General features: G+C 57.5%; 49 protein-coding genes, 2 tRNA genes, 4 rRNA genes and 1 pseudogene (2 of these 56 cut by a window edge). 27 read left to right on the top strand and 29 right to left on the bottom strand.

All coding sequences use genetic code 11. The features are described from left to right. Positions 1 to 169 carry the start of a YdgA family protein gene (locus AC4ANK_RS00795; protein ID WP_002555855.1) on the bottom strand. The gene continues 1,313 nt to the left of window position 1, outside the view, so 169 of the gene's 1,482 nt are visible here — the first part of the coding sequence; it begins with the start codon at positions 167 to 169; the stop codon falls past the left edge of the window. 153 nt (positions 170 to 322) lie between these two features. Here AC4ANK_RS00795 and AC4ANK_RS00790 point away from each other — a divergent pair, with 153 nt between their 5' ends. From AC4ANK_RS00790 to AC4ANK_RS00760, 7 genes are all read left to right on the top strand, one after another. Next, complete coding sequence (locus AC4ANK_RS00790; protein ID WP_002555856.1) at positions 323 to 1,012, top strand: HAD-IA family hydrolase; 690 nt, start codon at positions 323 to 325, stop codon at positions 1,010 to 1,012. Between the two features lie 20 nt (positions 1,013 to 1,032). Then, positions 1,033 to 2,040 carry an aldo/keto reductase gene (locus tag AC4ANK_RS00785; RefSeq protein ID WP_002555857.1) on the top strand — a complete coding sequence of 336 codons (1,008 nt, stop codon included), beginning with the start codon at positions 1,033 to 1,035 and terminating at the stop codon, positions 2,038 to 2,040. Positions 2,041 to 2,358: 318 nt separating this feature from the next. Beyond that, on the top strand, positions 2,359 to 3,096 hold the full coding sequence (locus AC4ANK_RS00780) for a GntR family transcriptional regulator (protein WP_010195575.1): 738 nt from the start codon (positions 2,359 to 2,361) through the stop codon (positions 3,094 to 3,096). 811 nt (positions 3,097 to 3,907) lie between these two features. After that, entirely contained in the window at positions 3,908 to 4,684 is a 777-nt protein-coding gene (locus AC4ANK_RS00775; protein WP_002555859.1) for a DUF3050 domain-containing protein, read from the top strand. Between the two features lie 42 nt (positions 4,685 to 4,726). Beyond that, a complete protein-coding gene (locus AC4ANK_RS00770) occupies positions 4,727 to 5,674 on the top strand; it encodes a diiron oxygenase (RefSeq protein ID WP_002555860.1) in 948 nt (315 codons plus the stop codon). Then, a complete protein-coding gene (locus AC4ANK_RS00765; protein ID WP_002555861.1) occupies positions 5,671 to 9,105 on the top strand; it encodes a non-ribosomal peptide synthetase in 3,435 nt (1,144 codons plus the stop codon). Before AC4ANK_RS00770 ends, AC4ANK_RS00765 begins: the two co-directional genes overlap by 4 nt. Before the next feature lie 33 nt (positions 9,106 to 9,138). Then, a complete protein-coding gene (locus tag AC4ANK_RS00760; protein WP_002555862.1) occupies positions 9,139 to 9,615 on the top strand; it encodes an SRPBCC family protein in 477 nt (158 codons plus the stop codon). Positions 9,616 to 9,724: 109 nt separating this feature from the next. On the opposite strand, the gene rrf (AC4ANK_RS00755) is transcribed toward AC4ANK_RS00760, so the two are convergent. The 9 genes from rrf (AC4ANK_RS00755) to AC4ANK_RS00715 form a co-directional block, all read right to left on the bottom strand. After that, positions 9,725 to 9,840 (bottom strand): 5S ribosomal RNA (rrf, locus tag AC4ANK_RS00755). A 106-nt stretch (positions 9,841 to 9,946) separates the two neighbouring features. Beyond that, a 5S ribosomal RNA gene (gene rrf / locus AC4ANK_RS00750) occupies positions 9,947 to 10,062 on the bottom strand. A gap of 151 nt (positions 10,063 to 10,213) precedes the next feature. Beyond that, a 23S ribosomal RNA gene (locus AC4ANK_RS00745) occupies positions 10,214 to 13,106 on the bottom strand. Between the two features lie 239 nt (positions 13,107 to 13,345). Further along, positions 13,346 to 13,421 (bottom strand) — tRNA-Ala (locus AC4ANK_RS00740). Positions 13,422 to 13,451: 30 nt separating this feature from the next. After that, positions 13,452 to 13,528 (bottom strand) — tRNA-Ile (locus AC4ANK_RS00735). Positions 13,529 to 13,651: 123 nt separating this feature from the next. Further along, positions 13,652 to 15,190, bottom strand: a 16S ribosomal RNA gene (locus AC4ANK_RS00730). Together the 16S, 23S and 5S rRNA genes with 2 tRNA genes alongside form the textbook arrangement of a ribosomal RNA operon. A gap of 569 nt (positions 15,191 to 15,759) precedes the next feature. After that, positions 15,760 to 16,983: a CaiB/BaiF CoA transferase family protein gene (locus AC4ANK_RS00725; protein ID WP_170947399.1), complete on the bottom strand. Its 1,224-nt coding sequence runs from the start codon at positions 16,981 to 16,983 to the stop codon at positions 15,760 to 15,762. Positions 16,984 to 16,992: 9 nt separating this feature from the next. After that, on the bottom strand, positions 16,993 to 18,174 hold the full coding sequence (locus AC4ANK_RS00720; protein ID WP_002555864.1) for an acyl-CoA dehydrogenase: 1,182 nt from the start codon (positions 18,172 to 18,174) through the stop codon (positions 16,993 to 16,995). A gap of 58 nt (positions 18,175 to 18,232) precedes the next feature. Continuing rightward, a complete protein-coding gene (locus AC4ANK_RS00715; RefSeq protein ID WP_460382697.1) occupies positions 18,233 to 18,982 on the bottom strand; it encodes an IS5 family transposase in 750 nt (249 codons plus the stop codon). Between the two features lie 206 nt (positions 18,983 to 19,188). Here AC4ANK_RS00715 and AC4ANK_RS00710 point away from each other — a divergent pair, with 206 nt between their 5' ends. From AC4ANK_RS00710 to AC4ANK_RS00665, 10 genes are all read left to right on the top strand, one after another. Continuing rightward, positions 19,189 to 20,097: a LysR family transcriptional regulator gene (locus AC4ANK_RS00710; RefSeq protein WP_002555865.1), complete on the top strand. Its 909-nt coding sequence runs from the start codon at positions 19,189 to 19,191 to the stop codon at positions 20,095 to 20,097. Between the two features lie 422 nt (positions 20,098 to 20,519). Next, positions 20,520 to 21,641, top strand: coding sequence for a Re/Si-specific NAD(P)(+) transhydrogenase subunit alpha (locus tag AC4ANK_RS00705; RefSeq protein WP_002555866.1), 1,122 nt, complete (start codon positions 20,520 to 20,522; stop codon positions 21,639 to 21,641). A gap of 10 nt (positions 21,642 to 21,651) precedes the next feature. After that, positions 21,652 to 21,975 (top strand): NAD(P) transhydrogenase subunit alpha part 2, encoded by a 324-nt coding sequence (locus AC4ANK_RS00700; RefSeq protein ID WP_002555867.1) that lies wholly within the window; start codon positions 21,652 to 21,654, stop codon positions 21,973 to 21,975. Further along, positions 21,972 to 23,426, top strand: coding sequence for an NAD(P)(+) transhydrogenase (Re/Si-specific) subunit beta (locus AC4ANK_RS00695; protein ID WP_002555868.1), 1,455 nt, complete (start codon positions 21,972 to 21,974; stop codon positions 23,424 to 23,426). The genes AC4ANK_RS00700 and AC4ANK_RS00695 overlap by 4 nt, the downstream gene beginning before the upstream one ends. Positions 23,427 to 23,606: 180 nt before the next feature. Next, positions 23,607 to 25,100 (top strand): succinyl-CoA:acetate CoA-transferase ScpC, encoded by a 1,494-nt coding sequence (gene scpC / locus AC4ANK_RS00690; protein WP_002555869.1) that lies wholly within the window; start codon positions 23,607 to 23,609, stop codon positions 25,098 to 25,100. A gap of 320 nt (positions 25,101 to 25,420) precedes the next feature. Beyond that, on the top strand, positions 25,421 to 25,636 hold the full coding sequence (locus AC4ANK_RS00685; RefSeq protein ID WP_002555870.1) for a DUF1127 domain-containing protein: 216 nt from the start codon (positions 25,421 to 25,423) through the stop codon (positions 25,634 to 25,636). A 310-nt stretch (positions 25,637 to 25,946) separates the two neighbouring features. Next, positions 25,947 to 26,264, top strand: coding sequence for a DUF2388 domain-containing protein (locus tag AC4ANK_RS00680; RefSeq protein WP_002555871.1), 318 nt, complete (start codon positions 25,947 to 25,949; stop codon positions 26,262 to 26,264). Between the two features lie 99 nt (positions 26,265 to 26,363). Further along, entirely contained in the window at positions 26,364 to 26,669 is a 306-nt protein-coding gene (locus tag AC4ANK_RS00675; RefSeq protein ID WP_002555872.1) for a DUF2388 domain-containing protein, read from the top strand. Between the two features lie 38 nt (positions 26,670 to 26,707). Continuing rightward, entirely contained in the window at positions 26,708 to 27,028 is a 321-nt protein-coding gene (locus AC4ANK_RS00670) for a DUF2388 domain-containing protein (RefSeq protein ID WP_002555873.1), read from the top strand. Beyond that, positions 27,025 to 28,986 (top strand): DUF7844 domain-containing protein, encoded by a 1,962-nt coding sequence (locus AC4ANK_RS00665; RefSeq protein WP_002555874.1) that lies wholly within the window; start codon positions 27,025 to 27,027, stop codon positions 28,984 to 28,986. Before AC4ANK_RS00670 ends, AC4ANK_RS00665 begins: the two co-directional genes overlap by 4 nt. On the opposite strand, the gene AC4ANK_RS00660 is transcribed toward AC4ANK_RS00665, so the two are convergent. Both AC4ANK_RS00660 and AC4ANK_RS00655 read right to left on the bottom strand, forming a co-directional pair. Then, on the bottom strand, positions 28,987 to 29,364 hold the full coding sequence (locus AC4ANK_RS00660; protein ID WP_002555875.1) for an SCP2 sterol-binding domain-containing protein: 378 nt from the start codon (positions 29,362 to 29,364) through the stop codon (positions 28,987 to 28,989). It lies immediately after the preceding gene. 167 nt (positions 29,365 to 29,531) lie between these two features. Beyond that, entirely contained in the window at positions 29,532 to 29,975 is a 444-nt protein-coding gene (locus AC4ANK_RS00655; RefSeq protein WP_002555876.1) for a hypothetical protein, read from the bottom strand. 142 nt (positions 29,976 to 30,117) lie between these two features. Between AC4ANK_RS00655 and AC4ANK_RS00650 the strand changes: the two genes are divergently transcribed. Then, entirely contained in the window at positions 30,118 to 30,867 is a 750-nt protein-coding gene (locus AC4ANK_RS00650) for an IS5 family transposase (protein ID WP_460382697.1), read from the top strand. A 217-nt stretch (positions 30,868 to 31,084) separates the two neighbouring features. Here AC4ANK_RS00650 and AC4ANK_RS00645 read toward each other — a convergent pair whose 3' ends face one another. From AC4ANK_RS00645 to AC4ANK_RS00635, 3 genes are all read right to left on the bottom strand, one after another. After that, positions 31,085 to 31,360 carry an HU family DNA-binding protein gene (locus tag AC4ANK_RS00645; RefSeq protein WP_002555877.1) on the bottom strand — a complete coding sequence of 92 codons (276 nt, stop codon included), beginning with the start codon at positions 31,358 to 31,360 and terminating at the stop codon, positions 31,085 to 31,087. A 190-nt stretch (positions 31,361 to 31,550) separates the two neighbouring features. Beyond that, positions 31,551 to 32,699 (bottom strand): NAD(P)/FAD-dependent oxidoreductase, encoded by a 1,149-nt coding sequence (locus AC4ANK_RS00640; RefSeq protein WP_002555878.1) that lies wholly within the window; start codon positions 32,697 to 32,699, stop codon positions 31,551 to 31,553. Positions 32,700 to 32,736: 37 nt separating this feature from the next. Beyond that, complete coding sequence (locus AC4ANK_RS00635) at positions 32,737 to 32,904, bottom strand: rubredoxin (RefSeq protein ID WP_002555879.1); 168 nt, start codon at positions 32,902 to 32,904, stop codon at positions 32,737 to 32,739. 186 nt (positions 32,905 to 33,090) lie between these two features. Here AC4ANK_RS00635 and AC4ANK_RS00630 point away from each other — a divergent pair, with 186 nt between their 5' ends. The 5 genes from AC4ANK_RS00630 (at position 33,091) to AC4ANK_RS00610 (ending at position 38,211) form a co-directional block, all read left to right on the top strand. Beyond that, on the top strand, positions 33,091 to 33,651 hold the full coding sequence (locus tag AC4ANK_RS00630) for a chorismate--pyruvate lyase family protein (RefSeq protein WP_002555880.1): 561 nt from the start codon (positions 33,091 to 33,093) through the stop codon (positions 33,649 to 33,651). Then, positions 33,651 to 34,541: a 4-hydroxybenzoate octaprenyltransferase gene (gene ubiA, locus AC4ANK_RS00625; RefSeq protein WP_002555881.1), complete on the top strand. Its 891-nt coding sequence runs from the start codon at positions 33,651 to 33,653 to the stop codon at positions 34,539 to 34,541. The genes AC4ANK_RS00630 and ubiA overlap by 1 nt, the downstream gene beginning before the upstream one ends. Positions 34,542 to 34,709: 168 nt before the next feature. Continuing rightward, complete coding sequence (gene phoB, locus AC4ANK_RS00620; protein WP_002555882.1) at positions 34,710 to 35,399, top strand: phosphate regulon transcriptional regulator PhoB; 690 nt, start codon at positions 34,710 to 34,712, stop codon at positions 35,397 to 35,399. Positions 35,400 to 35,449: 50 nt separating this feature from the next. After that, positions 35,450 to 36,772: a phosphate regulon sensor histidine kinase PhoR gene (gene phoR, locus AC4ANK_RS00615; RefSeq protein WP_002555883.1), complete on the top strand. Its 1,323-nt coding sequence runs from the start codon at positions 35,450 to 35,452 to the stop codon at positions 36,770 to 36,772. A gap of 98 nt (positions 36,773 to 36,870) precedes the next feature. Next, a complete protein-coding gene (locus tag AC4ANK_RS00610; RefSeq protein WP_002555884.1) occupies positions 36,871 to 38,211 on the top strand; it encodes a hemolysin family protein in 1,341 nt (446 codons plus the stop codon). A gap of 815 nt (positions 38,212 to 39,026) precedes the next feature. On the opposite strand, the gene AC4ANK_RS00605 is transcribed toward AC4ANK_RS00610, so the two are convergent. From AC4ANK_RS00605 to AC4ANK_RS00570, 8 genes are all read right to left on the bottom strand, one after another. Beyond that, entirely contained in the window at positions 39,027 to 39,929 is a 903-nt protein-coding gene (locus AC4ANK_RS00605; protein WP_044322185.1) for a peptidoglycan DD-metalloendopeptidase family protein, read from the bottom strand. 229 nt (positions 39,930 to 40,158) lie between these two features. Continuing rightward, positions 40,159 to 41,049 (bottom strand): response regulator, encoded by an 891-nt coding sequence (locus tag AC4ANK_RS00600; protein WP_002555886.1) that lies wholly within the window; start codon positions 41,047 to 41,049, stop codon positions 40,159 to 40,161. Between the two features lie 203 nt (positions 41,050 to 41,252). Then, complete coding sequence (gene phoU, locus AC4ANK_RS00595; RefSeq protein ID WP_002555887.1) at positions 41,253 to 42,014, bottom strand: phosphate signaling complex protein PhoU; 762 nt, start codon at positions 42,012 to 42,014, stop codon at positions 41,253 to 41,255. A 70-nt stretch (positions 42,015 to 42,084) separates the two neighbouring features. Then, positions 42,085 to 42,918, bottom strand: a complete 834-nt coding sequence (gene pstB, locus AC4ANK_RS00590; protein WP_005734982.1) for a phosphate ABC transporter ATP-binding protein PstB — start codon at positions 42,916 to 42,918, stop codon at positions 42,085 to 42,087. A gap of 66 nt (positions 42,919 to 42,984) precedes the next feature. Further along, positions 42,985 to 44,601, bottom strand: a complete 1,617-nt coding sequence (gene pstA, locus AC4ANK_RS00585) for a phosphate ABC transporter permease PstA (protein WP_170947386.1) — start codon at positions 44,599 to 44,601, stop codon at positions 42,985 to 42,987. Between the two features lie 69 nt (positions 44,602 to 44,670). Further along, positions 44,671 to 46,956 carry an ABC transporter permease subunit gene (locus AC4ANK_RS00580; RefSeq protein ID WP_002555890.1) on the bottom strand — a complete coding sequence of 762 codons (2,286 nt, stop codon included), beginning with the start codon at positions 46,954 to 46,956 and terminating at the stop codon, positions 44,671 to 44,673. 142 nt (positions 46,957 to 47,098) lie between these two features. Continuing rightward, positions 47,099 to 48,097, bottom strand: a complete 999-nt coding sequence (locus tag AC4ANK_RS00575; protein ID WP_460383933.1) for a phosphate ABC transporter substrate-binding protein PstS family protein — start codon at positions 48,095 to 48,097, stop codon at positions 47,099 to 47,101. Positions 48,098 to 48,264: 167 nt separating this feature from the next. Further along, entirely contained in the window at positions 48,265 to 49,554 is a 1,290-nt protein-coding gene (locus AC4ANK_RS00570) for an MFS transporter (RefSeq protein WP_002555892.1), read from the bottom strand. Positions 49,555 to 49,989: 435 nt separating this feature from the next. Between AC4ANK_RS00570 and AC4ANK_RS00565 the strand changes: the two genes are divergently transcribed. Next, the gene (locus AC4ANK_RS00565; protein ID WP_002555893.1) at positions 49,990 to 50,391 is read left to right on the top strand and encodes an acyl-CoA thioesterase; all 402 of its coding nucleotides are present in this window, start codon (positions 49,990 to 49,992) and stop codon (positions 50,389 to 50,391) included. Positions 50,392 to 50,482: 91 nt separating this feature from the next. Next, positions 50,483 to 51,394 carry a D-hexose-6-phosphate mutarotase gene (locus tag AC4ANK_RS00560; protein WP_031595760.1) on the top strand — a complete coding sequence of 304 codons (912 nt, stop codon included), beginning with the start codon at positions 50,483 to 50,485 and terminating at the stop codon, positions 51,392 to 51,394. A gap of 20 nt (positions 51,395 to 51,414) precedes the next feature. Here AC4ANK_RS00560 and AC4ANK_RS00555 read toward each other — a convergent pair whose 3' ends face one another. The 5 genes from AC4ANK_RS00555 to AC4ANK_RS00535 all read right to left on the bottom strand — a co-directional run bounded on the left by AC4ANK_RS00555 (position 51,415) and on the right by AC4ANK_RS00535 (position 54,991). Next, on the bottom strand, positions 51,415 to 51,948 hold the full coding sequence (locus AC4ANK_RS00555) for a DUF3299 domain-containing protein (protein WP_002555895.1): 534 nt from the start codon (positions 51,946 to 51,948) through the stop codon (positions 51,415 to 51,417). Positions 51,949 to 52,030: 82 nt separating this feature from the next. Continuing rightward, positions 52,031 to 52,276, bottom strand: coding sequence for a GlsB/YeaQ/YmgE family stress response membrane protein (locus AC4ANK_RS00550; protein WP_002555896.1), 246 nt, complete (start codon positions 52,274 to 52,276; stop codon positions 52,031 to 52,033). A 165-nt stretch (positions 52,277 to 52,441) separates the two neighbouring features. Further along, entirely contained in the window at positions 52,442 to 53,524 is a 1,083-nt protein-coding gene (locus AC4ANK_RS00545) for a 5-(carboxyamino)imidazole ribonucleotide synthase (RefSeq protein ID WP_002555897.1), read from the bottom strand. A gap of 9 nt (positions 53,525 to 53,533) precedes the next feature. Beyond that, positions 53,534 to 54,025 carry a 5-(carboxyamino)imidazole ribonucleotide mutase gene (purE, locus tag AC4ANK_RS00540; RefSeq protein WP_002555898.1) on the bottom strand — a complete coding sequence of 164 codons (492 nt, stop codon included), beginning with the start codon at positions 54,023 to 54,025 and terminating at the stop codon, positions 53,534 to 53,536. A gap of 216 nt (positions 54,026 to 54,241) precedes the next feature. Continuing rightward, a complete protein-coding gene (locus tag AC4ANK_RS00535) occupies positions 54,242 to 54,991 on the bottom strand; it encodes an IS5 family transposase (RefSeq protein ID WP_460382697.1) in 750 nt (249 codons plus the stop codon). A gap of 271 nt (positions 54,992 to 55,262) precedes the next feature. Here AC4ANK_RS00535 and AC4ANK_RS00530 point away from each other — a divergent pair. Further along, positions 55,263 to 55,876 (top strand): annotated as a pseudogene (locus tag AC4ANK_RS00530) (hypothetical protein). Positions 55,877 to 55,914: 38 nt separating this feature from the next. Here the strand turns inward: AC4ANK_RS00530 and AC4ANK_RS00525 are convergent. After that, on the bottom strand, positions 55,915 to 56,826 hold the full coding sequence (locus AC4ANK_RS00525) for a LysR substrate-binding domain-containing protein (RefSeq protein ID WP_002555901.1): 912 nt from the start codon (positions 56,824 to 56,826) through the stop codon (positions 55,915 to 55,917). A 318-nt stretch (positions 56,827 to 57,144) separates the two neighbouring features. Here AC4ANK_RS00525 and aspA point away from each other — a divergent pair, with 318 nt between their 5' ends. Then, positions 57,145 to 57,671, top strand: the 5' portion of a protein-coding gene (aspA, locus tag AC4ANK_RS00520) for an aspartate ammonia-lyase (protein ID WP_002555902.1). Its footprint extends 898 nt past the window's final position; the window shows 527 of its 1,425 coding nt (coding positions 1-527); its start codon is at positions 57,145 to 57,147; the stop codon falls past the right edge of the window.

Raw genomic sequence — 57,671 nt, 5'->3', positions numbered from 1 at the left:
TGACGCTGGTGTCGGTGCCCTTGAACGACTTCGCGAGTTCCTGGTTGGCCTTGCTGATGGAGTCGGTCAGCGCGCCTTCCAGTTGATTGCCCGTGTACCAGGCGCCCGCCGTAACCAGTGCGCCCGCTACGACGATGACGCCAATCGCTATACCTGCTGATTTATTCATATTGACGTGAAGATATCCGTTCTGATGATGGGAAAGTCGTACCGGGACTGGCAGCACAGTTGAAAACCGCGAAAGATTATCAGAAACACAGGGTAGCCACGGTATTCACGGAAACGTTAGGCTGAAACGAATTTGAGAACGGGATGTGATCACATGAGCGAGCAACACACCGAACGAGGCCCGATCAAGGCCGTCATTTTCGACATGGATGGCCTGTTGCTGGACACCGAGGGGGTTTATACCGAAGTCACCCACTTGATCGCCAGCCGCCACGGGCGCACCTTCGACTGGTCCATCAAACAGCACACTATCGGCCGCGGCGCCCGGGATTTCTCGGATTACGTGATCAAGACTCTTGAATTGCCGATGTCGATCGACGAGTTTCTCGAAACCCGTGAACCGATGCTCGAAGAGCGTTTCCCCAAAGCGCTGGCAATGCCCGGAGCCGAGGCGCTGGTCCGGCATCTGGCAGCCCACAATATTCCCATCGCCGTGGGCACCAGCTCGTCGGTGCATTACTTCGAAGCCAAGACAACGCTGCACCGCGCGTGGTTCGAGCTGTTCGATACCGTCGTGACCGCAGACGACCCGGAAGTCGGCGCTGCCAAACCGGCCCCGGACATTTTTCTGGTCGCCGCCCGCCGCCTTGGCGTCTCGCCGAGTGATTGCCTGGTCTTCGAAGACTCGCCGTTCGGTGTGACGGCCGCCAAGGCTGCGGGCATGTACGCTGTTGCCGTACCGGACTCGCATATGCCGGTCGAGCAATACGAGCATGCAGACCTGCTGCTTGCCTCGCTGGCCGACTTCCCGCTCAAAGCGTGGGGGCTGCCTGAACTCGTCTGAATGACATGGAGATGTTGAGCATGAATTATCGAACCCTCGGCCAGTCCGGCCTCAAGGTTTCCACCCTGACACTCGGCTCGATGATGTTCGGCGAGCAGACCGGTGCCGAAGAGTCCCTGCGCATCATCGACAAGGCCAGGGATCAGGGCATCAATTTCATCGACACGGCGGATGTCTACAACGGTGGGCGCTCGGAAGAAATCGTGGGCCGTGCCATCGCTGCCCAGCGCAGCGACTGGGTACTGGCCACCAAAGTCGCCATCGGGCCAGCCGACGGCGTGCCCAATCGCGCCGGTCTGAACCGCAAGCACCTCTTCAATGCCATCGAGAACAGCCTGCGGCGTCTGGATACCGACTATGTGGATATCTATTACCTGCACAAGGAAGACCAGGACACACCACTTGAAGTGACCGTCTCGGCCATTGGTGATCTGCTCCGTCAGGGCAAGATCCGCTACTGGGGTGTGTCGAACTTTCGCGGCTGGCGAATCGCTGAAATCGTCAACGTCGCGCAGCGCCTGGGCGTAGACAAGCCGGTCATCAGCCAGCCGCTGTACAACATCGTCAACCGTCAGGCCGAAGTCGAGCAGATCACCGCAGCGGCGTATCACGGTTTGGGTGTGGTGCCCTTCAGCCCACTCGCACGCGGGGTGCTCAGCGGTAAATACGCCCCGGACATCGCCCCCGACAGTGAAAGCCGGGCCGGACGTCAGGACAAGCGGCTGCTGGAAACCGAATGGCGCGTGGAATCGCTGCGTATTGCGCAGCGAATTCAAGAGTACGTGCAGGACAAGGGTGTAGGTATTGTCGAGTTCGCCATTGCCTGGGTGCTCAACAACCGGGCCGTGACATCGGCAATCGTTGGCCCAAGGACCGAACAGCAGTGGGACGGTTACACCAAGGCACTAACGGTTGATATTACCGCCGAGGACGAGGCATTTATCGATTCGCTGGTAACACCTGGGCATGCGTCGACGCCTGGTTTCAATGACGTTCAGCACTTTGTGTCTGGCCGCCTGACTCGCTGAGGCAGTACCGCCTGCGGCCTTATGCCGCGAACGCCATTCTAGTGCGCTCTGAAACGCCCGTTTCAGAGCGTTATGTCATGAAAGCATAACGTGAAATTCCTGTTATCTACGAATGCCCGTTCGGTACACAGAGCGAATGAGCGCTAAGATAGACGCGTACTCATTGAGGCTCGCAGGGCTGAACCGCAACCCGGCACTTGCAGCAAAACATGATGATGCTTCTATTTTCGCGACTTACTGGCAAGTCTTGGCTAGTCTGTCGGCAATCCAGCGATTAATTGGACTTTATCCAGCCAAGGTTGATGAAGAAGTAGACCGATGCGCAAATCAGATAGAGAAGCCTTTCTAAGCTCCGTACTGGGCAACGAGCAGCCTCCGGCGCACCTTGCCAGAACCGTGATTGAAGAAAAGCTGCGAAATGCCATTATCGATGGCAGTCTTCCCAGTGGCACGGCTCTGCGCCAACAGGAGCTGGCCACGCTGTTTGGCGTCAGCCGCATGCCTGTGCGCGAAGCACTGCGCCAGCTTGAGGCGCAGTCGCTGTTGCGGGTCGAAACGCACAAGGGCGCAGTAGTCGCACCGTTGATTACCGAAGACGCAGTGGACGCTTATGCCTTGCGGATCCTTCTGGAGTCCGAGGCGTTGCGCTTGTCCATTCCGTTGCTGGACGCGGACGATCTGGCAGCGGCTGCAGGCTATATCGAGCAGCTTGAAGTCGAGACGGACTTCGGTCAGATCGGCAGGCTCAACCGGATGTTCCACTTGTCGTTGTATGCCAAGACTCACAACAAGCGCCTGATGCGTCTGGTTGAAGAAGGCCTGAACGAAGAAGAGCGCTTCTTGCGTTTCAATCTTTCCGCCATGGGGCTGGGCAAGCTTTCTCAGGATGACCATTGGCAGCTGCTGCGGCTCGCCGAACAGAAAGCGGTCGAGCCGTGTGTCGAAGCGCTGCAGTATCACCTAAACCGGGGTGTGCAGGCCGTCACCCAGTACCTGAACAGCAATAAGGCCATCAACGCCAAGCCAGCCCGTACAGCAAAGAAAACCCCCGCCTGAATCATTGAGACGGCTTATCCACAAGGCGATGACATGACGCCTGCGGATTAGCCGCTCGCACTTCCCCCGTGCTTTCCCAACCTATCTTCAACACCGGTCAGGCCTGACGCCTGGCATGGCGTTTTTATAGCTATTTTCCTGATCTGCCGAGTGGCCCGACACAGGAATCAGGCAAACTCGGGCGAGGCCCAGAAGAATCAACCTGAGGGTGTTCTCTGGCTACGGCTGAACTGTCCACGCAGCACCGGAGCAGTTCTGTGTTCATTTGAACCCAATGGACAAGGAGTTGTTAAACGGGGCAAACGACATTGGAAGTCATTTCCAACATCGCCCATTAAAAAACCAACCACCTGATTATTCAGCATAACGGCAACGCTGAGTGAGGCATTCACTCATTATTGATAATTCTGACTCAATCAGTCGGAAGGGTTGCTCGCGCCCCTATGAAACATATTCCACGTGTTTTATATGGCAACTTACACGCCACAAAAACAACAACTTAAATATTATTAAAAAAGAATTGCGCACTGCATTAAATTTGCTTTAAGTTTTCTTCGCCGTCAGCGTAATTGACGGCAGCCGGACTCAAAGCCGCAATCCATAAGGGCTATAGCCCGGCAAGTTGAAGTTATGGGCGCTCTTGAATGACTATAACCGACGTGCAGTTTCGGCGAATTATCGCCTCTGCCTTCAGGCCTTTGTTTGCCTTGCATTCAGGTCTTTCATCACATTCACCTTGCACGGGCGACACGTTAAAACTTCGAATAACTGTACTGCCACCTACCGCTACCATGACCATAGGGACATCACCATGCATTGTGAGAAAACGCTGCTCGACCAAAAGAAAGTTGAACTTAGCCGTCACCCGATCTTTGCCGAAATCACGACGTTGGGCGTATTGCGACGCTTTATGGAAACCCATGTATTCGCCGTCTGGGATTTCATGTCTCTGACCAAACGTCTGCAACAGGAACTGACCTGCACGCAACTGCCGTGGCTGCCCCCGACCGATGCCTGCGCCGCCCGCCTGATCAACGAGATCGTGCTGGGGGAAGAGTCCGACGACCGATTGGATTCAGGTCATTACAGCCACTTCGAGCTGTACCTGGACGCCATGCGCGAGATTGGCGCGAGCACGTTACAGATCGAGCGTTTCATCCAGCTGCAGCAGCAGGGCCTGCATTACACAACGGCCCTGCAACGGGTCAACGCAGGCCAGGCCGCATCGGCATTCGTGACGCACACCCTCGACACTGCCCTTCATGCGCCGGCACACAGCGTTGCTGCGGCGTTTCTGCACGGGCGCGAAAGCGTCATCCCACAGATGTTCCAGAGCATCCTCGACGACTGGGGCATCACCGTCGAACAGGCACCCACCTTCCGTTACTACCTGGAGCGCCACATCGAAGTGGACTCCGAGGACCACGGCCCGGCAGCGGAACAGTTGCTGGCCCGTCTGATTGGCGGCGACGCGCAGCGTGAACGAGAGGTGTATCAGGCGGCCATCGCAGCGGTGGAAAGCAGGGTCGGGCTATGGGACACGCTGCGCATGAGCATGCGCGCGCCATTGATGCAGGCCAGTGCGTAACACCCGCTCGCAACACCCTGAAGCCTTTACAAGGAAGACATCATGAAAGCAGAAGACTACACGTCGTTCATCGATGCGTGGGAAGGCCGCGCCACCATTCGTACTCGTCCGCGCAGAATGGTCGAGAACGATGAAAAACTGATCTACCCCCTCAGCCGTCAGCCGCTGGTGCTCAGTGACACGTTTACCCGCGAGTGCGCGCATTTGCGCGATTACGCACTGGTGCAGAGCCTCTATAAGTTCATCAACGATGTGGTGATCTTTGAAACCGAGATCGTCGACAAGACCGCACGCAGTATCGCCAAGGACAACTTCACGATTCGCTTCCCGTTTGCCTGCCGCTATGACGCGATGACAGTGGTGGTCGACGAGGACTATCACGCGCTGGTGGCGATGGACTTCATGCAACAGACCATCGCGCTGACGGGCATCGAGCCTATCCAGCTGCCTGACGAAATCGAACTCAGCCGGGCCATACCCGCCGCGCTGGCTCTGGCCCCGGAGCATCTGCGCAGTGCAGTTGAGCTGATCTGCGTGGCTATCGCGGAAAACACCGTGACCAATGACGTAGCGGCCTTCGCCAAGGACGACTCGGTCAAGCAATCGATCAAGGGACTGATGGCTGACCATCTGCTGGACGAGGGACGTCATTCGGGATTCTGGGCGCGGCTGGTACGAATCTACTGGCACACCGCAGATGAGCAGGATCGGGAATCCATCGCGCGCATCCTGCCGGTGTTTATCGCTCAGTATTTGACCAATGACATACAGAACGGCTTCGATTTCACCCTGATCGAGCACTTGCAGGTGCCGGACACCATCAAGCAGGCGCTCAAGGACGAAACCAGGGCCGTGAGTTTCCCAGTCAACCGCCACCACCCGCTGGTCGCCAACATCATGCGCTTCTTCAAGAGCAGCTCGATGCTGGACGATCCCTGTGTGCAGCGTGCGCTGGCAGACTACCTGCCGGCTCAGGGGACGCTGCAATGAAGCGCCTGGAGATTGTGCTCATCGGTCACAGCCTGACCCTGAGCGATCTGAATGCCGAGCTGCTGGACCACGGCCATGGCGTGCGGCACCTGTCTGACCAGCAGGCGCTGTATGCGTTGACGATGCCTGACGGTTGCGTCCTGATCGAGGACGGCAGTCTGGACCTTCGCGGGGTACGAGGCCACGGCACTCATCTGGGCCTACGGGTCGGCTTCAGCGCGGCGCTCGCGCACGGTCTGCCTCGCCTGGAGCTGCTCTGCTGGCATGGGCCGGCCAACACGCGACGCCTGATAGCTCATGAGTGGCTGCCGGCCGAGGAGTCAGGCAACGGCCGGGTACTGCGTGATGCGGCTGTAGCAGGCATGGTGGGGATGGTGGCATTGCAGGTCAGCCGACTGTCCAGGGACGATGATTATTTCAACAGTCTGCCTACTGCAACACCCGCTCAGAGTGACCGGCAGGATGGCTTGCAGGCGATGGATGATTTGCTCTTCGAGCATCGCCTGAATCAGACAGAACAACCACACCTGCTGAAGCGGGCTGAAACCTCGATCACCGAGCGGCTGGAACAGGCGCTGCTGATGTTTGCCGAACGTCCAGCACTGTCCGTTCGCAATCAGACGCTCAGCTATCGTGAACTGCACGCGCACAGCATCGCGATTCAGCGCCTGTTGCTGCCTTTATTGGCGTCTGCGAAAGCCGACACGCCTCCGGTGATCGGCATCTGCCTGCCCAAGTCACCCGAGTTGTATGCGGGCATTCTGGCGATTCTGGGCTGCGGTGCGGTTTATCTGCCGCTTGATCCCGGCCAGCCTTTGCAGCGTCAGCAGTACATTCTGGAAAACTCGGGAGCGATGCTGTTACTTCACGACGGCTCGCACCCATTGGCCGCTGCGGAGTTTCCGGCACTGGATATTGCTGCAGTGCCGATGGGGGATGCCGTTTCAGCCGGCATGCGCGTTCATGCCGCGCAGGACGCGCCTTGCATGGCGCTGTACACGTCAGGCACCACCGGACAGCCAAAAGGCGTATTGCTCAGCCAGCGCAACCTCAGCCATTTCACTGCCTGGTACGCCGAGTATGTGAGCCTGCGCGAGCAGAGCCGGGTGCTGCAGTTTTCTACATTGAGCTTTGATTCGTCGATCATCGACATTTTTCCCACCTGGCTCAATGGTGCCGAACTGGTGGTGCCTGATGAAGATCAGCGGCGCGATCTATTGCAACTGGTCAGCGTGCTGCAACAAGGCATCACTCACGCGTTTCTGCCACCGGCACTGTTGAGCATTCTGCCGCTGGATCAGCCTCTGGGACTGGAGCATGTCATGACCGGGGGTGATGTCTGTGAGCCGCATGTGATTGCACAGCTCACCAGGCAGTGTCATTTCCACAACCTGTATGGCCCCACCGAAGCCACCGTGTTAATCACGGCCTGTGAGTTCGCGCCGTCCAGCAGCAATCGGCATCTGGGACGACCGATTGCCAACAGCCAGGCATGGATTCTCGACGAGCAATTGCAGCCCGTAGCGGAGCAAACGCAGGGTGAGCTGTATATCGTCGGTCCTGGTGTTTGCCTGGGCTACGTAAACAATCCCCAGCTTACCGCCGAGCGCTATGTGTGGCTGACCAGGCCGGACGGGCAGCAACTGCGGGCCTATCGCACTGGCGACATCGCCAAGTGGACGGCTGAAGGCATCGTGCTGAGCGGACGCCGCGATAATCAGGTGAAGATTCGCGGCTTTCGGGTCGAGCCGGAAGAGATCGAGCATTGTCTGCGCGACAGCGGGCTGTATCGACAAGTGGCTGTGGTGATCGACGAGCAGCGACGCATTCTGGCGTTTCTCGCTCAACCGTATCTGGAGCATGACGAACAAGCGTTGAGAGCGCATGTGCAACGTCTGCTGCCTGACTACATGCATCCTGCTGTGTACACGACGCTGCCCAGTCTGCCGTTTGCCAGCAACGGCAAGGTCGATCGCAAAGCACTTCTGGAAATACCGCTGAGCTTCAGCGGGCAACGCACTGGTCGTCTGCCGCAGACCGAGCAGGAGCAAGCGCTGCTGGCGGTATGGGCCGAACTGCTGGAACTGCCGTCAGAAGATATCTCTACGGACGAAAGCTTTTTCAATCTGGGCGGTCATTCGATTCTGCTGTCACGTCTGTTGCTGGGGGTTCGTGAGCGGTTTGGGCGCAGCATTCCAATCAACCGTTTTATAGAAGCACCTACCGTCCTGACACTGGCCAGCCTGATCGACAGCGATGGTGCTTCGGCTTACACCATCAGTGCGCAGGCACTGTTGGATGCCGATGCGAATAATCCGCTGGCGACTTTGCCCATCAGCCAGTTGGGTGATGTTCACAAGGTAATTGTCACCGGTGCCAACGGTTTTCTCGGTGTGCATATCGTTGAAGCGCTGTTGAACTGGGGGGCGACAGAGATCGCCTGCCTGGTTCGTGAAGCTGCGGGGCAAAGCGCACAACAGCGTTTCGAGCATTCACTGCGGGAAAACCGTCTGGACCATATGGACCTGAGTCGCGTGAAGGTCTACGCCGCTGACGTGACCAGGCCCAGGCTGGGTCTCAGTGAAGCGGTATATGAACGACTGGATAGCGAGTTCGGTGCGCTGGTGCATAACGCTGCCAATGTGAACCATGTGCAGGACTATGAAACCCTCGTCAAAGACAATGTTGCGCCGGTCTTTGAATGCCTGAAGCTATGTGAGGGGCGCAGCAAAAAGATCTTCAACTTCGTCTCGACCCTTTCCGCCTGCAGTGCAGTCGATGCAGCCGGCAACGTGCTTGAACAGCCCGCTGCCGCTACCCCGCCGATCTACATCAAGAACGGTTACAACCTGTCCAAATGGGTAGCTGAGCGTGTTCTGCAGCGCGCGCGCGAGCAAGGTGCCTGGGTGAACATCTATCGGCCCGGCAACATAGCGTTCAACAGCGTCACCGGCGTATGCCAGCCGCAAAAAAACCGCCTGATGCTAATGCTCAAAGGCTCGCTGCAACTGGGTCAGGTTCCGGCGTTCGCTATCAACTTCGACCTGATGCCGGTGGACTTCCTGGCACGCTTCATCGGCTTCCATGCCAGTCGCTATCAACCGGAACACGCTGTGTTCAACCTGCATAACCCCGAGCCCTTGAGCTGGAATAACTATGTGGAAGCCTTCCGCGGGGCAGGCCGTCAGTTCGAGTTGGTCAGCGTCGAGCAATGGCAGGCCCAACTCAGCCGTGTCGACAGCCAGAACGCTTTGTTTGGTGTGCTGGGTTTCTATCTCGACGGGTTTGAAGAAGACATCGGCGACATCTCGATGATCGAGTACCGCAACACCCTCAGCGGTATTCACCGTATGGGCGGGCATTACCCGCAGAAAACCCCTGAGCTGCTGCGCAAGGGCTGCGATTACCTGAAAGAAATCGGCTTCATCTGAATTGATACCCCACTGACGTAAATGGAGAAACACATGAGCACACTTCACAGTAATCTGAAGCCTGACACCCTCATCCGCAACCCGGTGTCGTGCCGAGTGGCTTCAGCCGTGGAAGTCCCCGGTAATGCAGCCAGCGTATGGGCTGTGGTGGGGAATTTTGGTGGTTTCCAAGCCTTCATACCCGCGCTGGACAGCATTGAGGTCACAGGGGAAGGTAAGGGCTCGGTTCGAAGGAAACTGTTCAAGGACGGCAACGTGGCCATCGAACAACTGAACTCCCGGGATGATCAGGCGCTGTACATGACCTGGTCACTGATCCACACCAGCTTACCGGTGAGTAACCTATGGGCGGCAATGACTGTTGAAGCTACCGGGGACGATGCGTGTGTCGCTCGTTGGACGATCGTTGCCGACCCTGTTCAGGGAGGTCCTGAAGGGGATGCATTTGAGGCGTTTCTTCAGGGGTTTGCTGACGGCGCGATGAGTAACGTACGCAGCCTTTTTGGCTGATTCATGCACTATCCAGCCCGCTCAGCACGAAAGCCTGCGCGGGCTTTTTTGGGGCTCCATAACGACAAAACCCCTCATCGCAAACGCAATGAGGGGTTTCGGAATTCAATCTTGACGATGACCTACTCTCACATGGGGAAACCCCACACTACCATCGGCGATACATCGTTTCACTGCTGAGTTCGGGATGGGATCAGGTGGTTCCAATGCTCTATGGTCGTCAAGAAATTCTGTTGCCGATCCGTTAACAGGTAACGTCTCAGCGAATTTTGATGCTTCTACTTAAACAAAAACCCTCAACGCGTAAGCGATGAGGGTTTCTGGAATTTAATCTTGACGATGACCTACTCTCACATGGGGAAACCCCACACTACCATCGGCGATACATCGTTTCACTGCTGAGTTCGGGATGGGATCAGGTGGTTCCAATGTTCTATGGTCGTCAAGAAATTCGGGTACCGAATCGTGCCATGCGGCGCGCTTCAGCAAATCGGGTATGTGATAGCTCGGTGCGTTTGTGACGCAAACTTTCGGTTCGTGTCGTCTTCACAGTCACCGCAATCTGGTCCTTCGACTCAAAAAATTGCTTGGGTGTTATATGGTCAAGCCTCACGGGCAATTAGTATTGGTTAGCTCAACGCCTCACAGCGCTTACACACCCAACCTATCAACGTCGTAGTCTTCGACGGCCCTTTAGGGAACTCAAGGTTCCAGTGAGATCTCATCTTGAGGCAAGTTTCCCGCTTAGATGCTTTCAGCGGTTATCTTTTCCGAACATAGCTACCCGGCAATGCCACTGGCGTGACAACCGGAACACCAGAGGTTCGTCCACTCCGGTCCTCTCGTACTAGGAGCAGCCCCTCTCAAATCTCAAACGTCCACGGCAGATAGGGACCGAACTGTCTCACGACGTTCTAAACCCAGCTCGCGTACCACTTTAAATGGCGAACAGCCATACCCTTGGGACCGGCTTCAGCCCCAGGATGTGATGAGCCGACATCGAGGTGCCAAACACCGCCGTCGATATGAACTCTTGGGCGGTATCAGCCTGTTATCCCCGGAGTACCTTTTATCCGTTGAGCGATGGCCCTTCCATACAGAACCACCGGATCACTAAGACCTACTTTCGTACCTGCTCGACGTGTCTGTCTCGCAGTCAAGCGCGCTTTTGCCTTTATACTCTACGACCGATTTCCGACCGGTCTGAGCGCACCTTCGTACTCCTCCGTTACTCTTTAGGAGGAGACCGCCCCAGTCAAACTACCCACCATACACTGTCCTCGATCCGGATAACGGACCTGAGTTAGAACCTCAAAGTTGCCAGGGTGGTATTTCAAGGTTGGCTCCACGCAGACTGGCGTCCACGCTTCAAAGCCTCCCACCTATCCTACACAAGCAAATTCAAAGTCCAGTGCAAAGCTATAGTAAAGGTTCACGGGGTCTTTCCGTCTAGCCGCGGATACACTGCATCTTCACAGCGATTTCAATTTCACTGAGTCTCGGGTGGAGACAGCGCCGCCATCGTTACGCCATTCGTGCAGGTCGGAACTTACCCGACAAGGAATTTCGCTACCTTAGGACCGTTATAGTTACGGCCGCCGTTTACCGGGGCTTCGATCAAGAGCTTCGCTTGCGCTAACCCCATCAATTAACCTTCCGGCACCGGGCAGGCGTCACACCCTATACGTCCACTTTCGTGTTTGCAGAGTGCTGTGTTTTTAATAAACAGTCGCAGCGGCCTGGTATCTTCGACCGGCGTGGGCTTACGCAGTAAATGCTTCACCCTCACCGGCGCACCTTCTCCCGAAGTTACGGTGCCATTTTGCCTAGTTCCTTCACCCGAGTTCTCTCAAGCGCCTTGGTATTCTCTACCCAACCACCTGTGTCGGTTTGGGGTACGGTTCCTGGTTACCTGAAGCTTAGAAGCTTTTCTTGGAAGCATGGCATCAACCACTTCGTGTTCTAAAGAACACTCGTCATCAGCTCTCGGCCTTGAGATCCCGGATTTACCTAAGATCTCAGCCTACCACCTTAAACCTGGACAACCAACGCCAGGCTGGCCTAGCCTTCTCCGTCCCTCCATCGCAATAACCAGAAGTACAGGAATATTAACCTGTTTTCCATCGACTACGCTTTTCAGCCTCGCCTTAGGGACCGACTAACCCTGCGTCGATTAACGTTGCGCAGGAAACCTTGGTCTTTCGGCGTGGGTGTTTTTCACACCCATTGTCGTTACTCATGTCAGCATTCGCACTTCTGATACCTCCAGCAAGCTTCTCAACTCACCTTCACAGGCTTACAGAACGCTCCTCTACCGCATCATCAAAAGATGATACCCGTAGCTTCGGTGCATGGTTTGAGCCCCGTTACATCTTCCGCGCAGGCCGACTCGACTAGTGAGCTATTACGCTTTCTTTAAAGGGTGGCTGCTTCTAAGCCAACCTCCTAGCTGTCTAAGCCTTCCCACATCGTTTCCCACTTAACCATGACTTTGGGACCTTAGCTGACGGTCTGGGTTGTTTCCCTTTTCACGACGGACGTTAGCACCCGCCGTGTGTCTCCCATGCTCGGCACTTGTAGGTATTCGGAGTTTGCATCGGTTTGGTAAGTCGGGATGACCCCCTAGCCGAAACAGTGCTCTACCCCCTACAGTGATACATGAGGCGCTACCTAAATAGCTTTCGAGGAGAACCAGCTATCTCCGAGCTTGATTAGCCTTTCACTCCGATCCACAGGTCATCCGCTAACTTTTCAACGGTAGTCGGTTCGGTCCTCCAGTTAGTGTTACCCAACCTTCAACCTGCCCATGGATAGATCGCCCGGTTTCGGGTCTATTCCCAGCGACTAGACGCCCTATTAAGACTCGCTTTCGCTACGCCTCCCCTATTCGGTTAAGCTCGCCACTGAAAATAAGTCGCTGACCCATTATACAAAAGGTACGCAGTCACCCAACAAAGTGGGCTCCCACTGCTTGTACGCATACGGTTTCAGGATCTATTTCACTCCGCTCTCCGCGGTTCTTTTCGCCTTTCCCTCACGGTACTGGTTCACTATCGGTCAGTCAGTAGTATTTAGCCTTGGAGGATGGTCCCCCCATATTCAGACAAGGTTTCTCGTGCCCCGTCCTACTCGATTTCATTGCAAAGGGATTTTCGCGTACAGGGCTATCACCCACTATGGCCGTCCTTTCCAGAACGTTCCGCTAATCTCAATACAACTTAAGGGCTGGTCCCCGTTCGCTCGCCACTACTAAGGGAATCTCGGTTGATTTCTTTTCCTCAGGGTACTTAGATGTTTCAGTTCCCCTGGTTCGCTTCTTGCACCTATGTATTCAGTACAAGATAACCATCTTATGATGGCTGGGTTCCCCCATTCAGACATCTCCGGATCACAGTCTGTTTGCCGACTCCCCGAAGCTTTTCGCAGGCTACCACGTCTTTCATCGCCTCTGACTGCCAAGGCATCCACCGTATGCGCTTCTTCACTTGACCATATAACCCCAAGCAATCTGGTTATACTGTGAAGACGACATTCGCCGAAAGTTTGCATTCACAAACTTTACCTTAGCCCGGACACACACCAGTGAAAGAGGTGCCCGGTCTATTTCTTTCTATCACATACCCAAATTTTTAAAGAACGATCTAATCAAAGACTAGAAATCAACATTCATGCACTGATCGTCAGGATCAATGGAATGCTCATTTCTAAGCTTTCAAACAGAAGCAGTAAGTGGTGGAGCCAAGCGGGATCGAACCGCTGACCTCCTGCGTGCAAGGCAGGCGCTCTCCCAGCTGAGCTATGGCCCCGTATTTCTACAGGCGTTTCCCACACAAAATTGGTGGGTCTGGGCAGATTCGAACTGCCGACCTCACCCTTATCAGGGGTGCGCTCTAACCAACTGAGCTACAGACCCAATTTCGAGCTTGTAGCCGCTAGCGTTGAGCTATCAGCTTGGAGCTTAAAGCTGCTTCTAATCGTCTTCTTCAATGAATCAAGCAATTCGTGTGGGTGCTTATGGCGCAGCTGAGTCGTCGATTAAGGAGGTGATCCAGCCGCAGGTTCCCCTACGGCTACCTTGTTACGACTTCACCCCAGTCATGAATCACACCGTGGTAACCGTCCCCCCGAAGGTTAGACTAGCTACTTCTGGTGCAACCCACTCCCATGGTGTGACGGGCGGTGTGTACAAGGCCCGGGAACGTATTCACCGCGACATTCTGATTCGCGATTACTAGCGATTCCGACTTCACGCAGTCGAGTTGCAGACTGCGATCCGGACTACGATCGGTTTTGTGAGATTAGCTCCACCTCGCGGCTTGGCAACCCTCTGTACCGACCATTGTAGCACGTGTGTAGCCCAGGCCGTAAGGGCCATGATGACTTGACGTCATCCCCACCTTCCTCCGGTTTGTCACCGGCAGTCTCCTTAGAGTGCCCACCATTACGTGCTGGTAACTAAGGACAAGGGTTGCGCTCGTTACGGGACTTAACCCAACATCTCACGACACGAGCTGACGACAGCCATGCAGCACCTGTCTCAATGCTCCCGAAGGCACCAATCCATCTCTGGAAAGTTCATTGGATGTCAAGGCCTGGTAAGGTTCTTCGCGTTGCTTCGAATTAAACCACATGCTCCACCGCTTGTGCGGGCCCCCGTCAATTCATTTGAGTTTTAACCTTGCGGCCGTACTCCCCAGGCGGTCAACTTAATGCGTTAGCTGCGCCACTAAGAGCTCAAGGCTCCCAACGGCTAGTTGACATCGTTTACGGCGTGGACTACCAGGGTATCTAATCCTGTTTGCTCCCCACGCTTTCGCACCTCAGTGTCAGTATCAGTCCAGGTGGTCGCCTTCGCCACTGGTGTTCCTTCCTATATCTACGCATTTCACCGCTACACAGGAAATTCCACCACCCTCTACCATACTCTAGCTTGCCAGTTTTGGATGCAGTTCCCAGGTTGAGCCCGGGGATTTCACATCCAACTTAACAAACCACCTACGCGCGCTTTACGCCCAGTAATTCCGATTAACGCTTGCACCCTCTGTATTACCGCGGCTGCTGGCACAGAGTTAGCCGGTGCTTATTCTGTCGGTAACGTCAAAACAATCACGTATTAGGTAACTGCCCTTCCTCCCAACTTAAAGTGCTTTACAATCCGAAGACCTTCTTCACACACGCGGCATGGCTGGATCAGGCTTTCGCCCATTGTCCAATATTCCCCACTGCTGCCTCCCGTAGGAGTCTGGACCGTGTCTCAGTTCCAGTGTGACTGATCATCCTCTCAGACCAGTTACGGATCGTCGCCTTGGTGAGCCATTACCTCACCAACTAGCTAATCCGACCTAGGCTCATCTGATAGCGCAAGGCCCGAAGGTCCCCTGCTTTCTCCCGTAGGGCGTATGCGGTATTAGCGTCCGTTTCCGAGCGTTATCCCCCACTACCAGGCAGATTCCTAGGCATTACTCACCCGTCCGCCGCTCGCCACCAGGTACAAGTACCCGTGCTGCCGCTCGACTTGCATGTGTTAGGCCTGCCGCCAGCGTTCAATCTGAGCCATGATCAAACTCTTCAGTTCAAACATCTAACTGGGTTTTGAGAAAACCCTAAACTTGGCTCAGCAATCGTTGGTTACATCTTTGATTTCTCGCGGAGTAACTTGGGCTGCTGATAATCTGTTGACTTCAGTCTGACACCACAAGCACCCACACGAATTGCTTGATTCAGTTGTTAAAGAGCGGGTGGTTAAGAGCTTTCGTCTCAACCGAGGCGCGCATTCTACAGCGTCTCTTGTATCTGTCAAGCGGTTATTTTAAGAAGCTTTCAAAGTTTCCTTTGCAACTTCAACCACTTGCGCTTCGATCAACTCTTCAGTTGCTCATCAGCGGGAGGCGAATTCTACAGCGTTACAACCGCGTGTCAAACTCTTTTTTCTCACCGCTGTCGATCACTGCTGACTCGACCTACTTCCTCGCTGACTCTTCACTCCAAATCCTTGTAAACCATTGATCTACAAGGCTTTTTCGTTTCCGTCTGCGCCGGAAGTGGGGCGAATTATAGACAGATCACAGAGGCCGTCAACCGTTAATTTCAAAAACACCGAAATTAACCATTAAGGCCCTGTCGCAAAGGCTTTCTTCTATATAGCTACACGACTCCTGACTTGCGCAGCGCTGCAACCTCTTCACCCTCAAGCCCTAATAGCTCTTGAAGCACTTGCGCCGTGTGCTCGCCCAACAAAGGAGGCGCCCTTCTATATTCGACTGGCGTTTCCGATAGCCTGATCGGGCTGGCGACCTGCGGAACGCGCCCGCCCAACGCGTGCGGCATCTCTATAGCAAGCCCCCGCGCCATAACCTGCGGATCCGCAAATACTTGAGCAAGATCATTGACCGGGCCGCACGGCACGCCAGCCGCCTCAAGCTCGTCAACCCACTGAGCAGTGGTCTTGAACACCGTAGCCTGACGAATCAATGGAATCAGTTCGGTACGATGAGCCACGCGCAGCTTGTTGGTCAGAAAGCGCGAATCATCAGCCCACTGTGGCTGCCCCGCCACTTCGGCAAACCTTCTGAACTGGCTGTCATTCCCCACAGTCAGGATCAGGTCGCCATCGGCTGTAGGAAAAGCCTGATACGGCACTATATTGGGATGAGCATTGCCCAAGCGCCTGGGCGCAACGCCCGTGGTCAGGTAGTTCATGGCCTGATTAGCCAGACACGCCACCTGCACATCGAGCAGCGCCATATCAATGTATTGCCCTGTATTGCTTTGATCGCGATGAGCAAGGGCGGCGAGAATGGCCGTTGTCGAATACAGACCTGTCAGGATGTCGGTCAGCGCAACGCCAACTTTCGCCGGGCCCGCGCCCTCCTCACCGTCCGGCAGACCGGTTAGGCTCATCAGGCCGCCAAGTGCCTGGATCATGAAATCGTAACCCGGACGCGTCGCATACGGCCCGCTCTGACCGAAACCGGTAATGGAGCAATAGATCAGACGTGGATTAACAGCCTTGAGCGATTCGTAATCCAGACCATAAGACGCCAACCCGCCAACCTTGAAGTTCTCGATGACAATATCCGACTTCGCCGCCAGCTCCCGTACCAGCTTCTGCCCTTCCGGCCGCGTGAAGTCGATGGTGATTGACTGCTTGTTGCGATTGGCCGACAGGTAGTAAGCAGCCTCGGTGGTGTTCTGCCCGGCCGCGTCCTGAAGAAATGGCGGACCCCACGAACGAGTGTCATCGCCACATCCTGGTCGCTCGACCTTGATGACGTCAGCCCCCAGGTCAGCAAGGATCTGCCCGGCCCAAGGCCCGGCCAGGACCCTGGACAAGTCGAGCACCCGGATATGTGAAAGCGCCCCCATGATCAGCCCTCCTTAATAGAAGGCCTGAATGCCGGTCTGCGCACGCCCTAGAATCAACGCGTGCACATCGTGCGTACCTTCATAGGTATTCACTACTTCCAGATTGACCAGATGCCTGGCGATGCCGAACTCGTCCGAGATACCGTTACCGCCCAGCATGTCGCGAGCCATGCGCGCGATATCCAGCGACTTGCCGCAGGAATTGCGCTTCATGATCGAGGTAATCTCTACGGCAGCCGTACCTTCGTCTTTCATGCGTCCCAAACGCAGGCAGCCTTGCAGCGCCAGAGTGATTTCAGTCTGCATGTCCGCCAGCTTTTTCTGGATCAGCTGATTGGCCGCCAGCGGACGCCCAAACTGTTGACGGTCGAGGGTGTATTGCCGCGCGGTGTGCCAGCAGAACTCCGCCGCACCCAGCGCGCCCCAGGAAATACCGTAGCGCGCAGAATTGAGACAGGTGAACGGACCTTTCAGACCGCGCACGTTCGGGAAGATGTTTTCTTCAGGCACGAACACGTTATCCATGACGATCTCGCCCGTGATCGACGCACGCAGACCGACCTTGCCATGAATAGCCGGGGCGCTCAGACCTGCCCAGCCCTTTTCGAGAACGAAACCGCGGATATCGCCGGCATCGTCCTTGGCCCACACCACAAACACATCCGCGATCGGGCTGTTGGTAATCCACATCTTGCTGCCGCTCAGGCGATAACCACCCTCGACACTCCGGGCACGAGTGATCATCGCCCCTGGGTCTGAACCATGGTTGGGCTCGGTCAGGCCGAAGCAGCCAATCCATTCGCCCGAGGCCAGTTTAGGCAGGTACTTCTCTTTCTGGGCCTGCGTACCGAATTCATTGATTGGCACCATGACCAGCGAGGACTGCACACTCATCATTGATCGATAGCCTGAATCGATACGCTCGACTTCACGGGCGATCAGCCCATAACAGACGTAATTCAAGCCACTGCCGCCAAACGCTTCCGGAATCGTTGCACCCAGCAACCCCACTTCGCCCATCTCGCGAAAGATGGCCGGGTCGGTTTTCTCGTGACGGAAGGCTTCAAGCACGCGCGGGGCCAGCTTGCTCTGGGCGAACTGCTCGGCAGTGTCGCGAACCATGCGTTCTTCTTCAGTGAGCTGTTGATCCAGCAGCAATGGGTCGATCCAGTTAAAACTTGCTTTACCGCTCATGCATGTTCCTCACGTTCAGCTGAAAAATCCTGTACCGATCCTAGGGTCTGTTCCCGTTTCACATTGGCAGCCACAGAAAAGCGCAGGCCATTGCTATGACGCTTTCATAGTTTCTCTTGAGTTTGTCGAACCGAGAAGCCGCCGCCCGGAAATGCTTCAACCGGGCAAAGGCGTTTTCTACGAGATGTCGATTGCGATATAACCCTTTGTCCAGATCTGCGTTCCCTTTCAGAGAATTGCGCTTTCGTGGAATCACCACTTTGCTGCCTTGCTGCTCGACCTGAGCGCGTATCGCTTCAGTGTCGTAGCCCTTGTCCGCAATGATCACTTCTGCATTGGGCATCTTGGCAATCAACGAGGCCGCCTGCGAACAATCATTGGTCTGGCCTCCGGTCACGTCAAATGCAATGGGCAGCCCACAAGCGTCTACAGCCAGGTGAATCTTGCTGGTGTTACCGGCTCGGCTTTTTCCGATGGCCTGGTCCTGCGTGCTGGCAGCACCTGCACTGTGCTGATGAGCCTTTACATAGCTGCCATCAATGAAAACCCACTCCATGTCAGGATCGGTCATCAGCACCTCAAGCACCTTGACCCACTTGCCTGAAGCAGACCAGGCATTGAACCGCTTGTAGACCTTGCTCCAGTTTCCAAACGCTTTCGGCAGGTCTCGCCAAGGGCAACCCACACGCATGCGGTACAGCATGCCTTCAACCGTGGTGCGCAAATCTCGCTTGTTGTAGATCGATTCGTGCAGCAAAATTTCTCGAAGCTTCGGCCAGTGCTCATCACTGAGCATTAATCGGGGCATTGCAGGCTCGTATTGGTGTTGTGTGAGAACTCCAACAATACGGGCCTGTTCTCATAGAGATCAATGGGTTACGTCGAAACGGGAACAGACCCTAGTCCTGGTGTCATCCGGCGACAAACGAGGTTTTATCAACCTCTTGTGCTAATTTCTCACTCCAAGAGCCGCATCAGGCCCGCATAACAAAAAGACCAGTGAGAAGAAAGGATATGAGACGCAAAATACCCAGCACCACTGCACTGGTCAGTTTCGAAGCAGCTGCCCGACACGAAAGCTTTACCAAAGCCGCTCACGAGCTGTCCCTGACACAAGGCGCGGTGTGCCGACAGATTGGCGGACTTGAGGAGTTTCTCGGCGTTGAGCTGTTCCGGCGCTCTCGACGGGGTGTGAAGCTCACGGAGGCAGGCCTTTCCTACAGCCGCCGCGTGGCCCAGCAACTGGACGCAGTCGAGCGCGACACCCTGTCGGTCATGGGCCAACAAGGCGCCAACGCCATCGAGCTCGCCGTGGTGCCGACGTTCGGCACTCAATGGCTGTTGCCACGCCTTAAGGACTTCCAGCACAAGCACCCTGATGTCACGGTTCACCTGACCAACCGCACGCGCCCTTTTCTGTTTGCTGACACCGACTTCGATGCTGCTATCTATTTCGGCGACGCCGACTGGTCCGGCACCCAGTCGCATCGGCTGATGGGTGAAAACTCCATGCCGGTCTGCAGCCCCTCGTTCCTGAACGGGCGAGACCATCTGCAAGCAAGCGAGCTCGCCGAGCTGCCATTGCTTCAACAAACCACGCGCCCCTATGCGTGGCGCCAATGGTTCAACGCGCAGGGCATGGATGTGGCCCGCGATATGACCGGCCCTCGCTACGAGCTGTTTTCGATGCTTGCGCAGGCAGCCATGCACGACATGGGTGTGGCACTGATCCCGCCCTTCCTTATTCAGCGCGAACTGCATGAAAAGCGCCTGGTGATCGCCAACGCCTGTTCGCTGTCCGGCAGCAAGGCCTACCACCTGATTATTCCCGAGCGCAAAGTGGAATCGGCGTCACTCAGCGCATTTCGCGACTGGCTGGTCGCTCAGGCCCGGAATTACCAGCTGCCCCAAGAGCAGATCTGAGCAGAATTTCAGGTAGTCAATGAAAGAAAACACCTACAGATGTAACCTTATGTCGCGTTAAAACAACTTCTCGCTCGCCGCAAAAAAAGGACTTACCCCCTAATAGTTACAGGGTCTTTTGTCCTATTTTGGCTTGAATGCGAGATTTTCGAGCAAAAAAATATTAATCACCTTTTTTGTACGGAATAGCGCCAAAACCCATACAAGCAATGGCCTGCATCCAATTACTGCGACAATAGGTCACAGTGTGACTTGTAGTTCATCTATAGTTTCGTTACAGAATGTATTGAAGCCCGCAAACTTCGCCTGCAAAATGCCCCGCCCCTGCTGCAAAGGGGCGTGCTGCCTGGCCATGCCAGATGCACCAGCCGTAGTGCACTGGCCTACATACGAACGATAAAAAATCGCGCAGGAGATTTGTCGTGCACATTGGTGTTCCTCTCGAAACGCAATCGGGCGAAACCCGGGTAGCTGCTACCCCGGAAACCATCAAAAAGCTGATCAGCCAAGGGCACAGGATTACCGTGCAGAGCGGCGCAGGCATTCAGGCCAGCGTTCCGGACAGCGCTTACGAAGCTGCAGGCGCTGTGATTGGGAGCGCGAACGAAGCGTTTGCGGGCGAGTTGATCCTCAAGGTTGTAGCGCCCGACGACAATGAGCTGAGCCTGATCAAGAGCGGCTCGGTGGTCATCGGCATGCTCAACCCCTTCAACAATGAACTCATCGGCAAGATGGCCGCACAGGGCATCACCGCGTTCGCCCTGGAAGCCGCACCGCGCACTTCCCGCGCGCAGAGCCTTGATGTGCTGTCTTCGCAGGCCAATATCGCGGGCTATAAGGCCGTGCTGCTTGCCGCACACCACTACCCGCGCTTCATGCCCATGCTGATGACCGCTGCCGGCACTGTCAAAGCCGCACGGGTGCTGATCCTGGGCGCTGGCGTTGCCGGTCTGCAGGCCATTGCCACCGCCAAACGGCTGGGTGCCGTGGTTGAGGCCTCGGATGTGCGTCCGGCAGTGAAGGAGCAGATCGAGTCGCTGGGTGCCAAGTTCATTGATGTGCCCTACGAGACCGACGAAGAGCGCGAATGCGCCGAAGGCGTTGGCGGTTACGCCCGCCCGATGCCTGCCAGCTGGATGCAACGCCAGGCCGCAGCCGTTCACGAGCGGGCCAGGTTGGCGGACATCGTCATTACTACCGCCCTGATCCCCGGCCGCAAGGCACCGGTGCTGCTCAGCGCCAAAACCGTGGCGCAGATGAAGCCCGGTTCGGTAGTAATCGACCTGGCCGCTGCACAAGGCGGCAATTGCCCGCTGACTGTGGCAGATCAAGTCGTCGTCGAGCACGGAGTGACCATCGTCGGCCACACCAATTTGCCAGCGCTGGTCGCAGCCGATGCTTCTGCACTCTATGCCCGCAACCTGCTGGACTTCATGAAGCTGCTGTTCGACAAGGACGGCACATTCTCGATCAACCTCGAAGACGACATCGTCGCCGCATGCCTGATGTGCCGCGACGGGCAAGTCGTACGCAAGAACGGCTGAGGACACACCAATGGAAGAGCTGATTTCCCCCGGCGTCTACAACCTGATCATTTTCGTACTGGCAATCTATGTCGGCTACCACGTGGTCTGGAACGTCACGCCCGCACTGCATACGCCGCTCATGGCCGTCACCAATGCTATCTCGGCCATCGTCATCGTTGGCGCCATGCTCGCCGCCGCACTCACGGTGACGCCGCTGGGCAAAACCATGGGCACGCTGGCTGTCGCACTGGCAGCGGTGAATGTGTTTGGCGGCTTTCTGGTCACTCGGCGGATGCTGGAGATGTTCAGGAAAAAGGCCCCCAAGGCAAAGGATGAGGCGCCGAAGTCATGAGCATGAATCTGGTCACCCTGCTGTATCTGATCGCGTCGATCTGCTTTATCCAGGCACTCAAAGGCTTGTCACACCCCACCACCTCACGCCGCGGCAATCTGTTCGGCATGCTCGGTATGGGTCTGGCGGTCATCACGACAATCGGGCTGGTGTTCAAACTGGCTGCGCTGTCTACCGCTGAAGGTACCAGTGCGGGCATTGGCTACATTGTGGTCGGCCTGCTGGTGGGCGGGACCGCTGGCTCGATCATGGCCAAGCGCGTTGAAATGACCAAAATGCCTGAGCTGGTCGCGTTCATGCACAGCATGATCGGCCTGGCAGCGGTATTCATCGCCATCGCGGCCGTAGTAGAGCCTCAGTCACTGGGCATCGTTGGTCATCTGGGCGATGCCATCCCCGCGGGTAATCGTCTTGAGCTGTTCCTCGGAGCGGCCATCGGCGCGATCACCTTTTCCGGCTCGGTAATCGCCTTTGGCAAGCTGTCGGGCAAGTACAAATTCCGGCTGTTTCAAGGCGCTCCAGTACAGTTTGCCGGACAGCACAAGCTCAACCTGGTGCTTGGTCTGGCCACACTGTTCTTTGGTCTGACCTTCATGTTCACCGGTAGCCTTACTGCCTTTGCGATCATGCTCGCGCTGGCGTTCGTGATCGGTGTGCTGTTGATCATCCCGATTGGCGGTGCAGACATGCCGGTGGTGGTCTCGATGCTCAACAGCTATTCAGGCTGGGCAGCGGCCGGGATCGGCTTTTCGCTGAACAACTCGATGCTGATTATCGCGGGCTCGCTGGTCGGTTCTTCGGGCGCGATCCTGTCCTACATCATGTGCAAGGCGATGAACCGCTCGTTCTTCAATGTGATCGGCGGTGGCTTCGGCGGCGCAACGGATTCGGCAGGGCCGGCAGGTAGCAAGGAAGCCCGCCCGGTGAAATCCGGCTCGGCAGACGATGCCACCTTCCTGCTGACCAACGCCGACACCGTGATCATCGTGCCGGGTTACGGGCTGGCAGTCGCGCGCGCGCAGCATGCACTCAAGGAACTGACGGAGAAGCTGGTGCACCGTGGTGTCACGGTGAAGTACGCCATTCACCCGGTGGCCGGGCGCATGCCGGGGCACATGAACGTACTGCTGGCCGAAGCCGAAGTGCCTTACGATCAGGTGTTCGAGATGGACGACATCAACTCCGAGTTCGGTCAGGCCGATGTGGTGCTGGTGCTCGGTGCCAACGACGTGGTCAACCCCGCCGCCAAGAACGATCCGAAATCCCCTATCGCCGGGATGCCCATCCTGGAGGCGTTCAAGGCCAAGACCATCATCGTCAACAAACGCTCGATGGCCAGTGGTTACGCAGGTCTGGATAACGAACTGTTCTATCTGGATAAAACCATGATGGTATTCGGAGATGCCAAAAAGGTGATCGAGGACATGGTGAAGGCCGTCGAAAACGCCTAGCCTGACCCTGCCACATTAAAGCCCCGGCTCGCTTGGCGACCGGGGCTTTTTACATTCTGCGTAACAGTGTTTTGCGCTGAAAGCCGCCAATTAGAGCCCTCAAATGCGACCTTGGTAGCAGGACGAACCTCGTTCAACGCTCTAGACTTGTCGCTCGCTTCTATCTACGAGACAGAATCCATGTACCGTGACCGTATCCGCCTGCCCTCCCTGATGAGCAAGGTTATGAGCGCAGCCGACGCTGCCGCCTTGATTGAAGACGGCATGACCGTCGGCATGAGTGGCTTCACCCGTGCAGGCGAAGCCAAGGCCGTGCCCCATGCGCTGGCCGAGCGCGCCAAAGTGACACCGCTGAAAATCAGCCTGATGACCGGTGCCAGCCTGGGCAATGACCTGGACAAGCAACTGACCGAGTCCGGCGTGCTGTCCCGGCGCATGCCCTTTCAGGTCGACAGCACACTGCGCAAGGCAATCAACAACGGCACGGTGATGTTCATCGATCAGCACTTGTCCGATACCGTCGAGATGCTGCGCAATCGGCAGATCAAGGCGGTGGACCTGGCGGTGATCGAATGCGTTGCGATCACTGAGGAAGGCCATCTGGTGCTCAGTACCTCTGTAGGCAACTCGGCCAGCTTCGCGATTCTGGCCAAGCAGGTGATCGTGGAAATCAACCTGTCGCAGCCGCTGGAGCTGGAAGGTCTGCACGACATCTATATACCCAGCTACCGGCCGACGCGCCTGCCGATTCCGGTGCTGGAAGCAGACTCGCGCATCGGTAGTCATGCAGTGAAGATAGATCCGGCGAAGATCGTCGGTATTGTCATCAGCAACCAGCCAGATTCACCGTCCACCGTCACGCCACCTGACGCCGACACGCAGGCCATCGCCAACCATCTGGTGGAGTTCTTCAAGAAGGAAGTGCGCGAAGACCGGCTTACCGACAAGCTGATGCCACTACAGGCGGGTATCGGCAATATCGCCAACGCCGTGATGCACGGCCTGCTGGCGTCTCCCTTCACGGACCTGACGATGTACTCCGAAGTGCTGCAGGACTCGACATTCGATCTGTTCGACGCGGGCAAACTGACCTTTGCTTCAGGCAGCTCCATGACGTTGTCGGCGGCCAAACACGCGGAAGTCTTTGCCGACTTCAACCGCTACAAGTCCAGGCTGGTATTGCGCCCCCAGGAGATCTCCAATCACCCCGAGGTGATCCGCCGCCTGGGTATCATCGGCATCAACACTGCGCTGGAATTCGACCTGTACGGCAACGTGAATTCTACCCACGTGTGCGGGACGCGCATGATGAATGGCATTGGCGGCTCGGGGGATTTCTCGCGCAATGCGCACCTGGCGATATTCGTCACCAAGTCGATTGCCAAGGCCGGCGCGATTTCCAGCGTTGTGCCGATGGTCAGCCATGTCGACCACACCGAGCATGACGTTGACGTTCTGGTCACAGAGCAGGGCCTGGCAGATCTGCGCGGCCTGGCCCCTCGCGAACGTGCGCGGGTCATCATCGACAACTGCGTACACCCGGATTACCGCGACGCACTGAACGCCTATTTCAAAGCCGCTTGCGTGCTGGGCGGCCATACCCCGCACATCCTGCGCGAAGCACTGAGTTGGCACATCAACCTGGAAGAAACCGGGCGCATGCTTCCGGGCTGAACAGGACAGTTGGAAGTGAACGAGACCTTCCCCGACTCACTTCCTCCTCGCACTCAACAGCTTCTTGAAAAACTGTACTGCTGTACCGGTCATAAAACTGCCTCAAATCGCCAAAATCACCATAATCGACCACAAAATGCACTCATATGGTGCCGACCGGTACAGTTGCCCCATTTATGAACAAAACAGTGCCCAATCACAGTTAACTGAACCCTCACAATACAAGTGAACTGTGTCTATGGAAGCTGGACGCGTGCGAGGAAAATGGGCACCAGTCAAGCAACTCACTTATCCCGCCACAAGCGGAAGGAAGTCACACCATGGAACGTACAATCAGTTCCGATCTGTTCAGCGAAAGCACCGTTACCACTGCAAAAGCTTCTTTGCCTCTGCGCGTATTCGCCAACCTGATGCTCTGGCAGCGTCGCCTGTCCAGCCGCCATCAACTGGCTCGTCTGGATGCACGCCTGCTGGCTGACGCCGGTATCAGCGAATCCCAGCGTTACGAAGAGCTGAGCAAGCCGTTCTGGCGCTGAATCAGCGCTCGCTGGTCCCAGACCTTAAAGTCTCTCGCCAGCAACCCGAATTGCTTCATACAAGACCCGTCTCAGGCAACCGAGACGGGTTTTGTCGTTTTCGGGCAGGTACTTAACAGATTGCCAATAACAGCACAGTTTCAGATAAATCAAAAACGTCAGGTACAGTTACCAAATAATGCAAACTGTGCAAGCTGTAGCCATCGACTGCCATGACAAGCGCGCTATCAGTGGGATAGTCTAACGCTCTACCTCGGCCCTTCGGCCTCGCAGGCAGCCTGTGCCCTTTTGACCACAATGGAACTCGATCATGTCTCTGCTACGTACCCTCGGCGCTGCCTTCCTGTTGACTGCTGCTGCAGGTGCGAACGCCTCCAGCTTTATTGTGACCACTGATGCAGTGGTCGATGCAGTCAATGCATCGACACGTGCCACGTCCAACATTTCCTCCTCTCTGAAAGATGACAAGATCGTTCTGGCCGCCCGTGACGATGCCGCCAGCTTCGTGGCCAGCTCCGGCGACATCCGTAGCGCTCGCCTCGAAGGTGCGCTGCAACACATCCGCCAGGTTCTGCCTGAACTGCAAGCGACCGACAGCCAACTGGCTCAGGCCATTCTGGCCATCTGACCGTTGTGCCCCGGCCATGTGCCCCGGCCATGTGCCGGGGTAGCTCTGGCCAGAGCATTGCGCTAGCCTTGCTACCTGTTTTGCCGGTTCGTGAAAGTCATGCGTTTACTGCACCTTCTGTTTATCGCACCCGTTGCCAGCCTGATGTGCATCAGTCAGGTTCAAGCGTTCGATACGACCACGCAGGGTCTGGTCAAGACCGGCTATGCAACCAGTCAGGTCACAACAGCACCTTTCGATAACAAGCTCATGATGGCTGCCAGAGACGACGCTGCTGCGTTCATCGCCAGCGACGGAGATATACGCTGTGCCCGGCTTGAGGCCGCGCTGCACGCCCTGCGTCAGGCAGATGCAAAACTTCGTGCCAGCGACCTTGAACTGGCGCAGGCAATCCTCGTCCAATAGCCACTTTCCCCTCTTTGCGTAACTGGAGACGTCACTACATGCGTACCCCGCTGATTGCTGCTTCCCTTGGCCTGCTATTGCTGGCCGATTTTGCCCAGGCTCAGACCGTTGTAGCCACGAGCAACATCATCGTTCGCGCGTTTGGCCGTACCATTGATTTCACCTCGGACACCACTACATCGATTCGCGACTCCAAAGTCGTGCTCCAGGCCAAGGACGACGCCGCCAGTTACGTTGCCAGCGGCGGTGACATCCACGGTGCCCAGCTGGATGCTGCCTTCGATACACTGCGCACTCGCGTACCAGAAGCACGCGGCGCAAGCGATCAGACCCTGGCTGAAGCAATCCTCGCATTGTGAGGCGATTTCGCGCCTGGCTGCTTGCTGGCGCGCTGTCGCTGGTCGGGACGCATGCCTTTGCCAGCCTGAAGCTGGAACTGCACACGGACGGCCTCGATGCGCCGCAACAGCAAGCCAGCCAGACGCTGCTCGACGAAGCCATGCACGCGCTGCCGCCCAGCTTCGTCGAAGCACTGGACCGAACCGTCGAGGTAAGCTGGTCCAGCGACATGCCGCAAAACGCCTACGGTCAGGCAGCCGGCCCTTATCAGTTATATCTCAACAGCCACTTGCTGGCCTCGTTGACCGACGGTTCGGCAGCCACCGCCCAGACAGGCCGTCCACACGGAACGGTGCGCCAGGAGTTGCTCGCCACCGTCCTGCATGAGCTGACCCACGTCTACGACCGCGCTCGCCTGTGGTCGCCTGCCGAGCGCTCGGCTATCTTCCGCTGCGGATCACGCAACAGCTCACTCGGCAAGATCGGCCTGCCCGACAATTGCCGAGGTCAGACCGAGCGACGCTTTACCCTGAGTGATGACCCTCGCCTGCTGGATCTGGCGGGCTGGCAGCAATACGTCGGACGCCGCGGTGAACGCGAGGAACATAACGGCCAGGTCGCCCGCAGCCCGGACATCTACGAAACCACCAGCCCGCTGGAATTCGTGGCCGTGAACATGGAGTATTTCCTCCTCGACCCGGCCTACGCCTGTCGTCGCCCGGCGCTGTATACGTATTACAAAGAGCGCTTTGGCTGGGCACCCGCAGCACGGGATAAATGCCCCACGTACTACCCTTACCTGAATGCCGGCAGCGACTTCGGCCGTGAGCCGCTGGGCAAGCTGGACCCCGAGCGGGTCTACGCGGTGGATTATCTGCTCGCCGAGGCGAATCAGAACTGGGCGAGCCGCTGGGGCCACAGCATGTTGCGCCTGGTGATCTGCAAACCTGGTCGTCCTCGTGGGCCGGACTGCCGCCTGGACCTTGACCAGCATCTGGTGCTGTCTTATCGGGCATTCGTCGGCGATGTACAGCTATCGAGCTGGGATGGCCTGATGGGTGCCTACCCGTCACGGCTGTTCGTCTTGCCGCTGGCGCAGGTCATCGATGAATACACCAAGACCGAACTGCGCAGCCTGGCCTCCGTGCCAATCAAGCTGTCGCGTCCGGAAATCGAAGGGCTGGTTCAGCACGCTGCCGAGATGCACTGGAGCTACGACGGCAATTACTACTTCCTCTCGAACAACTGCGCCGTTGAAAACCTCAAGTTGCTGCGCGCCGGTACGCACAATCCCAAGCTCGTCGGCCTGGACAGCATTTTGCCCAACGGCCTGCTTGAAGTCCTCAAAGGCCGCGGGCTGGCCGATACCAGTGTGCTGGACGACCCCAGAGAAGCATTGCGTCTGGGCTACCGGTTCGATTCCTACCGTGACCGCTATCAAGCCATGTTCGAGGTTTTGAAGAAGCACCTGCCGATCAAGCAGAACACCGTGGAAGAATGGATGGCCCTGCCAGCCAGTGAGCGCAGTCAGTGGTTCGCTAAGGCCGATCTGCGTACCAGTGCTGCGATTCTGCTGCTGGAGCAGGCCAGCCTGCGCAGGCAACTGCTATTGGCCCAGGACGAAGTGAAGCAGAGCTATCTCGGTGCACGCGAAGTGAAAGACGGCAAGGTCTCCAATGCCACCAAAACGCTACAAGAGATCCTCGCCAGCAGCGGCTTTCTCAGCCGGCCAGCCGAGCTGCTCGGCAGCGGCGGGTACGGTTTGCCACAGGCGGGGGAATGGCAGCGGCTTGAAGCAGAAAGCAGTCAACGCCAGAAACAACTCAAGCGTCTGACCGGCGATCTCGACAAGGAAGTGCGCGCCCTGCTGGAGCCTGAACGCGCCAAGGAAATTGCAGCCAACGAAGCCAACCTCAAACAGGTGTCCGAGCACCTTCGGGCGCTGCATAAGGCGGCAGGCGGGCTGCAACTGCCGTGATCAGGCAGCTTTCTTTTTCGGCTTGAGGTATTTGACCAGGCCCTGGAACCAGATCACCAGGGCCGGGTTGCCCTTGATCTGAATATCCTTGTCCTGAATGCCCTTCATGAACGCCAGTTGCTTGTTCTTCGCCTGGAGTGTGTCAAAACCAAAGGCTGCATCGCGAAACGAGATGGCAAAGGCTGGCTCTGCAACCACACCGCTGGCACTGCGAATGCGCTGATCGTGCACCACGAAGTGACGCGCGATTTTGCCATCTGCGGTCTGTAACTGAAATGTCAGGTCCTTGCCAGCCAACTGCTGCTGGAACGCGGGGTTGTTACGACTGGCGCGGGCCATTAGCAGGCCCAGCATCCACAATAGAAAACGAAACTTCATGCTCGGCCTCTGTACGCACTGGATCCGGTGATCAGGATCGGCGTGGCAGTGTAGCGGTTTATTGGCCCAAAACCTGTAGGACAAGATGAATTTCGAGGGAGATCGGTACAAAACACTTGTTGAACGCAAGGATGCTGCTTCGCGTGGGAAGCAGCATCACGACAGCATTAACGAATACTGTTGATGTTGCCTTTGCTGCCGGTGACCTTCACATCGACCTTCTTGAAGATGAAGTAGTCCTTGATGCTGACTTCGTAACGCGGCGCGACGATCAGATCGGCACCGGAAGATTTGACCGCCTTGTAAGCCGCAGCAGCCTTGGTGGTCGATACCGGATCAGGCAGCGCCAGACCCAGACCGCCACCGCCGCTTGCACCGCCGTATGTCACGCCATCGGCGAACTGGTTATCGCCGCCGAAACTCAGGAAATTGAACAACACATTGGTGGAGGACTCGCCGCTGATGGTACCGCCTACCTTGACGTCCGCCTTGAGGTCGGTTTTGACCGTGCCTTCCAGCGGTGCGCTTGGCTGGCTGACGTTGTAGCTCACGCAGCCGCTGGTAGCGGCGATCAGAGTTGCAACCGCAGCAAACTTCCATAGCTTTTTCATTCGAGATTTCCCAAGAGTAATTGAAGGGGTGCAGCAGGGGCGGGACTCTAGGGTCTGTTCCCGTTTCGACGTAACCCATTGATCTCTATGAGAACAGGCCCGTATTGTTGGAGTTCTCACACAACACCAATACGAGCCTGCAATGCCCCGATTAATGCTCAGTGATGAGCACTGGCCGAAGCTTCGAGAAATTTTGCTGCACGAATCGATCTACAACAAGCGAGATTTGCGCACCACGGTTGAAGGCATGCTGTACCGCATGCGTGTGGGTTGCCCTTGGCGAGACCTGCCGAAAGCGTTTGGAAACTGGAGCAAGGTCTACAAGCGGTTCAATGCCTGGTCTGCTTCAGGCAAGTGGGTCAAGGTGCTTGAGGTGCTGATGACCGATCCTGACATGGAGTGGGTTTTCATTGATGGCAGCTATGTAAAGGCTCATCAGCACAGTGCAGGTGCTGCCAGCACGCAGGACCAGGCCATCGGAAAAAGCCGAGCCGGTAACACCAGCAAGATTCACCTGGCTGTAGACGCTTGTGGGCTGCCCATTGCATTTGACGTGACCGGAGGCCAGACCAATGATTGTTCGCAGGCGGCCTCGTTGATTGCCAAGATGCCCAATGCAGAAGTGATCATTGCGGACAAGGGCTACGACACTGAAGCGATACGCGCTCAGGTCGAGCAGCAAGGCAGCAAAGTGGTGATTCCACGAAAGCGCAATTCTCTGAAAGGGAACGCAGATCTGGACAAAGGGTTATATCGCAATCGACATCTCGTAGAAAACGCCTTTGCCCGGTTGAAGCATTTCCGGGCGGCGGCTTCTCGGTTCGACAAACTCAAGAGAAACTATGAAAGCGTCATAGCAATGGCCTGCGCTTTTCTGTGGCTGCCAATGTGAAACGGGAACAGACCCTAAGGGAATCAGCAATAAGAAAAAGTCAGGCAAAGCCGGGGTTTGAGAAGGCATTCATACGAAATTGAGTAGGACAATTCTCACGAAGAGCTTCGACGAGTGATCGGCGGCACAAACGACACAAACAAAAAGCGGGCAACCAGTCTGAGTGGTGTGCCCGCCTGTGAGTTGCCCGCCTCCCGCCGAGGCGCACAACAGGGTGTCAAGGGTTGACGCTGTCTTTCAGGGCTTTCCCCGGTTTGAAGGCCACTGTGTTGCTTGCCTTGATTTTAACCGGCTCCCCGGTCTGTGGGTTCTTGCCAGTCCGGGCACCGCGATGGCGTTGCAGAAAAGTACCGAAGCCTACCAGCGTGACACTGTCCTTACGGTGCAGTGCGCCAGTAATCTCTTCAAGGATGGCATTGAGAACACGATTGGATTGTTCTTTGGTGAGATCCGCCTTTTCAGCAATGGCGGCTGCAACTTCTGGTTTACGCATATGAAGCCTCTTTTACGGTTTTTTGTTTTTATGTCCCGCGCCGCTTTGTAAAAAACGGCAACAAGGCGCCGCGACGGCTCTACGTAGCGGCAGACAAGACCGAGGATGGCATGCCGAACCAGCCCGCGCCAGTGCGCAGGCGGGGTTTATTGGCAAAAATACGTGGCCTATCCGACAAAATGACGCGAAATTATGCCAATAACGCAGGCAAAACCTTGTTCAGTGCGAGTTTTTCCATAACTGCCGCACCGGTCAGCGCATAGCCCAGCAGGTTGCCATCTGCGTCATGACACAGCGCCTTGATATCAGCCCCCTGCCCTTCGATACTCCAGCGGCCGTCGGTGCCACGCGGTGGCGGCGAAACCACCAGCGGGCAGGCTGGCGTCTTTACTGTGATCGGCATGGGGCCATATTTTACGGCCGTTGGCGTTCCGGCCAGCGTCTGGGCCAACGCCCGAGCGCAGCTCATCAACGGCATGACATAGAGCAGGTTGAGGCCATCGACTTCAGCGCAATCACCCAGCGCGTGGATGTTGGCGTGGGAGGTCTGCAACTGGCGATCCACCAGAATACCGCGCCCCGTCTGCAAGCCCGCGGCAGCGGCCAGATCAATACGTGGGCGCAGACCAATGGCCGAAACCACCAGGTCGCAGTCAATCACCTGCCCGTCCGACAAATGTGCTTGCAGGCCGTCACCACTGCGATTCAGGCGGGTCAGCACCGGGCCCAGGTGGAAACGCGCACCCAGGCTTTCAAGGCCGGTCTTTACCGCAGCCGCAGCGGCAGGTGGTAACAGGGTTGGCATGACCTGCTCGCACGGCGCCACCAGATCCACTTCATAGCCGCCCAGAATCAGGTCGTTGGCGAATTCACAGCCAATGAGCCCTGCGCCGAGAATCAGAACCCGACGCTTTCCCGCCGCAGCCGCTCGAAAACGGGCGTAGTCCTGAAGGTCGTTGATCGGGAAAATCGCATCGCCTGCATCACCTTCCACCGGTACGCGGATGGTTTCAGCCCCCCAGGCCAGCACCAGATCGCGGTAGTGAACCGCTTCTTCACCGATCCACAGACGCTTGTGACCCGGGTCGATCCCGCTGATCCGCGTATGCGTGCGGACTTCAGCCTTGAGCTGATCAGCCATCGCGCCAGGCTCGGCCATGCTCAACCCGTCGGCTTCCTTGTTTTTGCCAAAGCCGGTGGAAAGCATCGGTTTGGAATAGGACCGGCCATCATCGGCCGTGATCAATAGCAGCGGCGTGTCTGCGTCCAGTTTGCGAAACTCTCGGGCGAGGTTGTAACCCGCAAGGCCGGTGCCGATGATGACCACAGGTGCGCTCATTGTTCTTCCCTATTCATTATTTTTCTGCTGGCTGCTATCAGCCGATTTCGATCATCTCAAAGTCCATTTTGCCCACACCGCAATCCGGGCACAGCCAGTCTTCCGGCACATCCTGCCAGAGCGTACCAGGCGCAATCCCGTCATCCGGCCAGCCGTCGGCTTCGTTATAGATCAGGCCACAGACGATGCATTGCCACTTCTTCATGTTCGGTTCTCTCGTTTATCAGGCTAAATAGCGTGTGACGGTCGATTGCCGTCTGAACGGGCGTTGTACTGATCGGCAGGCCCGGATGCAAGTCTGATTCTATAACCTGACGTACTACCGGCGGTCGGTCGGGGCCTGCAATCATGCTAAGCTCGCGGCCTCGTTGGCTGCCGGAACTGGCTTACCGTGACCCAGCAATCCCCCGCATTCATTAGCCCGATCTGGCTCAAGCGCGAGCAATTGATCGATGCGCCCGAACCAATAATGCTCGACTGGTTGTTCAATCAGGACTCCCTCACACGCCGGCTGGACCGTTTGTCTGACGGTGGTTTCAGCGTATTTCCGCAATTCGAAGGCTGGCAGGCTTTGCGCCGTGATGAGTGTCTGGCGCTGGGCCTGCCACTTGCCAGCGAAGGCTGGGTGCGCGAGGTGTACTTGTGCGGTAATGACAGCAACTGGGTATTCGCTCGCAGTGTAGCCGCCCGCAGCGCTTTGCAGGACGGTGGCCTGAATATGGATGAGCTGGGCACTCGCTCGCTGGGTGAGTTGCTGTTCAGCGACCCTGCGTTCGCGCGCGGAACCCTTGAAGTGTGTCATTACCCTGAAGCCTGGCTGCCTGACGCTGTTGCAGCTCGCGGCCTATGGGCACGCCGCTCGCGATTCAGTCGTGGTGCGTTGAGCGTGCTGGTCGCCGAAGTGTTCCTGCCCGCTCTGTGCAATACGATCCATGACAAGGACCCTGTCTGATGTACCTGTCCCTTCTCAAATCCCTCAATCGTCTTAGCCCCCGCGCCTGGGACTTTATCCAGCTGACACGTATCGACAAGCCCATAGGCATTTACCTGCTGCTGTGGCCAACCCTGTGGGCGGTCTGGATTGCGGGCAAGGGCTCTCCGTCGCTGAAGACAGTGTTCATCTTCATGGTCGGCGTATTTCTGATGCGCGCGGCAGGCTGCGTGATCAATGACTTCGCCGACCGCAAGGTGGATGGCCACGTCAAACGCACCGAGCAGCGTCCTCTGGTCAGTGGCAAAGTCAGCTCACGGGAAGCGCTGGCGCTGTTTGCGGTGCTGGTCGGCCTGAGCTTTGTGCTGGTGCTGTTTACTAATGCGACAACCATCTGGCTGTCGTTCGGCGGTCTGGCGCTGGCTGCCTGCTATCCATTCATGAAGCGCTACACCTATTACCCGCAAGTGGTGCTGGGTGCTGCGTTTTCGTGGGGCATGCCGATGGCATTTACTGCAGAAACCGGCGACCTGCCAGCTGCGGCCTGGCTGCTGTACATCGCCAACCTGCTATGGACCGTGGGCTACGACACCTATTACGCAATGGTCGATCGTGACGATGACCTGAAAATCGGCGTGAAATCCACTGCCGTACTGTTCGGCGATGCCGACCGGGTGATCATCCTGACCCTGCAAGGTCTGGCGCTGGGTTGCCTTATGCTGGCCGGCGCGCGTTTTGAATTGGGTGCGTGCTTCTACATAGGCCTGCTGGCAGCAGCAGGATGCTTTGCCTGGGAGTTCTGGAGCACCCGACAGCGCGAGCGGGACGCCTGCTTCAAGGCTTTTTTGCACAACCACTGGGCCGGGCTGGCGATATTTTTGGGTATCGTCGCCGACTATGCGGTGCGCTGAAAACAGCCACCGCCAGCCTCTTTTCGACTGAAATAAACGCAGGATCGCGAGGCCCGCCGACCTCCCGAAACCTGTCGGCGTGCTAGCCTAAACCACACCTGTCACACGACTGCAATAATTCCGTTATCTAATGCGCCCCAAGACAGTTAAATGACAAGAGGTTCGAGCATGGCTGGCAGGAGCATCCTGATCGTTGACGACGAAGCGCCTATTCGTGAAATGATCGCCGTTGCGTTGGAAATGGCTGGATACGACTGTATTGAAGCCGAAAACTCTCAGCAGGCCCATGCGATTATCGTCGACCGCAAACCTGACCTGATTCTGCTCGACTGGATGCTGCCTGGCACATCCGGCATCGAACTGGCCCGTCGCCTTAAACGTGATGAACTGACCGGGGACATCCCGATCATCATGCTCACTGCAAAGGGTGAAGAGGACAACAAGATCCAGGGCCTGGAAGTCGGCGCTGACGATTACATCACCAAGCCCTTCTCGCCCCGCGAGCTGGTGGCACGTCTCAAGGCCGTGCTGCGTCGTGCCGGCCCGACTGATGGCGAAGCACCTATCGAAGTCGGCGGTCTGCTGCTCGACCCGATCAGCCACCGCGTCACCATCGACGGCAAACCGGCTGAAATGGGCCCCACCGAATACCGTCTGCTGCAATTTTTCATGACCCACCAGGAGCGCGCCTACACCCGTGGCCAGTTGCTGGATCAGGTCTGGGGCGGCAACGTCTACGTCGAAGAGCGTACGGTTGATGTGCACATCCGCCGCCTGCGCAAGGCCTTGGGCGATGCGTATGAAAATCTGGTACAAACCGTGCGCGGCACTGGCTATCGCTTCTCGACAAAGAGCTGACAGGCGTTGCGTCGACGCAGGGCAGTGACCAGACAAGGATTTACCCTTAATTGAATCAAAATTGGCACGGCACCTTGATACGCCACATGTTGTTGCTGGTCACCGCCTGCCTGTTGGCCGGCCTGATCAGTGGACAGTATGGCTGGAGCCTGGCCACCGGACTGGGCCTGTATCTGGCCTGGACCCTCAAACAACTGCTGCGCCTGCATGACTGGCTGAGCAGTCACAAGGCTGACGAGCCGCCTCCGGACGGTTATGGTCTGTGGGGCGAAGTGTTCGACAGCATCTATCACCTGCAACGCCGTGATCAGCGTGTCCGCGGACGCCTCCAGGCGGTCATCGACCGGGTACAGGAATCCACCGCCGCCCTGCGCGATGCCGTAATCATGCTCGACAGCGACGGCAACCTGGAGTGGTGGAACCGTGCCGCTGAAACCCTGCTGGGTTTAAAGACGCCGCAGGACAGTGGTCAGCCCGTGACCAACCTGGTCCGGCATCCGCGCTTCAAAGAGTACTTTGCGCTGGGCGACTACAGCGAGCCGCTGGAGATTCCCTCACCGACCAATGATCGCTTGCGCATTCAGTTGTTGATTACCCGTTACGGCAACAATGAGCACCTGATGCTGGTGCGCGATGTGACGCGCATCCACCAGCTGGAGCAGATGCGCAAAGACTTCGTCGCCAACGTGTCTCATGAGTTGCGCACGCCACTGACGGTGATATTCGGTTATCTGGAAACCCTGCTCGATAACGTGGACGAGGTCAATCCGCGCTGGGTGCGGGCGCTGCAACAGATGCATCAGCAAGGCGGGCGCATGCAGACGCTGCTCAACGACTTGCTGCTGCTGGCCAAGCTCGAGGCTACCGATTACCCATCGGACAATCATCCGGTAATGGTCAGTACCTTGCTCAAAACCATCACCGCCGATGCCAATGCGTTGTCGGGCAGCAAGAACCAGCAGATCCACCTGAGCCTGGAAAGCGATATGCGCCTCAAGGGCAGCGAAAGCGAGCTGCGCAGCGCGTTTTCCAACCTGATTTTCAATGCCGTCAAGTACACCCCGGCAGAAGGCGTCATCCGTATCCGCTGGTGGGCCGACGAGCGGGGCGCGCACCTGAGCGTGCAGGATTCGGGGATCGGCATCGAGACCAAACACCTGCCGCGCCTGACTGAACGTTTCTACCGGGTCGATACCAGCCGAGCGTCGAATACCGGTGGTACAGGGCTCGGTCTGGCCATCGTCAAACATGTGCTGCTGCGCCATCGCGGCAACCTTGAAATCAACAGTGTTCCCGGCAAGGGCAGTGTTTTTACCTGTCACTTTGCCAGCGGCCAACTGTCCAAACCCGTACACGACGATTCAGACTACTAGGCAATCGCGCCTTGAGCCGCTACATTGCCGGGCTCATAGCGTCTTCTCTGGCGTGACATTACCCTCTTCTGTTAATACGGACCCTGCAAAACCCCATCATGGACCCTTCCCCTAGTTTCAACCTGTCTTCACTCTTCGCCGATTTCGGCATGATTCTTTTTGCTTTGTTCCTGGTCCTGCTCAACGGCTTTTTCGTTGCGGCAGAATTCGCCATGGTCAAACTGCGCTCGACCAAGGTTGAAGCCATTGCCGACAAGAACGGCTGGCGCGGGCACATTCTGCGCAAGGTACACGGCCAGCTGGATGCCTACCTTTCAGCCTGCCAGCTGGGTATCACCCTCGCCTCCCTGGGCCTGGGCTGGGTCGGTGAACCGGCGTTCGCGCATCTGCTGGAGCCGTTACTCGCAGCGCTGGGCGTCGATACTCCGGAGCTGATCAAGGGCGTGTCGTTTTTCACTGCGTTCTTCATCATTTCCTACCTGCACATTGTCATCGGCGAGCTGGCCCCCAAATCCTGGGCGATCCGCAAACCGGAACTGCTGTCGCTGTGGACAGCGGCTCCGTTGTACTTCTTCTATTGGTTGATGTACCCGGCGATCTACCTGCTCAACGCCAGCGCCAACGCCATTTTGCGCATTGCAGGCCAGGGTGAACCCGGTCCGCATCACGAACACAGCTACAGCCGCGATGAGCTGAAGCTGATTCTGCACTCCAGCCGTGGCCAGGACCCCAGCGATCAGGGCATGCGCGTGCTGGCGTCTGCTGTCGAAATGGGCGAGCTGGAAGTGGTCGACTGGGCCAACTCCCGCGAAGACATGGTGTCGCTGGACTTCAATGCGCCGCTCAAGGAAATCCTCGCCTTGTTCCGCCGCCACAAATTCAGCCGTTATCCGCTGTATGACGCTGAACGTGGCGAGTTTGTCGGCCTGCTGCACATCAAGGACCTGCTGCTGGAACTGGCGGCGCTGGACCACATCCCGGAGTCGTTCAACCTGGCTGAACTGACCCGCCCGCTGGAGCGTGTTTCGCGACATATGCCGCTTTCGCAGCTGCTGGAGCAGTTCCGCAAGGGCGGCGCGCACTTTGCCGTGGTCGAGGAAGCCGACGGCAAGATCGTCGGCTACCTGACCATGGAGGACGTGCTTGAAGTGCTGGTGGGCGACATCCAGGACGAACATCGCAAGGTGGAGCGCGGCATTCTCGCGTATCAGCCGGGCAAACTGCTGGTACGGGGCGATACACCGTTGTTCAAGATCGAGCGCCTGCTGGGCATCGATCTGGACCACATCGAAGCCGAGACACTGGCCGGTCTGATCTACGACACACTCAAGCGCGTGCCGGAAGAAGAAGAGCAAATGGAAGTCGAAGGCCTGCGCATCATCATCAAGAAGATGAAAGGCCCGAAAATCGTACTCGCCAAGGTGCTGAAGCTGGACTGACCCGATCAGGTCTACCCGTTCAAGAGCGGACGCAAGGTGTTCTACCGGACGCCTATCGTTCCTCACGCTCCAGCGTGGGAATGCCGTGGGTGACGCTCCGCGTCACAGGTCTGCGCCGCGCCGCATACTCAAAGCGGACGCAGAGCGTCCAGAACGGCATACCCACGCGGAGCATGGGCACGATAGGTGCTCTCCCGAACGCCTATCGTTCCTCACGCTCCAGCGTGGGAATGCCGTGGGTAACGCTCCGCGTCACAGGTCTGCGCCGCGCCGCATACTCAAAGCGGACGCGGAGCGCCCTGAACGGCATACCCACGCGGAGCATGGGCACGATAGGTGCTCTCCCGAACGCCTATCGTTCCTCACGCTCCAGCGTGGGAATGCCGTGGGCGACGCTCCGCGTCACAAATCTGCGCCGCGCCGCATACTCAAAAGCGGACGCGGAGCGCCCTGAACGGCATACCCACGCGGAGCATGGGCACGATAGGTGCTCTCCCGAATGCCTATCGTTCCTCACGCTCCAGCGTGGGAATGCCGTGGGTGACGCTCCGCGTCACAGGTCTGCGCCGCGCCGCATACTCAAAAGCGGACGCGGAGCGCCCTGAACGGCATACCCACGCAGAGCATGGGCACGATAGGTGCTCTCCCGAACGCCTATCGTTCCTCACGCTCCAGCGTGGGAATGCCTTGGGTGACGCTCCGCGTCACAGGTCTGCGCCGCGCCGCATACTCAAAGCGGACGCGGAGCGCCCTGAACGGCATACCGACGCGGAGCGTCGGCACGATAGTCAAGAAATGGACGGTCGCTCCAGCAGTCAATTCCCGCCGACGGCGAAGTTGGGCAGGCTCTGCACTGGTCTGGCGAATTCGTAAGGGATCGATACCAGTTCATGGCCCAAATTGCGTTGCACGACAAAGTGCAGATGCGGGCCGGTGCTGTTTCCGGTATTACCCGACCGCGCCAGCGCGGTTCCGACGCTGACCCGCTGACCTTCCCTGACACTCACCGAACCGCGCATCAGGTGCAGATAGACGCCCATCGTGCCGTCTTCGTGCAGAATCCGTACGAAGTTGCCTGACGCATTCGAACCCCTCCCTGACTGGCTGTTTTCGATCTTTATCACCGTCCCGCCGCGTGCGGCGATGATCGGGGTGCCTTCGGGCATGGCAATGTCCATCGCATAGCGGCCCTTGGCACCATAATGACTGTATTTGCCATTCGGCCCCTGAGTCAGGCGAAACGGTCCGCCAATCCACGGCAATGGGTATTTATAGGCCTGCACCGAACCTTTGGGATCGCCCAGGGTTGAAGTCAGCACCGAGGCATAGTTCATCGGCTTGCTCCCCACTTTGGGGCTCAGCACCACCACACGTTCATTACTGCGCGCAGGGATCGTGCGGCGCAGCGTTGCTGACGAGCCAGAGACGCCCAGCACGTTGGTCACACTGGAAAGCTTGAGTTCGACCTCGACCGGGGCGTACAGATCGTTGCGCACGTACAGGCTGTGCACGCCCTTTTCACGCCTGACACTCAAATGCACCTGGCCGTCGATACGCTCGACCATCCGGTCCCGAAACACCATGACCGATGCGCCAGGTGTTGGCCGATCCGAGAACGACACCACGCCATCGGCATCGGTGAATTTATAGATCGTGACTGCCCCGGCCGACTGCACAGTCAACATCAGGGCAAACAGGATAAGCAGGCGTGCAAGCATCAGAGGCGTTCGGGTTCAAGGGCACTGGGTGCCAAGCCTAGCAGCCTTGCAGACAGAAGAGGACTCGTCGGTATCAATCGGACATGAATAACGCGCCAGACAAGCCACGGACACAGCATGATCAGCGAGGGGGTGATTGCAGCGGGGTGAAGTTATTAGGTAGCTGTGCAGTAGGTATTTGGGGCATGCCAACGCGAACGTCGGCATGCCAGTCAGCAGGAGGCGTGTATCAGGCTCCGGGGATAAAGTGCTTCTGAGCCGTGCCACGTGCGATCAGGCGCGACAGGTAGTCGAGCTTCTGCGCATCCTGATCGACAAAGCGGAAAGTCACTTGCAGCCATTCACTGTCAGGCTTCTGCTCGAACGCGGCAACGGAGTGCAGGTAGCCATTCAGGCGTGCGACCTCGTTGCTCTCGCCTTGCTCAAGGTCCAGTACCGCGCTGTCGAGCACCTGCGGCAGGTTTTCGCTGACGCGTATCACCAGTGTGGCGTCTTTCAGCGTCAAAGCCTTGATCACGCACGACTGAATGCCGTTGGGCAGGCGCAACTGACCCTGTCCACGACCGGCAGGCTCCGGCGATTTGGCTGCTACAGGCGGCGCTTTGGCGATACCGGCAGGCGCGGCAGCTGGCGTGGCGCGAACCACTTCGGCCTTGCCGCCGGTCAATGCACTGAGCGAGTCATTGAGCGGCGAGTTCATGCGTGCCGGGGCTGTGGACATGACCGCATCAAGCTTGCCGACCTTCGCCAGCGCCTTCTTGACCTTGGTCAGCAACTGCTCGTTAGTGAACGGTTTGCCGACAAAATCGGTCACGCCGGCCTGAATAGCCTGCACGACGTTTTCCTTGTCGCCACGGCTGGTCACCATGATGAACGGCACGGTTCTCAGGTAATTGTCTTGCTCACGACACCATGTCAACAGCTCCAGGCCGGACATCTCGGGCATTTCCCAGTCGCACAGAATCAGATCGAACGACTCTTTGCCCAGCAAAGCCTGAGCCTTGCGACCATTGACTGCGTCCTCGGTATGAATCCCGGGAAAATAATTGCGCAGCCCTTTCTTGACCAAGTCGCGAATGAAAGTCGCGTCATCCACCACCAATACACTGACCTTACTCATCGACGCTCCTGCGGGCGTGTTCACCTGGAGGCGAACTGCGGTATGCCAACACGCCCTTTGTTTCGGCAAGCATAGCGTTGACCGGTGGCCAACTGCCATATTGATTGACTGCGCCGCGACATTTAATCCGCAGGCGACGGGAATACTCGTCTGCACAACGAAAAACGCCCAGCGCATGCTGGGCGTTTTTCTCGCAGGCAATCTTACTTATCGTCAGCGTCGCCCGGAACATTAGCGGTTTCGCTCGAGATACCCTGCACTTCTTCCTTCATGCGCTTGAGCCCCATGTGCCGCACGTCGGTGCCACGCACCAGATAAATCACCAGCTCGGAAATGTTGCGGGCATGGTCGCCGATGCGCTCCAGAGAGCGCAGCACCCAGATGACGTCCAGCACGCGGGAGATCGAGCGTGGATCTTCCATCATGTAGGTCGCCAGCTCGCGCAGGGCGGTTTTGTACTCACGGTCGATGGTCTTGTCGTACTGCGCGACCGACAGGGCCAGCTCAGCGTCGAAACGCGCGAACGAGTCCAGGGCATCGCGAACCATGTTGCGCACCTGATCACCGATATGACGGACCTCGACGTAACCGCGTGGCGCCTCGCCCTCTTCGCAGAGTTTGATGGCACGGCGGGCGATCTTGGTGGCTTCATCACCGATGCGCTCCAGGTCGATCACCGACTTGGAAATGCTGATGATCAGGCGCAGATCGGACGCCGCTGGCTGGCGACGAGCCAGAATGCGCAGGCATTCTTCGTCAATGCTGCGCTCCATCTGATTGATCCGGTCGTCGACCTCGCGAACGCGCTGGGCAAGACCGGAGTCGGCCTCGATCAGTGCCGTGACAGAATCGTTCACCTGCTTCTCGACCAGGCCACCCATTTCGAGCAAATGGCTGCGAACGTCTTCGAGTTCCGCGTTGAACTGTTGGGAAATGTGATGCGTATGGCTGTCTTTGTGGATCATGCTGGGTGTCCTTGGAACGTCCGGTTAATAGCGAAAACGCAGCGGTGGTTCAGGTCTGACGAAGCACGTCCTAGCCGTAACGACCGGTGATGTAGTCTTCTGTCTGTTTTTTTGCCGGGTTGGTGAACAAGGTGTCTGTATCACCGAACTCGACGAGTTTGCCCATGTACATAAACGCGGTGTAATCCGACACCCGAGCCGCCTGCTGCATGTTGTGCGTAACGATCACAATGGTGTATTTCGATTTCAGTTCGTAGATCAGTTCTTCGACTTTAAGGGTCGAAATCGGGTCAAGTGCCGAACAGGGTTCGTCGAGCAGCAAAACTTCCGGCTCCACGGCGATCGTTCGGGCAATGACCAGACGCTGTTGCTGCCCTCCGGACAACCCCAACGCCGACTCATGCAGTCGATCCTTGACCTCATCCCAGAGCGCAGAGGCTTTCAGCGCCCACTCGACGGCTTCATCGAGTACGCGCTTCTTGTTGATCCCCTGAATGCGCAGGCCGTAGACCACGTTTTCATAAATCGTCTTGGGGAACGGGTTCGGCTTCTGGAACACCATGCCGACGCGCCGACGCAACTCAGCAACTTCCTCGCCTTTGGTGTAGATGTTGTGACCGTACAGGTTGATTGCGCCTTCAACGCGGCAGCCATCGACCAGATCGTTCATGCGATTGAAACTGCGCAACAGGGTCGACTTGCCACAACCGGACGGACCGATGAACGAGGTCACCTTCTGCTTGGGGATATTCAGGGCAATATCGAACAGCGCCTGCTTGTCGCCATAGAACAGATTCAGACCCGGCACTTCGATGGCCACGGTCTCATCGGCCAGATCCAGGCGTTGCTTGTGACGCCTCAGGGCCGACATGTTCATGCCGTGAGTCGGGCTTTCATGCTGCATGGATTGCTCCTGTGCGAACGATTCGCTTCATCGAACGGCTGCGTTTGCCAAAGGGCGAATTCGGGATCAATTGTCGAGCGCCTTATACTTTTCCCGCAAATGGTTACGGATACTCACAGCCGAGAGATTGAGCAAGGCGATGACCAGCACCAGCAACAGCGCGGTGGCGTAGACCAGCGGGCGTGCCGCCTCGACGTTCGGGCTCTGGAAGCCGACGTCGTAAATGTGGAAACCCAGGTGCATGATCTTCTGATCGAGATGCAGATAAGGATAGTTGCCATCCAGCGGCAGCGACGGGGCCAGTTTGACCACGCCCACCAGCATCAATGGCGCAACTTCCCCGGCGGCACGCGCCACCGCCAGAATCAGGCCGGTCATCATTGCCGGGCTGGCCATTGGCAATACAATCTTCCACAGCGTCTCGGCCTTGGTCGCGCCCAGCGCCAGCGAGCCTTCGCGCAGGGTCAGCGGAATACGCGCCAACCCTTCTTCGGTGGCCACGATCACCACCGGCACGGCCAGCAGCGCCAGGGTCAGCGAGGCCCATAACAGGCCTGGCGTACCAAACGTCGGGGCTGGCAGCGCTTCAGGAAAGAACAGCCGGTCTACCGAGCCGCCGAGCACATAAACGAAAAAACCGAGGCCGAACACGCCGTACACAATCGCCGGCACACCGGCCAGGTTGTTCACCGCAATGCGGATCAGCCGGGTAACCGGCCCCTGACGCGCGTACTCGCGCAGGTAAACCGCTGCCAGCACACCGAACGGCGTCACGATCACTGCCATGATCAGGGTCATCATCACCGTGCCGAAGATAGCCGGGAAAATACCCCCTTCGGTGTTGGCTTCGCGAGGGTCGTCACTGAGAAATTCCCACAGTTTCTGGAAGTAGAAACCCAGCTTGGTAACGGTGCCCATCGCGTTGGGCTGGTAAGCACGCACCACTTTGCCCAGGCTGAGTTCGATTTCTTTGCCATTGCCATCGCGTGCCGTCAGGCTGTCGCGATCAAAAGCCTCATGCAGGCCGTCCAGACGCCCCTCGATGACCTTGTAACGCGCGTCCAGCTCGGCACGTTCTGCAGCCATGTCAGCTTGCGCAGCGGCATCGAGCCGGCCATTGAGTTCCAGCTTGCGGGCCTGCAGACGCAGGCGCTCAATACCGTGATTGATGGCCCCGATGTCTTTCTTTTCCAGAATGTAGAGTTCGTCAGCCAGCTTTTCGACGCGTTTGATGCGCTCTTGCAGGATCGGCCAGGCAGCTTCGCCTTGTGCCACTATCCGGCCGTCTTCTTTGACGTTGACCAGATAGCCGTAGAAATTGCCCCACTCCCGGCGCTCCAGTGTCATCAGTTCGGCAGGACGGCTCTGGTCGGTCAGCCAGTCGCCCACAACCCAGGTGAAATCGCTGGGGTTGAGGTCACGGTTGCCAACCTTGAACAGCTCACGGGTCATGAACTCCGGCCCTTGGTCAGGCACCGGCAGACCCGCGCTTTTCAAACGCGCACGAGGGACCTGTTCCTGCTCGACCCGCTCACCAACCAGCACACTCGATTCCTGATTGGGCACCGCATAACGTGCGACCACCAGATCAGCGGGCCAAAAGTGCCCAAGCCCCCGCACGGCGATCACCGCCAGCAGGCCGATGGTCATGATGACAGCGATGGATACGGCACCCGCACTCATCCAGACGCCGGGGGCGCCGCTTTTGAACCAGTTTTTGAGGGAGTTCCGCTTCACCAACGCCTACCTTCCTTACAACGCCGAGTATTGCTTGCGCAGACGCTGACGAATCAACTCCGCGAGGGTGTTCATCACAAAGGTGAACATCAACAGCACCAACGCCGCCAGAAACAACACCCGATAATGGCTGCCGCCTACTTCCGACTCTGGCATCTCCACCGCGACATTGGCCGCCAGCGTGCGCATGCCTTCAAACAGATTCATGTCCATGATCGGCGTGTTGCCGGTCGCCATCAGCACAATCATGGTTTCCCCCACCGCCCGGCCCATGCCGATCATCAAGGCCGAAAAAATACCGGGGCTGGCGGTCAGGATGACTACACGCGTCAGGGTCTGCCACGGCGTCGCGCCCAGCGCCAGAGAGCCCAGTGTCAGGCTGCGCGGCACGCTGAACACGGCGTCTTCGGCAATTGAATAGATGTTGGGGATCACCGCGAAACCCATTGCAATGCCGACCACCAACGCGTTGCGCTGATCGTAGGTGATGCCCAGTTGGTCGCGGATCCATGTGCTCATGTCGCCGCCGAAGAACCAGCTCTCCAGGTGCGGGCTCATGCTCAGTGAAAACCAGCCCACCAATAGCACAACGGGAATCAGGATCGCGCCTTCCCAGCCATCGGGCACGCGCAGGCGAAGCGAATCAGGCAGACGGGTCCAGAAAAAGCCCGCCAGCAAAATGCCGATCGGCGTGAGCAGCAGCAAGCTGAAGATGCCCGGCAAATGACCTTCCAGATACGGCGCCAGAAACAATCCGGCAAAGAAACCGAGAATCACCGTCGGCATCGCTTCCATCAATTCAATCACCGGCTTGACCTTGCGGCGCATGCCCGGCGCCATGAAGTAGGCGGTGTAGATCGCGGCCGCCACGGCCAGCGGCGCGGCCAGCAACATGGCGTAGAACGCCGCTTTCAGGGTGCCGTAGGTCAAGGGTGCCAGGCTCAGCTTTGGCTCGAAGTCGGAGTTGGACGCCGTGGATTGCCAAACGTACTTGGGCTCGTCGTAATTCTCATACCAGACCTTGCCCCATAGCGAGCTCCAGGAGACTTCCGGGTGCGGGTTGTCCAGCGCCAGCGGCAACAGCTTGCCAGCGCTTTCGATCAGAACCCGGTTGGCGCGCGGCGATAACGCCAGAATGCCGGGACCGTCAGTTACCTTGTCGATCAGCAAGGTTCGGTGCGCGGTGCTGTGGAACACGCCAAGCTTTCCCGAAGCGTCCAGAGCAATGAAGCCCTTGCGCCGCTGTTCGGCCTTGATCTGCTCGATAGGTGCGCTGCCCATTTTAAAGTCGCGGATGCGCATCAGGCGCTGCTCGCCGTCAGTGTCCCGGGCCATGAACCACTGGGACATGCTGCCCTTTGAGTTGCCAATGATCAGCGAAATACCGCCGACCAGTTGGGCACTCGCCGTGATCTCGGCGTTACCGTCTTCCAGCAATTTATAGCGGCCATTGAGGGTTCGGTCGCGCAGGCTGAACACATCCGCCTGGGCGCGACCATTGATGACATACAACCATTGCTGGCGCGGATCGATGTAAATCGCTTTCACGGCGGCCGACATCTGCGGTAGCTCGATGCGAGTCTGCTCACGCGTCATCTCGCCGGTCATCATGTTTTCTTTCTGCTCGAGCGAGATAACGTGCAACTGAGTGCCGGTAGACCCTGCCAGCTTGAGGCTGTCGCCATCGGCACTGACGGTCACATGCTCGACTGCGCGACCGGCCTCATCCAGCACCAAAGGCGCTTCGCCGTAGGGCCAGGCCACGCTCGGGGTGATGGTTTTCTGATTGTTCGGATAGGTCGTCAGGTACGAGTGCCTGAACACCAGCACCTGGCCATTGGACAAGCCCAAAGCTATTAATGGTGCGCCGGGCTGATCCTTGCCGATGGAAGCGACAGACACGCCAGCGGGCAGCGGCAAGGCAACCCTATGCAGTTCTGCGCCATCCTTGACGTTGAAAAAGATGACTTCGCCCTTGTCGGAAATGCGCATCCCGATCTGGTTCTGCTCTTCAATTGCGATCATCAACGGCGTGCCCGCATCCTGCATCCAGGCAGTATTCAGCACGGGTTCGGAAGTAAGGCTTGCGCCTTTGAAGAGCGGCGCGACGACATAGGCCAGATAGAAGAAGATCAGTGTGATCGCCGCCAGAACGGCAAGGCCACCAATAGCGACGTACCAGTGAGTGAGGCGATCCTTGAACGCACGGACACGACGCTTTCTCACCATCGCAGGCGTATTGAAATCAATACGCGCTGGAGGCGAGCTTTGGTCCATCGTCGATTTGAACAGCTCATTCATGCGCACACACCGTAGACGCCTTGTATGACAGAAAAATTACAGCAAGGTGACGCAAGAAAGCCCGCTGCCTGCGAAACCGGCGGCGGACTGTTCAATTTGTATGCAGGCCAGTCCATTGAGCCCCGCTCCAACGCGTACGTGACTACTTTACCGCCACGCCGCCCGCGCCCTGCAGGCCAAGATCGGCCAGCGTCTTCTCGACGACACGGGCGGGCAGCGGGATATAACCGTCCTTCATCACCACTTCCTGGCCCTGTCTCGACAGCACCAGTTTTACAAACTCGGCCTCCAGCGGCGCCAAGGGCTGGTTCGGCACCTTGTTCACGTACACGTAAATGAAGCGCGACAGTGGATAACTGCCGTTCAGGGTATTGGCTTCGCTGTCTTCGACAAATTCGCCGCCCTCTTTCTTCGCCAGCGGGACGGTCCTGACATTGGATGTCTTGTAGCCGATGCCTGAGTAGCCAATGCTGTTAAGCGAATTGCTGATGGCGCTGACGACCGAGGCGGAACCAGGCTGTTCGTTGACGTTGGCTTTGAAATCGCCTTTGCACAGGGCTTCTTCCTTGAAATAACCGTAAGTACCCGACACCGAGTTGCGACCGAACAACTGAATCGGCTTGCCTGCCAGGCTGCCGCTCACACCGACATCACCCCAGGTTTTCGCATCCGCCCTGGCACCGCACAGGCGGGTCGCAGAAAAGATTGCGTCCACCTGCTGCAGGGTCAGGCCCTTGATCGGATTGTCCTTGTGCACGAATACGGCCAATGCGTCCACAGCGACCGGAATAGCGGTCGGTTTGTAGCCGTGTTTCTGCTCAAAAGCAGATAATTCGCCGTCTTTCATCCTGCGGCTCATCGGGCCCAGATTGGCCGTGCCCTCGGTCAGTGCAGGTGGCGCTGTGGAAGAGCCGGCCGCTTGAATCTGGATGTTCACGCTCGGGTATTCTTTCTTGTAGGCCTCGGCCCACAGGGTCATCAGATTTGCCAGAGTATCGGAGCCGACACTGGAGAGATTGCCCGACACACCGGAGGTCCTGGTATAGGCCTTGATGGCAGGGTCGACGGCAGCCAGCGTATTGGCTGCCGTCGCGCTGGCGGCAACCCATATCAGTGCAGCCATCAAACGCTTGAGTGTCATCCTTGCGCTCCTGGCAGGGTATGTAGGTGTCCACAAGCCTTTTGGGCCAGTCTTGTGACTACTCTATGAATTGATTATGACAATAAGATTAAAAGGCCATCGCCCCTCGCAGGGAGATAGCCTTTCGCTGTAGCGGATACCTTGAGCGTTTTACCAGTGGGTGCTGATCAACGCTTTCTGGTGAGCAAAAACACGCCGATTGCCATACCCAGGCCGCAGAGAATCGCGACATACCAGGCCGGGCCCATCGGGCTGCTCTTGAGCATGAACGTCACCACCATCGGCGTCAGCCCCCCGAAAATGGCGTATGCCAGGTTGTAAGAGAACGACAGCCCGGAGAAACGCACCACGGGCGGGAAAGCCTTGACCATGACATAAGGAACCGCGCCGATAGTGCCAACGAACAGGCCCGTCACGGCATACAGCGGGAACAGCACTTCCGGATGGCTGCCGAGGACGTGATAGAACGTCCAGGAACTGACCAGCAAACCTGCGCTGCCCAGCAGAAACACCCGGCCTGCGCCGAAACGATCCGCCAGCGCGCCTGCTGCGATGCAACCCACGCTCAGGAATACAATTGCCAGGCTGTTGGCTTTCAGCGCGGTAGCGGCCGGAAAGCCATAGATGGTTTGCAGAATGGTCGGCGTCATCAGGATAACGACGATGATGCCGGCCGAGAGCAACCAGGTCATCAGCATCGACAGCGCAACTGCACCACGATGATCACGCAGCACCGCCTTGAGCGGCACTTCTTCAGCCAGCGCCTTGCGCAGTTGCAGTTCGGCGAACACCGGCGTTTCGTGCAACAGACGGCGCAGATAAACCGACATCAGGCCAAACACGCCGCCCAGCAGGAAAGGGATCCGCCAGGCGTAATCCGACACTTCGACCGGGGTATAAATACTGTTGATCGCCGTGGCGACCAGCGAGCCCAGCAGGATGCCCGCTGTCAGCCCTGCGGTCAGGGTGCCGCAGGCATACCCGACACGCCGTGCAGGCACATGCTCGGAGACGAAGACCCAGGCGCCAGGCACTTCACCGCCGATGGCGGCACCTTGAATGACGCGCATCAACAGCAGCAGAATCGGCGCCCACATGCCGATCTGTGCGTAGGTCGGTAGCAGACCCATGATCAGGGTCGGCACCGCCATCATGAAAATGCTCAGCGTGAACATTTTCTTGCGCCCCAGCAGATCGCCGAAGTGCGCCATGATAATGCCGCCCAGCGGCCTCGCCAGATAACCGGCGGCGAAAATGCCGAACGTCTGCATCATGCGCAGCCAGTCGGGCATGTCCACCGGGAAAAACAGCTTGCCGACCACCGCCGCGAAAAACACGAAAATGATGAAGTCGTAGAACTCCAGCGCGCCACCCAAAGCAGAGAGCGAAAGGGTTTTGTAATCGCTGCGGGTCAAAGGCCGCGCAGGCTGCGTGGAACTTGAAGGAACAGATGACATGACAAGGCTTCTCTTTACTTGTTCTTTAAAAAGGGGCAAGCGACAGCAACGCTGGCTGCTTGCTGCGGGGTGCCGTGCAGAAGCGATTGTCGAGGGCAAAGGCGCAGATAGGCACCAAAATTGCGTGTACAGGCAGTCTTGTCACCTGTAGAGGTTCAGCAAGATAGCAAATTGCTCTTAAAAACACATGTCAAGAACTGCATCATTACAAAATGGAAACCCGACGGTCGTTCTATGACGCAACGCCCGATATACTCGCAAGTCGTCAGCAGCACTGGGAAGTTGTGCGAAAACGTCTGAAACAGCGGGTTTCGCAGAGTTTCTCTATGGGCCACACCTGCACTGGACACACAATGTTCATGCGCATGGTTTTGAATGGCGCCTGTTAACCGCAGCATACAATAATGAGAGTCATGGGTCAGAGGCACCCTAGGCATGATCGAGCTCGAACAAGAAGATCCAACTCCGCAAGGCGACCTTGCACTGCAAATTACCGCCCTTCCCCGCGAAACCAATGGCTTTGGCGACATCTTCGGCGGCTGGCTGGTCTCCCAGATGGACCTGGCGGGTACAGCCATGGCCAGTAAAGTGGCCGGCGGCCGTGTAGCGACCGTGGCGATTGATCGCATGGCGTTTCTGGTCCCGGTCGCAGTTGGCGAGCAGCTTTCCTTTTACACCCGCACCCTGGAAGTCGGACGCACCTCGATCAAGATGATGGTCGAAGTGTGGAGCGATGACCCGCTCACCAGCGAATGGCGCAAGGTCACTGAGGCCGCATTCGTGTTCGTGGCCATAGATTCCAGCGGGCGGACACGCTCGGTTCCCGCACGACGGTAACTGGTTGCTCAACCCAAGGATGGCTGCCCGGTTAAACTCACCTTGCGTGAAGCGGTCTATTTTCGTCACGGTCATTGAGTGAGAACTTTGCATGCCAACATCCCCGGTTGAACCCAACGTTGAATCTGTCCAGTACGACGAACTGAACTGCTGGCGTATTCGCCACGGCGAAGCAGAGCTGCTGGTTGCGCAGCAGGGCGCACATATCCTCAGCTATCAAGTGGCCGGACAGCAGCCTCTGGTGTGGCTGAATGAAGAGGCGGTTTTCAAGCAAGGCAAACCCATTCGCGCGGGCATGCCCATCTGCTGGCCGTGGTTCGGTAACCTGGAACGCAACCCGCAAAGCGTGCAGGCAATGCGCGACAGCAGCGAACCTGCCAAGGCGCATGGTGAAGTGCGAGCGCTGGATTGGCAGTTGCTGGGGATCGGAGCAGATGGCGATGCACTGCTGGTGGAGTTCGTCCTTCCGGAAGCCGAAGGCCACCTGCCAGGCTGGCCGCACAACGTCGCCCTGAAACTCAGCATCCGTCTGGACCATGCTCTGAACGTCAGCCTGGTCAGCTACAACTGCGGCACAGAATCTGTCGTTATCAGCCAGGCGCTGCACACCTATTTCGCCGTCAGCGATGTTCGTCAGGTCAGCGTCGAAGGGCTCGACGGCCTGCGCTACATCGAAACCCTGGCAAACTGGGAAGAACGTGAACAGGCCGGCGACCTGACGTTCACTGGCGAAACCGACCGTATCTACAAGGATATACCGGGGGTACTCAGCATCGTTGACCCCCAATGGCAGCGCCGCATCCATATCCGCAGCACCGGCTCGAAATCAGCCATCCTGTGGAACCCGTGGATCGAGAAAACCGGCAAATTCACCGACATGGCAGCAGATGGCTGGCAGCGCATGGTCTGCGTCGAAACGGCCAACGTGCTGGACGACGTGGTGACGCTGGCCCCCGACCAGATGCATGTTCTGGGTGTGAGTATCTGGAGCGAGGCGCTCTGATCAGTTATTGATCAAGCCCATCAAAGGTCCGATTCAACCACAACGCGGACCTTTGACGCATCCATCGCATACGCCGCATCAGCCAGATCGTTACTGACCTTCTCGATTTTCAGGGTGCCTTCTACCCACAGTGGTGTGTAGATATCATCCAGTTTCAGGCCTTTGGGGTAACGCACAAGCACCAACTGGTTAGGCGGCGGTGGCGGGACGTGAATGCAGGCGCCTGGATAGGGCACGATGAAGAACAGCGTGCTGTGGCCCTTGGCATCGGTTTCGAGGGGTACAGGGTAACCGCCAAGACGAATGGTCTTGCCGTTCATTGCCGGGACGGTCTTGGTCGAATACATGACCGCAGGCAAACCCTTGCTCTGCTTCAAGCCACCCTTGCTGTCGAACGTGCCCATCGCTTCCGGAGAATTGTGGTCAATCTCGGGCATGGCTTCGAGGGCTTTTTGATCGGACTTGGGCATCAACTCTAGCCAGTCGGTTTCCGGCAACTGGGCGTGTGCAAGCCCGGACAGCAGCAGAAGAGTCATCAACAAGAAGCGGCGCATGATAAAGCTCGGCAAAGAAGGAAGAGTTGCCGCGCATTCTAGCCCTCTGTGCTGCGCAGAACAGAGGGCTGAACATTAAACGTTATTTCTTTTTGATCATGCCGTAGATAACCAGCAGGATGATTGCACCTACCAGCGCGCCGAGGAAACCTGCACCCTCGCCCGCTTGATAGATACCCAGCGCCTGACCACCATAAGTGGCTGCGAGCGAGCCGGCGATACCTAGCACGATGGTCATGATCCAGCCCATGCTGTCGTCGCCCGGCTTCAGGAAGCGAGCCAGCAGACCAACGATCAGGCCGATAAAGATGGTTCCAATGATACCCATGCCATTCCCCTCTGTATTAAGTGAATATGCCTGGGCTAATGAGCAGCCCCGACCTACTGCTATCTGAGAACAGCGGCAGGGAATGGTTCCGGCGCAATGGACAGTTTGCTTCGGGGTGGAGAATTCTTCATGAATGACAGGGCCTGGCGATAGCCGCGGGCCTGATCAGCCCTTGATCAACGCTTCAACCAGCTTCACCTGACGATCCAGCGTAGCGCGGTCAGCGCTGCGGACCGTAGCGTGTCCTACTTTGCGGCCAGCCTTGAACGCCTTGCCGTAGTGGTGCAGGTGGCAATCTTCGACGGCGATGACCTTGTCCACTGCTGGCACTTCACCGATGAAATTGAGCATGGCGCTCTCGCCGACCTTGGCTGTGGAGCCCAGCGGCAGACCGGCAACCGCCCGCAGGTGGTTCTCGAACTGGCTGCACTCGGCGCCTTCGGTCGTCCAGTGACCGGAGTTGTGGACGCGCGGCGCGATCTCGTTGGCTTTCAGGCCGCCGTCGACCTCAAAGAACTCGAATGCCAGCACGCCCACGTAATCCAGCTGCTTCAGGACACGACCGGCGTAGTCTTCGGCCAGTGCCTGCAATGGGTGATCGGTGCTGGCGATGGACAGGCGCAGGATGCCGCTGTCGTGCGTGTTGTGAACCAGCGGGTAGAACCGGGTCTCGCCATCACGTGCGCGAACGGCGATCAGCGACACTTCGCCAGTGAACGGCACGAAGCCTTCCAGCAGGCACGGCACGCTGCCGAGCTCGGCGAATGTATCGGTCACATCTGCTGCCGAGCGCAGGACCTTCTGGCCCTTGCCGTCATAACCCAGCGTACGAGTCTTGAGCACCGCAGGCAGGCCAATGCTGGCCACCGCAGCATCCAGATCGGCCTGCGACTGAATATCGGCGAATGCGGGCGTCGGAATGCCCAGATCCTTGAACATGCTTTTTTCAAACCAGCGGTCACGCGCAATGCGCAACGCCTCGGCGCTCGGATAGACCGGTACGAACTGCGACAGAAACGCCACGGTCTCGGCCGGAACGCTTTCGAACTCGAAAGTCACCAGATCGACTTCATCAGCCAACTGACGCAGATGGTCCAGATCGCCGTAATCGGCACGCAGATGCTCGCCAAGTGCAGCAGCACAGGCATCCGGCGCGGGATCGAGAAAGGCGAAGTTCATGCCCAGCGGCGTACCTGCCAATGCCAACATGCGGCCGAGCTGGCCGCCACCGATTACACCGATCTTCATGGAAAAACCTCAGGCGTGGCGCGGGTCTGGATTGTCCAGGACGCTGTCTGTCTGCTCAGCGCGGAATTTCTTCAGCGCTGCGTGGAATTGAGGGTGTTTGGCGCCCAGGATACTGGCCGAAAGCAGCGCAGCGTTGATCGCCCCCGCTTTGCCGATGGCCAGGGTCGCTACCGGAATACCCGCAGGCATCTGCACGATCGACAGCAGGGAGTCGACACCCGACAGCATCGACGACTGTACCGGAACGCCCAGCACAGGCAGGTGGGTCTTGGCGGCACACATGCCAGGCAAGTGAGCGGCACCGCCAGCACCGGCGATGATCACTTCAATGCCACGGCCCTCTGCTTCGTCGGCGTACTGGAACAGCAAGTCCGGCGTGCGGTGAGCTGAAACCACCTTGACTTCATAAGGGATGCCGAGCTTTTCCAGCATGTCGGCAGTGTGGCTAAGGGTGGACCAATCGGACTTGGAGCCCATGATCACGCCAACCAGTGCGCTCATCGTCGTGCCTCTCATCGGGCGCCCGCAGGCGCGTCTGAAAACAACAAGCCACGCGGGGGAACCGGCGTGGCTTGTTGTACGAATAGTGACCGATTTAGCCGGCCAAAGGCCGCGCAGTATACCGCAAAGTGGTGAGTTTAAAGCACCTGCGATCACCTTCTGTCAGCAGCACCGCCAGAGATCGACGCAAGCCGTGCCCTAGGGTCTGTTCCCGTTTCACATTGGCAGCCACAGAAAAGCGCAGGCCATTGCTATGACGCTTTCATAGTTTCTCTTGAGTTTGTCGAACCGAGAAGCCGCCGCCCGGAAATGCTTCAACCGGGCAAAGGCGTTTTCTACGAGATGTCGATTGCGATATAACCCTTTGTCCAGATCTGCGTTCCCTTTCAGAGAATTGCGCTTTCGTGGAATCACCACTTTGCTGCCTTGCTGCTCGACCTGAGCGCGTATCGCTTCAGTGTCGTAGCCCTTGTCCGCAATGATCACTTCTGCATTGGGCATCTTGGCAATCAACGAGGCCGCCTGCGAACAATCATTGGTCTGGCCTCCGGTCACGTCAAATGCAATGGGCAGCCCACAAGCGTCTACAGCCAGGTGAATCTTGCTGGTGTTACCGGCTCGGCTTTTTCCGATGGCCTGGTCCTGCGTGCTGGCAGCACCTGCACTGTGCTGATGAGCCTTTACATAGCTGCCATCAATGAAAACCCACTCCATGTCAGGATCGGTCATCAGCACCTCAAGCACCTTGACCCACTTGCCTGAAGCAGACCAGGCATTGAACCGCTTGTAGACCTTGCTCCAGTTTCCAAACGCTTTCGGCAGGTCTCGCCAAGGGCAACCCACACGCATGCGGTACAGCATGCCTTCAACCGTGGTGCGCAAATCTCGCTTGTTGTAGATCGATTCGTGCAGCAAAATTTCTCGAAGCTTCGGCCAGTGCTCATCACTGAGCATTAATCGGGGCATTGCAGGCTCGTATTGGTGTTGTGTGAGAACTCCAACAATACGGGCCTGTTCTCATAGAGATCAATGGGTTACGTCGAAACGGGAACAGACCCTAGAGCCGGACACACTAAAATTCCAACACGTTAACCAGCGCGCCTTACAACATGAAAGGCCTTGCCCTACGACGCTAAACGACATAGCAGGACTGTCAGGCCCGGACAGTATTTGTTTAACTGGAAGCGCGAAATTGAAGTCGCAATCTAACCTGACTCTCAAGGATGAGAACGTACCAATGAAAAACAAACTGACAGTCTGGCTGTCACTTGCCGTCTTTTTTTACCTGCCATTTGCCAGCGCCGCCGGCCCCAATCTGGGACTGTTCGTGATCATGCACGATCAACTGACAAAATATGAACGCGCTGAACTGGGTGACAACTACTTGAATCCCTTTCTCGCTCAGTTGCAGGAAATCACGGGGCGCAGGACAACGGTCACATTCATCAACGACGAACCGGGCCTTACAGACTTCGCCTATCGTGGGGAGGAGGATGAACAGTCGTTATACAGGCTATTTCAGACGAGCACCGCTTACGCAGACGCTAAAAACCTGCCACGCCCGTCCGAGCGCCATAAATACGTGCTGGTGACTTCCAATAAAATCCACGGGACCGTTACACGGCGTTGCAGCAACAAGCCATCACGTCGCGATGGCGTCCCTGAAAGATTACAACACGCTGCCGCATGAGATCGGCCACCTGTTTGGCGCTACGCATGAGGCGGCTAGCGGTTTTCCATGCCAGACGACTATGTGGGGATACTCCACCACCTCAATCATCCCCTGCTATTACTTCAGCGATGCCAAAGGAATTGATTCGCAAATACGTCGATAACATATCTGTTCGCTGAGCAAACGGCCTGTTGTCATGCATCACAACAGGCCGTTTTTATGCTTCGCCCGGCGACGCTGCACTCTCAAGCTTGCGCCACAGCAGGCGCACATTGGCCTTGCGTACCAGAGCGCAACGGTAAAGGCGAATCTCCAGCGGCACATGCCACTGCGGCCCGCCACACACCACCAGTTCACCGCGCGCCAGTTCGGCGCGCACACTCAGTTGCGGAACCCAGGCGATGCCCAGCCCTTCCAGTGCCATGCTTTTCAGGCTATCGGCCATTGCCGTCTCGTAAACCGTCGTGAACCGCAGGTTGCGCTGACGCAGCAGCAGATTCACCGAGCGCCCGAGAAAGGCCCCGGCGCTGTAGGCAAGCAACGGCACACTGCCCTCGCCTTCCATATCGAATAACGGCTGCCCATCGGCATCTGCCGCACAGACCGGCAACATCTCGGTATGGCCCAGATGCAGCGAGGGGAAGATTTCAGCGTCCATTTGCAGCGCGGCGTCAGGATCATAGAACGCCAGCATCAGATCGCAGCCACCTTCACGCAACGCGTGTACGGCATCGCCAACGTTGGTGGCCACCAGCCGGGTGGCAATGTTCAGCCCTTCGTTACGTAGCTGGGCAATCCAGCGCGGAAAAAACCCCAACGCCAGCGAGTGTGCCGCAGCAACCTGCATCACCTCGCCCTGCCCACCTTCCAGATGATGCAGATGGCGCACGACTTCGCCCAGTTGCTCGACCACGGTACGCGCGGTGACCAGAAACAGCTGCCCGGCAGCCGTCAGTTCGATGGGCGTGCGCGAGCGATTGACCAGCGTCAGCCCCAAGGCCGACTCAAGACTGCGGATACGCCGACTGAACGCTGGCTGAGTTACGAAACGACGCTCGGCGGCCTGAGAAAAGCTGCGGGTGGCCGCCAGGGCGCTGAAATCCTCCAGCCATTTGCTTTCCAGATTCATCAGGTCCTCCCGGACAATGGATGACTGCTTCGACAGGCAACTGCGCATGCCCTGCACCCACCCGGCTTGAAGCGACCGCAGTGGGACGACCGGCAACGCGCTGCGGATACATGGCCAGACGGCTCTGGCAAGGTCGCCGAAGCAGCGTCCGGGTGCGACATTTTGCCCCCTTTAGGCACTTAACGGAATCCGGGTCACACCCTGATTATGCCGTTATTGCATAGGCCAGCGTTTAACAGCATTGGTCAAGACAGGGTGGGAAGCCCACTATTCGCGGCGTTCCGGCATTGTCCGTGCCTTTTTGAGACTTCTTTTATCATGTCCTCGCCTGCATCATCGCGCATCGAAAAAGACCTGCTTGGTGTTCTCGAAGTACCTGCCAACGCGTATTACGGCATTCAGACCCTGCGAGCGGTGAACAACTTTCACCTCTCAGGCGTGCCGCTTTCGCACTACCCTAAACTGGTTGTGGCCCTGGCCATGGTCAAACAGGCGGCAGCTGATGCAAACCACCAGCTCGGACACCTCAACGATAAAAAGCATGCGGCCATTAGCGAGGCCTGCGCCCGTCTGATCCGTGGCGACTTCCACGATCAGTTCGTGGTCGACATGATTCAGGGCGGTGCCGGCACGTCCACCAACATGAACGCCAACGAAGTCATCGCCAACATCGCCCTGGAAACCATGGGCTTCGAGAAAGGCGAATACAAGCACCTGCACCCCAACAACGATGTAAACATGGCGCAGTCGACCAACGACGCCTACCCGACCGCGATCCGCCTGGGTCTGCTGCTGGGCCATGACGCCCTGCTCGCCAGCCTCTCCAGCCTGATCCAGTCGTTCGC

The organism is Pseudomonas sp. Pmew2 (assembly GCF_058129885.1).
The sequence above is the reverse complement of the archived record's forward strand: the minus strand, read 5'-3'. Positions and strand labels throughout refer to the sequence as shown.

Coding starts and splice junctions, on each gene's coding strand:
- AC4ANK_RS00790 (WP_002555856.1), top strand. CDS start 323: ATGAGCGAGCAACACACCGAACGAGGCCCGATCAAGGCCGTCATTTTC.
- AC4ANK_RS00785 (WP_002555857.1), top strand. CDS start 1,033: ATGAATTATCGAACCCTCGGCCAGTCCGGCCTCAAGGTTTCCACCCTG.
- AC4ANK_RS00780 (WP_010195575.1), top strand. CDS start 2,359: ATGCGCAAATCAGATAGAGAAGCCTTTCTAAGCTCCGTACTGGGCAAC.
- AC4ANK_RS00775 (WP_002555859.1), top strand. CDS start 3,908: ATGCATTGTGAGAAAACGCTGCTCGACCAAAAGAAAGTTGAACTTAGC.
- AC4ANK_RS00770 (WP_002555860.1), top strand. CDS start 4,727: ATGAAAGCAGAAGACTACACGTCGTTCATCGATGCGTGGGAAGGCCGC.
- AC4ANK_RS00765 (WP_002555861.1), top strand. CDS start 5,671: ATGAAGCGCCTGGAGATTGTGCTCATCGGTCACAGCCTGACCCTGAGC.
- AC4ANK_RS00760 (WP_002555862.1), top strand. CDS start 9,139: ATGAGCACACTTCACAGTAATCTGAAGCCTGACACCCTCATCCGCAAC.
- AC4ANK_RS00720 (WP_002555864.1), bottom strand. CDS start 18,174: ATGAGCGGTAAAGCAAGTTTTAACTGGATCGACCCATTGCTGCTGGAT.
- AC4ANK_RS00715 (WP_460382697.1), bottom strand. CDS start 18,982: ATGCCCCGATTAATGCTCAGTGATGAGCACTGGCCGAAGCTTCGAGAA.
- AC4ANK_RS00710 (WP_002555865.1), top strand. CDS start 19,189: ATGAGACGCAAAATACCCAGCACCACTGCACTGGTCAGTTTCGAAGCA.
- AC4ANK_RS00700 (WP_002555867.1), top strand. CDS start 21,652: ATGGAAGAGCTGATTTCCCCCGGCGTCTACAACCTGATCATTTTCGTA.
- AC4ANK_RS00695 (WP_002555868.1), top strand. CDS start 21,972: ATGAGCATGAATCTGGTCACCCTGCTGTATCTGATCGCGTCGATCTGC.
- scpC (WP_002555869.1), top strand. CDS start 23,607: ATGTACCGTGACCGTATCCGCCTGCCCTCCCTGATGAGCAAGGTTATG.
- AC4ANK_RS00685 (WP_002555870.1), top strand. CDS start 25,421: ATGGAACGTACAATCAGTTCCGATCTGTTCAGCGAAAGCACCGTTACC.
- AC4ANK_RS00680 (WP_002555871.1), top strand. CDS start 25,947: ATGTCTCTGCTACGTACCCTCGGCGCTGCCTTCCTGTTGACTGCTGCT.
- AC4ANK_RS00675 (WP_002555872.1), top strand. CDS start 26,364: ATGCGTTTACTGCACCTTCTGTTTATCGCACCCGTTGCCAGCCTGATG.
- AC4ANK_RS00670 (WP_002555873.1), top strand. CDS start 26,708: ATGCGTACCCCGCTGATTGCTGCTTCCCTTGGCCTGCTATTGCTGGCC.
- AC4ANK_RS00660 (WP_002555875.1), bottom strand. CDS start 29,364: ATGAAGTTTCGTTTTCTATTGTGGATGCTGGGCCTGCTAATGGCCCGC.
- AC4ANK_RS00655 (WP_002555876.1), bottom strand. CDS start 29,975: ATGAAAAAGCTATGGAAGTTTGCTGCGGTTGCAACTCTGATCGCCGCT.
- AC4ANK_RS00650 (WP_460382697.1), top strand. CDS start 30,118: ATGCCCCGATTAATGCTCAGTGATGAGCACTGGCCGAAGCTTCGAGAA.
- AC4ANK_RS00645 (WP_002555877.1), bottom strand. CDS start 31,360: ATGCGTAAACCAGAAGTTGCAGCCGCCATTGCTGAAAAGGCGGATCTC.
- AC4ANK_RS00640 (WP_002555878.1), bottom strand. CDS start 32,699: ATGAGCGCACCTGTGGTCATCATCGGCACCGGCCTTGCGGGTTACAAC.
- AC4ANK_RS00635 (WP_002555879.1), bottom strand. CDS start 32,904: ATGAAGAAGTGGCAATGCATCGTCTGTGGCCTGATCTATAACGAAGCC.
- ubiA (WP_002555881.1), top strand. CDS start 33,651: ATGTACCTGTCCCTTCTCAAATCCCTCAATCGTCTTAGCCCCCGCGCC.
- phoB (WP_002555882.1), top strand. CDS start 34,710: ATGGCTGGCAGGAGCATCCTGATCGTTGACGACGAAGCGCCTATTCGT.
- AC4ANK_RS00610 (WP_002555884.1), top strand. CDS start 36,871: ATGGACCCTTCCCCTAGTTTCAACCTGTCTTCACTCTTCGCCGATTTC.
- AC4ANK_RS00605 (WP_044322185.1), bottom strand. CDS start 39,929: ATGCTTGCACGCCTGCTTATCCTGTTTGCCCTGATGTTGACTGTGCAG.
- AC4ANK_RS00600 (WP_002555886.1), bottom strand. CDS start 41,049: ATGAGTAAGGTCAGTGTATTGGTGGTGGATGACGCGACTTTCATTCGC.
- phoU (WP_002555887.1), bottom strand. CDS start 42,014: ATGATCCACAAAGACAGCCATACGCATCACATTTCCCAACAGTTCAAC.
- pstB (WP_005734982.1), bottom strand. CDS start 42,918: ATGCAGCATGAAAGCCCGACTCACGGCATGAACATGTCGGCCCTGAGG.
- pstA (WP_170947386.1), bottom strand. CDS start 44,601: ATGAGTGCGGGTGCCGTATCCATCGCTGTCATCATGACCATCGGCCTG.
- AC4ANK_RS00580 (WP_002555890.1), bottom strand. CDS start 46,956: ATGAATGAGCTGTTCAAATCGACGATGGACCAAAGCTCGCCTCCAGCG.
- AC4ANK_RS00575 (WP_460383933.1), bottom strand. CDS start 48,097: ATGACACTCAAGCGTTTGATGGCTGCACTGATATGGGTTGCCGCCAGC.
- AC4ANK_RS00570 (WP_002555892.1), bottom strand. CDS start 49,554: ATGTCATCTGTTCCTTCAAGTTCCACGCAGCCTGCGCGGCCTTTGACC.
- AC4ANK_RS00565 (WP_002555893.1), top strand. CDS start 49,990: ATGATCGAGCTCGAACAAGAAGATCCAACTCCGCAAGGCGACCTTGCA.
- AC4ANK_RS00560 (WP_031595760.1), top strand. CDS start 50,483: ATGCCAACATCCCCGGTTGAACCCAACGTTGAATCTGTCCAGTACGAC.
- AC4ANK_RS00555 (WP_002555895.1), bottom strand. CDS start 51,948: ATGCGCCGCTTCTTGTTGATGACTCTTCTGCTGCTGTCCGGGCTTGCA.
- AC4ANK_RS00550 (WP_002555896.1), bottom strand. CDS start 52,276: ATGGGTATCATTGGAACCATCTTTATCGGCCTGATCGTTGGTCTGCTG.
- AC4ANK_RS00545 (WP_002555897.1), bottom strand. CDS start 53,524: ATGAAGATCGGTGTAATCGGTGGCGGCCAGCTCGGCCGCATGTTGGCA.
- purE (WP_002555898.1), bottom strand. CDS start 54,025: ATGAGCGCACTGGTTGGCGTGATCATGGGCTCCAAGTCCGATTGGTCC.
- AC4ANK_RS00535 (WP_460382697.1), bottom strand. CDS start 54,991: ATGCCCCGATTAATGCTCAGTGATGAGCACTGGCCGAAGCTTCGAGAA.
- AC4ANK_RS00525 (WP_002555901.1), bottom strand. CDS start 56,826: ATGAATCTGGAAAGCAAATGGCTGGAGGATTTCAGCGCCCTGGCGGCC.